This window comes from Desulfitobacterium sp. THU1 (assembly GCF_038181555.1).
In the GTDB taxonomy this organism is placed as follows: Bacteria; Bacillota; Desulfitobacteriia; order Desulfitobacteriales; family Desulfitobacteriaceae; genus Desulfitobacterium.
In genome coordinates, this window is the sequence record NZ_JBBWUA010000023.1 from 1 (window position 1) to 50,821 (window position 50,821).

A 50,821-nucleotide genomic window follows, 5' to 3' on the forward strand; every position below is an offset into this window, starting at 1 on the left:
CCGGAGGGGTTCCACCCGTTCCCATCTCGAACACGGAAGTTAAGACCTCCAGGGCTGATGATACTTGGACCGCAGGGTCCTGGGAAAGTAAGTCGTTGCCAGATAAACGCTAAAAAGACCGTCTATTGCAGATGGTCTTTTTGCTTTTCACTAAAGTGAAAACGAGAAACGAAGTGCATGACGCTCCGGAGTACCTGGGAAAGTAATATCCACACTGCAGGGGTGTTCGTCTCCGGACGCAGTGTGGCGAAAAGAACCCTCAGCGGAAGAGTATTCTTTGTAGTTTCCGCTTCGGCGAAACAGTCCACCGGACTATTTCGTATCCGCATTTCGTGTTGCCAGATAATCAGTAGAGAGACCGTCGATTAAGATGGTCTCTTTGCTTTTCACTAGAGTGAAGACGAAAAAACAATATGTTCTCTGATTAGAGAAGGTTTTAAAATGATCGGGTAGTATGATAAGATAAGAAATGCTATCGAAATTTGATTGGAACACATGATTTTCAGAGTCTCGCGAACTTAAAAGGTAATATTAAGCAACGATCTTCTTGTGGAACATGGTCTGGATTATGGTAGGGACCCGCTAAGGAGTGGGGGGAAGATATCAATTATTTGGAGATTAAGAATATATTAGACTGATAGGGGTCAATTGGGAAATAGAGTGAGGGGAGTATGCTCGTGGTTATAGAAGTAAATATGATACAGACCGTTGCTTTAGGCGTAATTATGTTCCTCATAGGGGAAATGATTGTGAGGAGAATACCGTGGTTGCAGAAATACTGTATACCGGCTCCCGTGGTTGGCGGGTTAATCTTTGCAATATTTCATGCCTTTGGGGTACAAAGCGGAGTATTTGCTTTTGCTTTTAACCAGACCCTTAAGGACTTCTTTATGATTGGTTTTTTCTCAACTATTGGTTTTATGGCCAGCTTGAGGATTATCAAGCAAGGCGGAATTGCGATAATTATCATGCTGCTTGTTTCCATTGTCATGCTCATCATACAAAATATCTGGGGCGTGAGTATGGCAAGGTTTTTTGATTTGAATCCTTTGATTGGATTGTCAGCTGGTTCTATATCTCTGATGGGCGGGATTGGGACCGCAGCAGCTTTAGGGCCGATTATGGAAGCCAATGGTGCCGGAGGAGCACTAACTATTGCTGTGACCTCAGCTACTTTTGGGCTTGTAATGGGTGGCTTAGTTTCTGGTCCCATTGCCCGCTTCCTCATTGATAAATATGGACTCCATAGAAAAGCGGTAGCAGGGGACTCAAGGCGAAGAAACCTCCAAAAAAATTATGCAAACTTAGTAGTAGAGGATGATAATCCGGAAACGATTCGGACTAAGGATTTAAGCAATGGGTTCTTTCTTATCATGATTGCTATGGGTGTGGGTTCAATTATTTCCCTATTGATCAATAAGACCGGAATTGTTTTTCCGGCTTATATCGGAGCTATTTTAGCGGCAGCACTCATTCGGAATCTGGCTGATAGTTATCGTTTGACCTTACCACAAAGGGAGATTAGTGCTATCGGCGATGTCTTTTTAAGTATTTTTCTTGTCATGACGATTATGTCTCTAGAGATCTGGAAAATTGGCGGTATGGCCATACCCTTGTTGGTGATCTTGCTAGGTCAGGTTATTATACTTGCCCTCTACACAATCATTGTAGTCTATAACGCAACGGGCCGTGATTATGATAGCGCGGTTATGAGTGCCGGGTTCTATGGCTATGCTATGGGAGCGACTCCTAATGCAATGGCCAGTATGTCGGCTGTTGTGGAGAGGTATCGTCGGCCTTCTCCGAAAGCATACTTTACCATTCCTATTGTGGGAGGATTCGCCATTGATCTTACTATGAGTATTATCGTGGTAGGGCATATGAACTTGCTTTTGGCGGGAATTTTGTAAACAACGATAGTTATCAGAGCAGTGATTAGCCAGCAGAAATTATTTTTGCTGGCTTTGTTTTACCCGAGCACTTTATTTCCACAACAAAATGTTGAGGAAGCTAACAAAGAAGTGCTGTTTAGTAGATGCAGCAAAAAGAAGATATAATGTGCTAGAAGGCACAAGAACAAGCGATGTATTTAACTATTTTTGCGAAGGAGTGAACGTGTTGAGAAGTTATTTAGAAACTGAAAAACACCTGGTAACTTTACAAGCGGAGTCCGAAGAAAAATACCTAGCGGAGTTTAGATCTGGAAAGTATACTGTGGAGAGCCCTCTCGTTATTAAGAATCCCTATTTGATTAACCCATTGGCTGCAGTTATTTGCTTTAATACTGAAGAAGAAACGACGGCACAGATTACAGTAAAAGGTAAAGCCGTACAAGGGGACCTTACTCATATCTTCGCTGCTGCTAAAGAACATATTTTGCCTATTTACGGATTGTATGATGATTATGAGAACACCGTTGTGGTTGGCCTTGGCAATGGAAAAACTGCCGAAGTTAAAATTGAGGTTGAAGAGCTTAATGTGAATAAGGCGCAGTATTGTAAGACAACACCTGAGTACTTTGGCAAAGACTTCATGTTGATTTCAACCACGACACCGCTGATTGAATCGGCAAGAACGGTTGGCTTTGACTATGCAGGGGATTTAAGATGGGTTATCACCAATCTGCAAAGTTGGGATATCAAGAAACTTGAAAACGGAAGATTACTTTATACTTCTTATCGAACCATTCAAAAACCCTACTATACTGTTGGTGTTATGGAAATGGATTTTTGCGGTAAGATCTATAAGGAATATCGTCTCCCAGGTGGTTACCACCATGATGCCGTGGAGTTGGAGAACGGCAATATCTTAGCTGCTTCCGATAATGACTTCAACGATTCTGTAGAAGACTTTGTTGTGGAAATTGATCGTGCTACTGGAAAAGTCGTCAAGTCATGGGATCTACAAAACATTTTAGAAAGAGGCCAGGGAAAAGCCGGAGACTGGAATCACCATGATTGGTTCCATAATAATTCTGTCTGGTATGACAAACCCACCAATTCTATCACAATGTCAGGTCGTCATATGGATGCTGTAATCAACTTTAATTATGATAGCGGAAAGTTGAATTGGATTATTGGTGATCCAGAGGGCTGGAGTGCAGAATGGCAAAAATACTTCTTCAAAAATGTCACTAAGGGCGATTTTGATTGGCAATATGAGCAACATGCGGCAAGGATATTGCCGAATGGTAATGTCTTTGTTTTTGACAATGGAACCTATCGTTCGAAGAACGAGGCGACCCGTGTGGATCCGCAACAGAACTTCTCCCGTGGAGTCATCTATAAAATCGATACGGAGAAAATGGAGATCGAACAAGTATGGCAGTATGGTAAAGAAAGAGGCGCGGAATTCTACTCTCCTTATATTTGCAATGTAGATTATTATGGTGAAGGTCATTATATGGTTCACTCCGGTGGCATCGCAAGCTACAGAGGTAAACACACCGATGGCTTAGGCGCTATGCTCCTAAACAAATACAAAGATGAGCATATTCACTTGAAGCTAGAATCTACTACCGTTGAAGTACAAAATGATGAAGTAAAATATGAGTTGAATGTTCAAGGCGGTAACTACTATCGGGCCAGACGAATTAGCCCTTATGATGAGAAAACCAATCTTGTTTTGGGTAAAGGTGAGCTTCTCGGGGGCTTCGGGGTGACCCCAGAATTTATGAAAGTAAAATTCCAAGATACCAATGTAGAACTACCCGCAAAGCACAACTTTAATCCCATCCTCGAAGAAGACCGGTTAGCAATTCGTGCCAGTTTTAGGGAAGGATCGCAAGTCATCCTTGAATTAAAGGGCGCCGAAAAATCGAAATTCTATAACATTCCTACCGAGGTCCATGATGTTACAGCGGCCTGTGTTTCCTTTGAGGAACAAAATGATAACGACTTCCAGTTCTATATCAGCAGAGAAGGATTAGCGGGCGATTTTGAAATTTATCTAAATATCGACAATAAGAGATATGACACGCACTGCTCCGTGAAAATGTAATTTGTCATAGGGAGTTTCCTTGAACCTTAGCTTAGTTACAGATACAATAAATGTAACTAAGCTAAGGAGGTCCTTACATGCGTATTCATGATTTGAGATTTTTAATCGAATTATCTCACTCAAAGTCGATTACTTTGACTTCGGAGAAAATGCATATTTCTCAGCAAGGACTGAGTCAATTGATTACGCGTGTGGAGCGAGAACTGAATGTAAAGCTCTTTAACCGAGGCCGACATGGAATTAGCCTCACGGAAGCTGGTCAGAAGGCAGTCCAAAAAGCCAAAGAGATTGTTGAAAAATATGACGAGTTAAAGGTTGAATTAGAAATTCTTGACCTACAGGGAACCTCCCCAGTTGAGGGTGATTTAATACTATCTCATTCCCATGTGTCAGGAACGACGGTGTTGCCAAAGGCTTTGAAGTTATATAAATCACGATATCCCGATGTGAACTTAACGATTTGTGAGAATGCTCCCTTTGAAACGATTGCCTTGATCAAGGAGGACCCCAGAGTCGTTGGGCTTATCAATTTTCCCGAGGCATATTATCAGGATCAGGATAAGAATGCCTGGCTTTCCAGCCCTGATCTAAGGTATAAAGAATTTTTGCGTGACGAGTTGATACTATGCGTACCAAAATCTTGGGCTTTAAGTAAGCAGCAAATGACATCGGTCAATGAGATGATTAAACTGCCGATGGTTTACTACGAAACAAGACAATATGGCGAAATTATAGCCCAATTGTTTAGCCAAGCAGATGGTCAACCTAAGGTCTTTTTAAAGACATTCAATAATGAATTATTCCGTCAAACGATTATCGACGGATTAGCTATGGGTGTTTTGTCTAGACATGAACTCAATGATAACAGGCTGCTCAGAGAATCCACCCAGCAAACTCCTCTGAGACTAACGCTGATATATACCTGGGTGAGTTCGGGAAATACCCCCGTGTCCTTCGCTGCGCAAAAGTTCTTGCAATGTTTGGAAAACTTAGCAAAGATGATAAATGAGTAATAGAAGAAGTAGTGGTCGTTTGAGCATATTAGGGAAAGAGGGAACAAGGACTTACTGATTCTCTCGATATTCCAAAGGAGAATGGACGATAATGGCATTAAGCATAGAAGAAGCTTCCTCTTTAAATACGGATACAAAGTCAAAAAACGGCAAAATCATAAACAATTATTTTGATGGTTTAGAAGTTACCTCAGTCCATAAGATTTTATTTTTTATTATTATGTTGGCCTATTTCTTCGAACAAATGGACAATTGGAACTTTGGCTTCATTGCCCCCGCTCTCATGAAGAGTTGGGGAATCACTATGGCGGATGTTGGCAAGATTAATTTTGCTTACTTCGTGGCGATGACCCTAGGAGGCTTAACAGGAGGGGTTATTTCGGACTTTATTGGACGACGAAAAACCTTTCTGGGTTCGATCCTTCTTTTCTCGATAAGTTCTATTGCCAATGGATTTGCTCCGAATGTAGAAATATTTACTTTAACCCGTGCCTTAACGGGATTTGGCATTTTCTGCATGATGGTTACTTCCCAAGTATATATTGCTGAGATAACGCCTTCAGCCACACGTGGAAAGTGGCAGAGCCTAACAGCTTCAGTTGGCTTTATGGCGGCTCCCTTAGTCGGTATTTTATGCCGTATTGTTGTCCCTATGAGTCCCGATGCCTGGCGCTATATATTCTTCGTGGGTGGATTTGGTTTGATTGGGTTCTTTATGGGCCTTAAATACCTAAAAGAATCACCACGTTGGTTAGTGGCTAAAGGAAGAATCGATGAAGCAGAAAAAGTTATCGAAGAAGTAAGCCATGTCAAAGTGGATCTAAGTGAAGCAGCTGCCAAGGTAGAGCCTAAGATTAATGTATTGGAAGTCATCATTGGCCTATTTTCCAAGAAATATATTCTGCGCACCTTTGTAATTTTTTTCTTCGTGGTCCTAACGGTACCTGCAGGCTTTGTAATCACAAACTGGACACCCACCCTCTTGAGCCAGAGAGGATTTGGGGTTGAGGATGCCTTAACGGCCTCCACATTGCTTATGTTTGGTGTCCCGGCAGGGTGTTATTTCTCTTCCTTGATTGCGGATAAAGGTGGGAGAAAAATCCCTATGGCAGCCATGGCGATTAGTGTAGCGATATTAGCCCTGATTTTTGGCAGATTAGAAGGGATGATCCCGATTATTATCTGCGGCTTCCTGCTGATTGCCGCCAACATGGCTTTGAACTTTATCACTTTCAGCTACATTGCCGAAAATTACCCAACAAAAATGAGAAATACTTCAACCGGAATTCATAATGCCTCAGGGCGATTGGCGACCGCAGCGTTACAAGTCTATGTCCCTGTTGTGTTTGCTCAATACCATTTTGCCGGGGTGTATAATATGGTTGCTATCTTGGTTTGCATTCCCGTAGCTGCCTTATTGCTATGGGGAATGAAAACAGGTGGTAAATCCCTTGAAGACATTTCCTAAATCATAAAACGATTAGGCGAAAAGATCTAATTAGAATCGTCATAAGTTAAAAAGTTTTTTATAATACAAAGAAAATCCTCCTGCCGATAAGTGGGAGGATTTCGCTATTTATTAGTCATTATTTCTTAATGACAGGAATCCAAATTTAACTTCGATGATTAGGCAAGGACACATCCTTGCTTTCATGGATATACTTTGAGCAGAGACGGTTTTCCTGAGTATTACGAGTGATAATACATAAAATGGGTAACCTAGATGAGTGACAAGTCAGTCACTGGAACGGAGCACAGAGAGATAATTAGAGAGCTATAGAAAGGCTATAAGGGAGTGTAAACCCATGAAGATCGTCCATGCCCAAGGAAAGTATAGTTTGGATAAGCAGCACGAAACTCCTCCATCCTATTGGATTGATTCAACACCTAAGACAAACTATCCCTCTTTGAGGGAAGATATAGCTGTAGATGTAGCAATCATCGGCGGAGGAATGGCGGGAATTAGCTCAGCATACCTTCTCACTCAGGAAGGACTTAAAGTAGCAGTACTCGAAGCAGATCATATCCTCCAAGGCACGACAGGGCATACAACAGCAAAACTCTCATCCCAACACGGATTGATTTATGATCAGATTATTCGGCAAAGGGGAGAGGAGATAGCCAGACTCTACGCTGAAGCCAATGAATTTGCCATCGATTTCGTAGCGGAGGTGGTTCAGCAGGAAAAAATCGATTGTGATTTTAGTCGGCAATCGGCTTATATCTATACTCAACTGGAGATGAACACCGAAAAGCTTGAGAAGGAATTGAAAGCAGCCCGGCTGTGTGGGATTGATGCTCATTATGAAACGAAGCTGGCCCTTCCTTTGGACATTAAGGGAGCGCTGCGATTTGGTCAGCAGGCTCAATTCCATCCCCGCAAATATCTTCTTGCTCTAGCTCAAAGAATTACGGAAAAGGGCGGACAGATATTTGAAAACTCAGAAGTAATAGATGTTCGGGACAATGACCCTGCTACCCTCATGACACATCAAGGTTGTAAGGTCACGGCGAAATATGTCATTATGGCCTCTCACTTTCCTTTCCATATCCTACCCGGCCTTTATGTGGCCAGACTCTATCAAGAAAGAGAATATGCCGTGGTCATCAAGAGTTCGGAGGCTTTTCCTGGTGGTATATACATCAATGCGGAAGATCCAGCCCGTTCCTTGCGTGGCCTACCGACATCCGAAGGGGAGAGGATTCTTATTGTCGGAGAGAAGCATCGTACCGGACATGGGGGAAATTTGGTGGATCACTATAAGAACCTCATGGACTTTGCGCAGGAGCTATTTACCGTAGAGGAATTCCCCTACTATTGGTCCACTCAGGATTGTAGCACCTTAGATGATATTCCTTACATTGGGCAGATTAGTAAGGATAAGTCCAACATCTATATGGCGACGGGTTTTCGGAAGTGGGGGATGACCCATAGCACGGTTGCCGCTCACGTCATTCGGGATTTAATCGTCAAAGGGGATTCGCCTTGGAAAGCTGTCTATTCCCCCTCCCGTGAAATAACCTTGAATTCAGTCACAGGTTTTGCCGCCAATAGCTCGGTGTTAGTCTTTGACTTTATTTCGGGCAAGCTCATACGTGGTAAGGAAGTTTATGCCTTAAGTCCTGGGGAGGCGGTCATAGCCAATATTGAGGGGCGTCGGGTGGGAATCTATATGGACTCAGAAAGTAATATCCATAAGGTAGACACTACCTGCCCACATCTGGGTTGCGAAGTGCAGTGGAATGATGCGGAGCTGTCTTGGGATTGTCCTTGCCATGGATCGCGCTACGATGTGGATGGCAATCCGCTTGAAGGGCCGACGTTAAAGCCTTTAGAAAGAATTGACTTGTAAAAACAACAATTAAGGGGTAAGAAATTGAACAGATAGAAAAGAACCGGGGCATTGTGAATTGCCCCGGTTCTTCTGCAACGGCAATGATAGTCAGGTTATATTCGTATCCGCCCGCTGTAATGGCAAAACCATTTTTACCGGTAACAATGACAATAGCAACGAACATAGTTCCAACGATTAAAAGTGAAGCCAGAGGCATGAATACGCCAGCGGCAAACAATAAGCCTCCAAACAATTCACCAAGTCCAGCGAGTACGGCCATAGGGACAACGGATCTTACACAATTTTCCATGAAAGAAAGGGTTCACAATTTCAAGATAGGCTCATAAAATACAACAAGGATACACAATAAAATTCAAGGAGGTTTAGACAAAACTGAATAAAGGGAGCATAGACTCAATTATTAATTTTCTGAAACCTAGAAAGATTTTCTATTTTGAGGCAGGTTTTTTAGGAATTCGTCACGAATTATGTAGTGTCATGAGGTTTGGACCTAATCGGGATGCTGTCGTAGTTTAGACGGCCTAAAAGTAGCCCAGCGGGTTAACTGGACTAAATTCAAATAAAGGAGGGTGGCTAAGGTCATCGCGAGAGTACAAAAATGGTGTTTTAGCACCCCGAGTATCTCCTACCCCAATTAGGCAGGGAAGGAGGGATTTCGTGTGGAAAGCAAATCTAGTCTTGATGCGAAATCTATCGGTTTTATCTTGGCTGTTGTAGCCGTTGCTGCAGTCGTTTTATTTATGACTCTCACCTAATGAGGGTGATGAAAAGCTGCCAATTATCTTATCTATGATGAGGTTGTTGGCAGTTTTTTTTTACTCATTATAAATGACAGAATATATTGATTAAATATATGGGTAGATTATATTGGCAGATCGAAGTTTGTCGGGTAGAATTGAGGTAACCTATAAAAGGAGTGGAGCGAATTTAATGAATCTTAATATATGGTATATTTTAGTGAGCGTTGCTTTTATTGCGGCTGGAATTTATAAAGGTGTAAACGGGAACTTGACTTCTGGTTTGATATGGGTTGTAATCGGAGTTCTATTTGGACTATTAGCTCGTGCGGATAAGAAAAAATGAGCTTATAGAGTTAAAAGTAGAGAAAAAATAATAATATTAAGAATTTTTCGGTAAAGAAGGAATATTGGGAATCTTAGCGAATATAATAATATACCACAACGCGGCAATAGACGTACTAGGAGATGTAAAAGGAAAGATCTCATAACGACTCTTGCAACACTGTCAACATGTTCCGAACTCCCCATTATGTAAGAAGAGGAGGGACCTACATGCTCGATAAGCTGCATCTGGACGTAAAATCAGGATTTTTCGTTCTGGCGCTACTCGCAGTCACTGTATTCACGCTTATGGCCTTCGTTGGCTAACCGAATGTAATGAAAGAAACCGTCACCATCTATTGCAGATGGGGCGGTTTCCTTTGTTTGCCTATTCATGTATGCCTATTTGTGTAAAAATTAATGTCAGTTAGATTTTGTCTACAGGGTGCTTTTCCTTTTCATGGGAAGCAGCATCAAACTCAAAACGGAATTTTTGGTTACAGAAAGTGCAATAAACGAATTTACCGTCCTCTGAAAATCTGGGCAAAGGGATCCACCTCCTTAGAACTATCCTGCCCAAAAAATGGTATTATCATACGGAATAGGTCAAATTCTCTAATGTGCAACTATGACATATTCTGTTAGCAAGAGGTGAATGATAATGCTGAATCGATTGCTTCGCGAATTAAGAATCGAACTTTACTGGATGAAGAAAGTAATAATCCGACGTTGGCAGTTGGATACTCCTATAGGAGTAGCAGGTATCATTACCCTGCTCTCGGGCTTAGGGCTTTTTCTACTTATTGGACAAGGAATTGCTAAGGTATTTAGAGCAGCCATCCCTTGGGTTGCAGGAACTTCAGTGGGGACGATTTATTGGTCCTCGATCGGGTTTGCTCTCAAAGCAAGCTGCTTGTTTCTTCTTTTTTCAGCATCTCTAGTGGTATTGCTCTGGTTAAAGAGTCGTTATCGAAGATAACATTTGAGTATAAGAATATGAACGGTAAGCATAAAGTAAAAACCCCTTGCATATAGATGATTAGGACAAGCTGAATTAATTCTTTAAAATTTGACATCTTTCTCCTTGCGCCAAAAATTAGGCTATGATATCATTGTTAGGTTAAAAGGAGGTTGGGAACGTGGATTTCATGTCTGGTGTTACCGGTTCTCACTTGTTCAATGTGATCATGATTCCAGTACAGGTTATTATCGTTTTTATGACGTTTTATTACTTTATACTCTCCATGTTCGGTTTGTTTCGGAGAACTGAGCAGAAGATTCTTACCCCTGAGAAAAGCTTTGCCTTGGTAGTGGCCGCCCATAATGAGGAGGCGGTCATCGGTCCCCTGATTGATAATCTTTTGAATTTAGAATATCCAAAAGAGCTTTACGACGTCTTCGTCGTTGCCGATAATTGCACAGATAAAACAGCCTTAATCTCCAAAAATGCTGGGGCTCTTGTTCATCAGCGTTTCAACAATGAAAAACGGGGAAAAGGTTATGCCTTGGAGTGGATGTTCCATCGCTTATTTAAGCTCGAACGACAATATGATGCTGTCATCATTTTCGACGCCGATAATCTGGTCAATGGGACCTTCCTTGTTGAAATGAACAGTAAGCTTTGCCAAGGGCATCAAATTGTACAGTGCTACTTAGATTCTAAGAATCCTTATGATACTTGGGTAACCAATACCTTCTCCATTACCTTCTGGTTATCCAATCGTCTTCTCCAGCTGGCCCGCTATAATACGGGTTTCCTTAATAATGTCTTAGGTGGAACGGGTATGTGTATCTCTACCAAGGTATTAAAGGACTTGGGCTGGGGTGCAACCTCCCTGACAGAAGACTTAGAGTTTACGATGAAGGCCTTGATTTGCGGAATTAAGACAACCTGGGCTCATGATGCCATTGTCTATGATGAGAAGCCGTTAACCTTTGTACAAGCTTGGAACCAGCGGAAGCGTTGGGCTCAAGGACAAGTGGATGTGGCTGGACGCTACTTCTTCCCACTCATCTACAAAGCCTTCAAGGAACGCAAGCTTATGTATTTTGACGCAGCCGTTCATCTGTTCCAACCGGCCTTGGTTATGATTGGAACCTTCTTTATGTTTGCTAACTTAATTTCCGGAATGCAACCCTATACCCAAGTCTTTTCGGCTGTGATGCCCTGGTCCGGGTGGCAGATTCTTTCAGCGATTCAGCTGGTTTATCCCATAACTGCATTAGCCCTTGAACGACTGCCTTGGCGAGCATATGCGGGCTTAATTCTTTATCCAATCTTTATTTATAGTTGGATTCCCATCGTTTTCTTAGGATTTATCAATCGTAAGGATAAATCCTGGTCCCATACCAAGCATACTCGCTCGATTAAGTATGATGATGTGGTTAGGGAGAAGAAGGTTTCCTCTAACTAGGCAATTTTAAGCTGGAGATCTCCATGTTGAGAGATCTCTTTCTCATATGCAAAGTCTTTTTTAAACACGAAATGAACCACCTCTATAAACAGGTAATGAAAGTGGTGAAACACATGGTGATGGAGAAAATCGCGATGATGACGGAAAAACCGGGAATCTTCATGGGGGGAGATACCCCTTATAAAGAAGCAGCTGCGGTGATTCTAGGTATTCCTATGGATTACACTGTGAGCTTTCGCCCGGGAACTCGCTTAGGTCCTTTGGCGATCCGCAATGTCTCCATGGGCATCGAAGAGTATAGTGTTTATTTGGATCGTGATCTCACAGATTATGAGTACTGTGACTGTGGAGATTTAAGCTTACCTTTTGGAAATGTTGAAAAATCTCTGCAGCTGATTGAAGAAGCCTCGCGCCAAATTATGGAGGATGGAAAGTTTCCCGTCTTCTTAGGCGGGGAACATCTGGTAACTTATCCTTTAATTAAGCCCTTCATGGAAAAGTATCCCGAGCTGCGGGTGATTCATTTTGATGCTCATGCCGATTTAAGGACGGATTATTACGGTGAGCCCAATTCTCATGCCACGGTCATGCGCAAAATATCGGAAGATTTGGGACCGAAGCGCGTGTACCAGTTTGGTATACGTTCCGGCACAAAGGATGAATTCCTCTATGCCAAGCAACATAACCATCTGGTGGTAGAAGAGGTTCTAGAGCCTCTAAGAGAAGTGCTTCCAGAGCTCAAGGGCAAGCCTGTCTATGTGACTTTAGATATCGATGTAGTGGACCCTGCCTTCGCTCCGGGGACAGGAACTCAAGAACCTGGAGGTTGCACCTCCCGAGAAATCATTAAAGCGATTCATGCCCTTGGAGAGCTGGATGTGGTCGGCTTTGATCTGGTGGAAGTCTCACCGCTTACGGATTCGAGTGAGCGTACGGCACTATTGGCAGCTAAGATTGTGCGCGAGGCAATTTTAAGCTTTGTTAAAATAAGTTAAGCTAGGAATAATCGAAAAACCTTTGACATCAAGGCGTTTATTGTGTATACTAAAATTCGTCAGTTGACGCGGGCGATTAGCTCAGCTGGGAGAGCGCCTGCCTTACAAGCAGGATGTCGGCGGTTCGATCCCGTCATCGCCCACCAAATTCAACATTGTACGGCCCCGTGGTGTAGTGGTTAACATGCCTGCCTGTCACGCAGGAGATCGTCGGTTCAAGTCCGATCGGGGTCGCCATTCTTGCCTTGGTAGCTCAGTCGGTAGAGCAGAGGACTGAAAATCCTCGTGTCGGCGGTTCGATTCCGTCCTAAGGCACCATTCATGCGGGTGTAACTCAGTGGTAGAGTGTCACCTTGCCAAGGTGAAAGTCGCGAGTTCGAATCTCGTCACCCGCTCCACTAATTTGGCGGCATAGCCAAGTGGTAAGGCAGAGGTCTGCAAAACCTTTATCCCCAGTTCAAATCTGGGTGCCGCCTCCAAATTTAACCAATTTTGCCGATGTGGCGGAACTGGCAGACGCACGGGACTTAAAATCCCGCGGTCCTTAAAGACCGTACCGGTTCGATTCCGGTCATCGGCACCATTTATTTTTGGGTTTGTAGCTCAGCTGGTTAGAGTACCGCGTTGACATCGCGGGGGTCGGAGGTTCGAGTCCTCTCAAACCCACCATAAGGAAAAACTTCGAGAACCATGTAATTCCATGACGGATTACATGGTTCTTTATTTTTATCTGCGGAAAGTCTCGACGAGGGCGAGCAATCAATTCCATTTAGGGGTCAAGAAAAAGTCGCGAATGTTCCGATGCCTTTTATGAAAAATTAATAAAAAGATCTTCATTCTATAATACTAGTTTACTATGGTTAAGATATAATAAAGGTATGTTTTTCCAGAAGGTTATAACAATAATTAAAAAGAGATATTCGAGTAGAATAAAAATTTACGGAGGTTTCTATGAAACTTACCAAAGAGGAAAAATCCTGGATTTTATATGACTGTGGCAATTCGGCCTATAGTATGGCAGTCACTACCGCTCTGTTACCGGTGATCTTTAGCATGTTTAATAATGTGAATAACAGCATGGACCTAGGTTACTTTAATTCCATAGCCAGTATCCTGGTGGCGGTGCTGAGCCCTATTTTAGGAACTATCGCTGATTATAAGGATAAGAAGAAGCGCTTTTTCATCTTTTTTGCCTTTCTGGGTATGCTCTTTACCGCCTCTTTGGCCTTTGTACCTCCGGCCAGCGGACTATGGCAGCTGCTGGCGGTATTCTATATCCTTTCCGCTATTGGGTTTGCCGGAGCGAATATTTTTTACGACTCATTTTTAGTGGATGTCACCACGGATGAGCGTATGGATAAGGTTTCGACCCGAGGCTTCGCCTTTGGTTATATTTGCAGTGTTATTCCCTTCGGTATCAGTCTGGCTTTAATTTTCTTGTTGGGAATGGATAAAGTCTTGGGCTATCAGGTGGGATTCATCATCACGGCCATTTGGTGGGGTCTATTAACACTTCCGTTAATCCGCAACGTTAGGCAAACCCATTTTATTGAGCCTGAACCTCGACCGGTTCTTAATAGCTTTAAAAGGCTAGGGGTAACCTTTAAGAACATTCGACAGCATAAGCTTGTTTTTGTTTTCTTACTGGCGTATTTTCTCTACATTGATGGGGTAGATACTATTATAAAAATGGTTGTACCTTATGCCACGGGAGTTTTAGGCAACAATGCCCTGGATACCTTTACTTTACTGGGCATATTGTTAGTGATCCAGATTATTGCCTTTCCTTGTGCTATTCTTTATGGGAATCTGGCCCAAAGATTTTCCACGCGGACTATGATTATCGTCGGCATTACGACCTATATTATTGCCTGCTTTGCTGCGTATTTCATTTCCTCGGTGTGGCATATTTTTATCCTCGGCGCTCTGATTGGTTCTGCCCAGGGAGGAATCCAAGCTCTCAGTCGCTCCTATTATGCCAAAATTATTCCTAAGCAGAATTCCAATGAGTTTTTTGGCTTTTATAATATTTTTGGTAAGTTTGCTGCTATCATTGGACCGTTTATGATGGCCTTGACCACAACCCTGACGGGAAACCCCCGCTACAGCATTTTTGCAGTGGTTCCTCTTTTCGTCGCCGGACTTTTGGTGTTCCTGACTTTGCCTAAAGACCCAATGGAGGTGCTGTAATGCTCGCCAAACATGTGATCCTCATATCTTATGATGCCTTTTCCGAAGAGAATTGGGAAAGGGCTAAAACCTTGCCTAATATGGCCAAGCTAATTAAAGCTGGGTCCTACAGCACGAAGCTAAGGAGTGTTTACCCAACCCTTACCTATACGGTCCATACCACCATGGTGACCGGAGTTTATCCGGATAAGCATGGTGTATTTCATAATAATCCTCTCCAGCCCTTTGTGAAGGAAAAGGAGCAGGAGTGGTTCTGGTATCGCAAGGCCATCAAGGTTCCCACAATTTATGAGGCGGTTCGGCAAAATAAGATGAGTACAGCAGGACTTCTCTGGCCTGTGTCGGGTAAAGCGGATATCAACTATAACCTGCCGGAGGTGCATGCCCTCCCGAACGAAAATCTTGGCCTAAAGGTCTTAAGAAGCGGCAGCCCACTGTTTGGCATCGGCCTCGAGCTGAAATATGGTCGTTATCGAAAGGGCATTCAGCAACCCTACTTGGATGACTTTACAACCTTATGTGCCACGGATACCATCAAGAGAAAAAAACCCAACCTATTACTTATGCATCTGATCAATCTGGACGATATCAAGCACAGCTTAGGCACGGACAGTGTGGAAGTCGAGGCGACCCTCTTACGCATGGACCAAAGATTGGGTAAGATCATGGAAGCCGTTGGGGAAGCGGGGATTCAAGAGGATACGGTGATCCTGGTCGTTGGGGATCATGGCCAATTTAATGTGGACTATAAAGTTCGCTTAAATAAGCTGCTACAAGAGCAGGGGCTAATCTATACAGAAAAGGGTGAAATGAAGTGGCGAGCCTACCTCCAAAGTACAGGGGGAGCGGCGTATCTCCATGTGAAGGAAGGCGATGAGGAAGCAGAAAAAATCGCCATAACCACTTTGCAAGCGGCCATGGCGAAGGAGCAATACGGAATTGAACGCATATTTTCCAGACAAGAGTTGGATGGCCTCCATGTAGAGGGCTCTATCAACACGATGGTTGAAGCTAAGGTTGGTTACAGCTTTGAGGACATACTGGAAGATCCTATCCTGCTTGATCTACGGGAAAATAACATCAAATATGCAACCCATGGCTATTCACCCGATAAGAAAAACTATAGATGTGTCTTTGTTGCTTCCGGTCCTGGTATTAAAGACGATTACCTCTTGGGGGATATAGAGATGGTCGACATAGCTCCTACCATCGGCAGAATCTTAAGGGTAGGGATGAAGAACTGTGACGGGAGAGTATTAGAGGAGATATTCGCATAGATATATCTCCACTTAGATAACCCTTCGCTCGGACATATTTCATAGACACACCATATAGACATATCCCTTAGATGCACTTCTTAGGCACATCTCCTAGACACACATCGTACACACACCTTCAGACCTTATTTTCCCCCGCGCAGAATAGAGCCGAGAATGCCCCGGACCAATTCTCTGCCGACTTGGCGTCCCAGAGTATCTGCGGCAGATTTGGCCATTTTTTCGATCATGGAAGCGGGCCTGCGACCGGAGGTCGTGCGTCTTCTGGAGTTTGTTCGAGAAGAGGTGCTTCGGGCTTTTTTTGCTTCTTGCCTAGCCTCTTCCTCGTCCTGCTCTAGCTCCTTTGCCAGTTTAGCTTCTTGTTCTGCTCTCTTATGTAAATGCTCGTAAGCGGAATCTCGATCAACGGCTTCTTCATACTTATCTCTCAGGGGGGATTTGGCATACTCTTTCTCCCGTTTCTGTTGGGAAACCGGACCGATCAGACTGTGGGGTGGCAAGATAATGGCCTTTTCCACCACAGAGGGTCGGCCCTTTTCATCTAAGAAGGAGACCAAAGCCTCTCCGACACCTAACTCGGTAATGACCTGCTCTACGGAGAAATCAGGGTTTTGGCGGAAGGTTTCTGCGGCGGCTCGGATGGCTTTTTGATCTTTGGGGGTGTAACCACGCAGAGCGTGCTGGACTCGGTTTCCTAATTGCCCGAGAATGCTATCGGGAATATCGATGGGATTTTGGGTGATGAAATAAACCCCAACCCCTTTGGAACGGATGAGACGGACGACCTGCTCGATCTTATCCAGTAGTATTTTCGGAGCATCATCAAATAAGAGATGAGCTTCATCGAAGAAAAAGGCCATCTTGGGCTTTTCCAGATCACCGACCTCGGGAAGCTCTTCAAAAAGCTCCGAGAGAAGCCAGAGCAAAAAGGTAGAATAAAGAGCGGGGGCCAAAAATAGTTTATCACTGGCTAGGATATTGATCGTGCCTAAACCATGGGCGTCGGTTTGAATTAAATCCCTGATGTCCATGGCGGGTTCGCCAAAAAAGATATCTCCACCCTGCTCTTCAATGACTAGCAGAGAACGTTGGATGGCGCCGATCGATTGCTTGGACACTGTGCCATATTCCACCGTGTATTCTTGGGCGTTCTCTGCTACATAAGCCAGCATAGATTTTAGGTCTTTGATGTCAAGGAGCAGTAAGCCCATGTCATCGGCGATGCGGAACACCAAATTCAGGACTCCGCTTTGGACTTCATTTAAATTAAGTAATCTAGAGAGGAGAAGAGGTCCCATTTCGGAAATCGTCGTCCGAACGGGTAGGCCTTGTTCCCCGAAGACATCCCAGAACTGAACGGGGTAGCCTTGAAAGGAAAAGTTCTCTAAACCAAGCTTCTGGATTCTTTCCTGCATTTTGGGTTTATCTTCCCCTGCTTCACAGAGTCCTGACAGATCCCCTTTAATATCGGAAAGAAATACCGGTACACCAATCGAGCTGAAGGATTCGGCGATGACTTGAAGGGTGACGGTTTTCCCTGTGCCCGTGGCACCGGTAATCAAACCATGGCGGTTGGCCATTGGGGGTAGGAGATATTGTTCGCTAGCTCCTTTGGCTATGAGCAATCTATTATCTGACATGTCGACACTCCTTTGCTCGTTTTTCAAGTTACTTCTTTTAAATCTTGCCTTTTTAAGATGTTGCTATTCACTTTTATGTTTTAAGATAGTGGTGTGATTCTATGATAGTGGCTCCTTTGATTTTAGTAATCATTTCTTAGTAATAACTTCGACGGTTAAACATAAAATCCTACAAGCCTAGGGTGGATCATCATTTCACTTTCAGAAGGTATAACGACCTTGCATACTATTCTCTAGCATAAGGGCAACCAACACTTTCACCGATGCAAGTATAAAAAAAGCCTAGCGAAGCCGAGTTTTCTTTATCTGCGTAGGGGCCTTTTGAGAGTGTTTTCGAGGTCTTCGGTTCTTCGATGGACTTAATGGATAATTTATGGTAAAGTAAATATATATATTTTATATGAATTATCATAAGGCGCTGAATTCGTAAGGAAGCGGGGGAACCACTTTTTGGGGTGAATCTAATCTACATAGAAGGGGCAGCTACTCCTAACCCGACAGCTAACCTCGTAAGCATAAAGCCACAAAACGTCGTGTTGGTAAGCACGGCAGTTTTGTGGCTTTCAATTCATCTATCTATCTATTAAGTTAATTCGTTTATTGTTCATTTTATATATTTATTTGATGTTCGTTTGTTTGCTCAATTCTTAGCTTACCCAGTTTATTCCTTATCCCAGATTTCTGACTCGGAGCCGGGCCCGGTGATATTGACGTTTTGCATAGAGTGGGCGTAGTCGTCGGTGACATGAATCTGGATGGTTCCCTGTTCGTTGATAAAGCGGAAAACACCGTTGTTGAAGTCAGTGCCTGTTTCTTTGAAGAAGATACCCTCGTAGGTGACGTCCTTGGTGTAATCAAAGCTGAGGCGATATTTTTCGCCTTCTTGAACGAGATAAGCACGGACACCCTTTTGGAAATAACCTTCTTTGTCTTCGATAGCTCGAGCTTCAGAGATGATGTGTAGGTCAATAAAGGGGATTTCGCGAAGGAGAACGTTGATAATGGAGCCCTTGGTGATCTCTTGCCAACGGTTTTGGGCAGTCTGACCAAGGATGATTTGGGTGATGTTGTTTTCTCTAGCCACCTCGGCAATGACCTTGGTAACGGGCCGTTTTTCATTATCTCTTATAATATATTCTTCAGCATTATGCTCTTTAGCTAATTGCTTCCAACGATTGATATAGTCGGATTTTTCCGCATCGAATTCTTCAAAGGGCAACGGGTCCACAGTGAGGATATAGAGAGGGCAATCCAACATGCTAGCAATCTTACATCCGCGGCGAATTAAACGTTCACCATTGGGGCCATAATACACGCAGACGAGGATGCCTTCATCCATACGTGTTCTTAAGGTTTTCATTTTAAACTTTTCCTCCGATTTTTACATCATGATTATATAGTTCTGATTATATAGTATCTAATATATCTTATTATTTAATTATTTCAAGTGGAGAATTGTATTTATCCACAATTCTAAGACAATATTCCCAGATTATAGGAAAGGGGGCTGGTTTGTGTCCTGGTTACATCTGCTTATTCTTACACCATTTTTATACACGATACTTGTTCCCTTTCTTTATAAAGGCCTCCGTCATATACATACGGGTTGGTTTGTGTTGCCTGTGCCGGTGCTTTTGTTTGTCAGCTTGGCCACACGGATTTCTCCGGTAGCCAAGGGGGAAACCTTTAGTTATGAGCTTCCTTGGATTCCTTCTCTGGGGATAAATTTTACGACGTATATGGATGGGCTATCCCTGATGTTCGGCTTGATCATCACGGGTATAGGCGCTCTAGTAATTTTCTATTCAATATATTATCTGTCTAAGGAGCGAGAAGCTCTGCATAATTTCTATGTCTACTTGCTGCTCTTCATGGGTGCGATGCTAGGTGTGGTCTTTGCTGAGAACGTTCTTGTGCTCTACCTGTTTTGGGAGCTGACAAGTGTCTCCTCCTTCTTGCTCATTGCTTATTGGTATCAAAGAAAGAGTTCCTGCTATGGAGCTCAGAAGGCGTTTATGATTACCATCGCGGGTGGTTTAGCGATGTTGACGGGAGTACTCCTACTAGCAAATGTTACGGGGACTTTCAGTATTAGAGAGATGATTGCCCAGTTAGGATTGATCCAAGATCAAGCCACCTTTATCCCTGCGATGGTCTTGATTCTGCTGGGGGCATTCACGAAGTCGGCTCAGTTTCCGTTTCATATCTGGCTCCCTGATGCCATGGAAGCACCGACCCCGATTAGTGCTTATCTCCATTCAGCGACCATGGTGAAGGCGGGGATTTATCTGATTGCCCGATTGACCCCGATTTTCGGCGGGAGTATGGTCTGGTTCTGGTTGGTCACTGGGGTGGGACTGATTACCTTGTTCTGGGGCTCCTTTGTCGCGGTCAAGCAGACAGATTTGAAGGCCATGTTGGCCTATTCGACCATTGGTCAATTGGGTATTATCGTCAGTCTGTTGGGAGTTGGTTCGGCGGCTCTCTACTTTGGGGGAGCTGAGGCAGGAGCGCTCTACACGACGGCAATCTTGGCTGCAGTATTCCACCTAGTAAATCATTCAACCTTTAAGGGATGCCTGTTCATGGTGGTAGGAATTATTGACCATGAGACGGGTACTCGTGATATTCGTCGGCTAGGCGGCTTGATGAATCTCATGCCGGTTACCTTTACTTTAGCGGTGATCGGTAGCTTCTCTATGGCAGGACTGCCTCCCTTTAACGGCTTCTTGAGTAAGGAGCTCTTTTTTACCGGGATGCTCAACGCGTCACAATTTAGTATTTTCCAGCTGGAGACCTGGGGTAAGCTTCTTCCCATAGTGGCTTGGGTGGGAAGTATTTTCACTTTTGTATATTGCCTGATTTTTGTCCTGCGTCCCTTCATGGGGAAGTATCAGCCCCAGAAGTTGGAGAAAAAGACTCACGAAGCTCCGTGGGGGATGTTGTTGCCGCCGATGGTTTTGGCGGGACTGGTTATTCTGTTCTTTTTCTTTCCCAATGTCTTGGCCCAATATCTCCTCTATCCGGCCATGACGGCTATTTTACCGGGCTTTGTGGCGGCGGACTCCGGCTTAGGAACCCTTGCGGCTTGGCATGGTTGGACACCGGAACTGTTGATGACTCTGGGGGTCGTAGGAATGGGAACGGTAATCTTTCTTATTGTCCGTAAGCGGCCGGGTGTTATGTTCCGTGTGCCTGCTCGTTTTACTTGGAGTGCTCTCTATGATAGCTTCTTGGCTAAGGCCGAAGGTTTTGCGGCGCGGGTTACAGATTTCTATATGACGGGGAGCCTACGGGATTACCTTCTTTATATTTTTGCTATCTTCATCGCCGTAAGTGGCGGAAGTATGCTGATCAATGGGGGCTTTGCCTTTGACCCGGCTGGCAATAGTCCGATCGCGCTCTTCGAGTTTGTCTTGGTTTTGGTGTTAGTGGGCGCGGCCTTGTTGGTTTTGTGGAGCCGTACTAGACTGACGGCGATTATCGGCTTGGGTATCGCAGGCTATTTGGTTGCGGTGTTTTTTGTCATCTTTCGAGCTCCGGACTTGGCTTTGACACAATTAGTCGTCGAAACCGTGACCACGGTGCTGTTTTTGCTCTGCTTTTATTTCCTACCCAGCTGGAAGGGAAGGGCCGAGAAAGTGGGCTGGCGAATTCCGGAGTTGGTGATCGCGGTGGGGATGGGTCTTATGGTGACGGTCATGGCGTTATCAGCGCAAGGAAATCGTGCATTTGAGCCAATTTCCTGGTTTTACGAGAATGCTTATGAGCTAGCCGGCGCTAAAAATATTGTTAATGCTATTTTAGTGGATTTCCGGGGCTTTGATACTCTGTTTGAAATCTTGGTGTTCTGTATTGCAGGCATAGGGGTTCATACCCTGATTAAATTACATGGGGAGGGGAAGAGTCCGAGATGAGAAATAATGATGTGATTCTGCAGACGGTAACCCGTGTGATGACCTTTATTATCTTGACCTTTGCAGTCTTTCTATTCATGGCCGGTCACAACAATCCGGGGGGTGGCTTTATTGGGGGCTTGGTATTTGCTTCGGGGATTACTTTGTTATTCCTAGCCTTTGATCTTAAGACGGTGCGGGCAGGCTTCCCTTTGGATTTTCCGATTATGGCGGTAAGTGGGGTTTTGATTGCCCTGCTGACAGCGATGGGCTCTTTCCTGTTTGGTCGACCTTTTTTAAGCCATACCTTTGGTTACTTTGATTTGCCCATTTTTGGAGAGACGGAACTGGCGACGGCCGTACTGTTTGATGTAGGGGTGGGTTTGGCTGTTTTGGGGACTGCCTTGACTATTATTTACGACATTAGAGAGGATATTAGCATATGGAAGCATTAATGTCGGTGGTCATTGGACTTTTGTTTGCTATCGGGGTTTATCTCCTGCTTTCCCGCAATCTGCTGAGAATTATTCTGGGATCCTCTTTGATCTCGCATGGTGCGAATCTGCTAATTCTAACCATGGGAGGATTGAAGAAGGGGGAGGTACCTCTATTAGAGAGAGATGCTGCTTCCTATACTGACCCAATTCCCCAGGCTTTGATTTTAACGGCTATCGTTATTAATTTTGCACTGACTGCTTTCTTGTTGGTTTTGGCCTATCGAACTTATGTCAGTGTCGGGACGGATGATATGGAGCAGATGAGGGGTTTAGAGGATGAATAATGGTGTTGTTTTACCCTTGATAATCCCCATGCTGGCGGGCTTGTTGATGGCGATGCTGCGCAGAAATGTTGGGATTCAGAGGGTGTTGAGCCTTGTTTCGATGGTGTTGGTCTTTGGGATTACCCTGAAGCTGGTGCAGCAAGTAAGATATGAAGGGATACAGACCTTGGCCGTCGGCGGTTGGCAGGCTCCCTTTGGGATTGTGTTGGTGGCGGATATGTTTTCGTTGCTGTTGGTGCTGACAGCTTCTCTGGTGGCAACGGCTTGTATCTTGTTTGCCTTTCGATCCATTGGCAAGGAGCGGGAGCAGTTTTATTTTTATCCCCTCTTCCAGTTCTTGTTGGTGGGGGTCAATGGTTCATTCCTCACCGGGGATTTATTTAATCTTTTTGTTTTCTTTGAGGTGATGCTCTTCTCTTCCTATGTTTTGCTCTCCCTTGGGGGAACAAAGCGGCAGCTGAAGGCGACCATCAAATATGTGGTTATCAATAGTTTGTCCTCGACGATCTTTCTCTTGGGGATTGCCTATCTCTACGCCGTGGTGGGGACTTTGAATATGGCTCATCTATCGGTACGGATTGCCGAGATCGGTCAGGGTGGCTACTTAACGGCGGTGGCCTTGGTCTTTATGGTGGTGTTTAGCCTCAAGGCGGCACTTTTTCTCTTCTTTTGGTTGCCGGGGTCTTATAGTGCGCCTCCGACTGCGGTAGGAGCGGTCTTTGCGGCACTGTTGACCAAGGTAGGGATCTATGCCTTGTTTAGGATGTTTACTTTGGTGTTTTATCATCAGCCAGAGGTTACTCATACCCTGCTAGCAGTCATGGCCGCTCTGACCATGCTTCTAGGTGGGTTGGGAGCTGTTGCTTATCGAGATATTCACCGCATCTTAGGTTATAACGTGATTATCGGGGTGGGCTTCATTGTTGCTGGGTTGGCTATTTTCACCCAAGAGGCGCTGATGGGTGCCATCTATTATCTCCTCCATGATATGGTGGTGAAGGCGCTCTTGTTTTTGCTGGGGGGTATTATCATTCTGGTGGCAGGTTCAGATCAATTAAAGAAGATGGGTGGGTTGATTCGCAATTACCCTGTCTTAGGGTGGCTGTTCCTGCTGACGACCTTGGCCTTGGGTGGAATTCCACCTTTAAGCGGCTTTTTGGGCAAGGTGCTGATCGTTCAGGAGGGCTTGGCTCTGGGTGCGAGTGCTACTGGATTTTACTGGTTGACCGGCCTTGCTTTGCTATCCAGCTTATTGGTGCTCTTTTCCCTAATCAAGATCTTTATCTTGGCTTTTTGGGGGGAGGCTCGGGTGAGTCGGAGCGGGGAAAAGAAAGAGATCAAGGGATTGCTGATACCCTGCGCGGGTTTGCTGGCTGTGAGCATATTCTTAGGGGTGGGGGCGGAAGTGCTTTATCCTTATGTTGAGCAAGCAGGGAATGGACTGATGCATCCTGAGGTCTATATTGAAGCTGTGCTGAGCGAGGTGATCTAATGGCAATCCAGCTTTTATTGAATGTATTTACAGCGTTTTTATGGATGCTTTTCAAGGATACTTGGAGTGTTGCGGATTTTTTCATGGGGTACCTAGTAGGGCTGGCCTTGATCTTTATTATGAAACGCTTTTTCAAGACGCCCTTTTATCTTATTAAGCTCTGGGCGATGGTGAAGTTTTTGTATGTAGCGATTCGAGAAATTATCTCGTCAAGTATCTTCGTCCTGAAGTTGGTGCTTAAACCTCATATGGAATTTAAGCCGGGGATCTTCGCACTGCATACGAAGCTGGAGGGCGATGGGGAGGTCACCCTATTGTCCTTGTTGATCACGCTGACGCCTGGCTCGGTGGTGCTAGAGGTTTCGCCTGATGGAAAAATACTCTATATCCATGCCATGGATCTGGCTAATGTGAAAGATACCGTCCTAAAATCAATTCATGCTTTAGAAAAGGCGATTATGGAGGTGACTCGGGATGTTTGAGAAGGTGTTGCTACTGGCGCTGTTTTTGTTTTCCTTTGCAACTTTATTGTTTCTGTATCGGGCGATCAAGGGTCCGACCGTACCGGATCGCATCATTGCCATGGATACAATCGGGATCAATCTCATTTCCATCATGGCGATTTTATCAGTGCTACTGAGGACTCATGCTTTTTTTGAAGCAATCTTGTTACTGGGGATGCTCTCATTTGTCGGGACGGTCGCATTCTCCAAATTCATCGAAAGGGGCATTGTCTTTGATTATGATCAGAATGGGTGAGGTTTTAGTATCGGTCATGATTATTTTGGGCGGTTTGGTAGCCTTAATCAGTGCGATTGGGGCGTTGCGCTTCCCTGATGTCTACACTAGGTCCCATGCGGCGTCGAAAAGCTCCGCGCTGGGAGTCCTTCTGGTATTGATCGGGGTGTTCCTGTATTTTGCTTTTGTAGATGGGTACATAAGCATTCGTTTGCTGTTGGGGATTTTCTTTATTTTCTTGACAGCTCCGGTGGGGGCCCATGTCATCTGCCGGGCGGCTTACCGTTCAGGGGTGAAGATGGCCGGAGATAATCCTCATGATGAACTCAAGGAGGTCTTGGCGGACAGCCGTACCGGGGATTTTGGATAATTTTAGCCCATTACCTCAATTAAGCCACTTTTTCTTCCTGAAAAATGCTATGACGATTATGGCTATGAGGACAGATAGTCCATAAAAAATCCAAATGCCGAACGGGGTATGAATGAGAGGCATTTCCTGAAAGTTCATTCCAAAGAAACTAGTCAATAGTGTAATCGGTAACAGTATGGTCGCCAAAAGCGTTAACAGCTTCATAATATCATTAGCACGATTATCAATGGCTGCTTGGTAGGCTTCTCTGAGACTCTCGATCATTTCATGTGCTTGATGAACATGATCCTGAGCACGCCTTGTCAAATAGTAATATCCATTTGATTCTCTAGAATATCCAACTGTTTTTGATGGTGACGTACTACGTTTAAACCCATGGCACGGGCAAGTTCTAGTGGCTTTGCTAGAATACCCTGTTGGGACCATTCCTGCAGACGTTCGTATGACACGCTATTCCATTCGAGTAAAACAAAGACCCTGGGAGCTAGAAAGATGCGAATGGGATGTTCATCAACATTCAGTCTTCCCTTCAGTAATTTTTGTTGTAAAATAGGGAATAGATAGAAGAAACCTTATAATGAAAGGATAGTGAAGTATGAATATAACTGTACTTGGCGCAGGTGCTACCGGAGGATACTTTGGGGCGAGATTGGCCGAAAGCGGAGCTAATGTCACGTTCTTAGTTCGTGAAAATAGAGCGGCTCAGCTGAAGGCCAAGGGTCTAGTGGTGAAGAGTGCTATAGGGGACATCAACATTGCTGAACCTCAGATCGCCGTGAATAGTGAGGATATACCGGCCTGTGACCTGATCATCGTGGGACTTAAAAATTATCACTTGGCTGCCAGTCTTCCTCAGCTCAAGGTTTTAGTGGAGCGCGGCGCAAAAATATTACCCTTCCTTAACGGGGTGGAGCATTTTGAGATTCTCCAAAAGGAGTTCGGTCGTGAAAACGTCTTGGGTGGAGTCTGCAAAATTATTGTCACTCTCGATGCTGAGGGTACCGTGATACATACGGGCAAACTAGCTCAGATCATCTTTGGAGAATTAGAGCCCTCAAGTAAAGAGTTTTGTCAGCGATTAGAACAAGTCTTGGCCAAAGCGAATTTCAAAACAATCTATAGTGAAAAAGCTTGGGATGAAGCGTGGGCGAAATATGCCTTTATCAGCGTATTCTCTGGGGTAACGACTGCTGGCGATCTAACGACAGATCTGATCGATGCCCATGAGGCATCACGTAACGTTTATCGTCATGCCCTTGAAGAAATGAAAAGTATAGCCACTGCCACCGGTGCAGTCTTAAGCGAAGATTTCGTTGATCAAAATTTGGCCGGGTTAAGCAAATATCAAAAGGGGTCGACCTCTTCCATGCACCAAGACAAGCGCAAAGGCTTGCCTTTGGAAGTGGAAAGCCTCCAAGGCGGTGCGATTCGTCTGGCTCGTCGCCATAACCTTCAAGTCCCCACCATTGAGACTCTTTATGGTCTTATCAAACCCTACGAGCTGGGAAATGTATAACAGAATCATAATTATTGCAAAATGAGTTTTTATCGACTTTTGCGCCGATGTTTTGTATCATTATATTTTGTATAAATAAAGGGGGTGGTGTCATGCGTTCATCACGGCAAAGCAAGGCTCCCATCTACGAGGCGTTGCTTAAGTACAAGTCCATGCGGGTGGTGCCTTTTGATGTGCCCGGGCATAAGCAGGGGAGAGGAAATCCTGAATTGACAGAGTTTCTGGGAGAGAGATGTCTTTCCGTGGATGTTAACTCCATGAAACCACTGGACAACCTTGGACATCCTGTCTCTGTGATCAAAGAAGCGGAAGAGTTGGCAGCTGAGGCCTTTGGGGCCCATCACGCCTTTTTTATGGTGAACGGAACCACCTCGGCTGTGCAGGCGATGGTTATGAGTGCCTGCAAACAGGGTGAGAAGATCATCATGCCGCGGAATGTTCACCGCAGTGCTATTAATGCCTTAATCATCAGCGGAGCGATTCCGGTGTACGTGAATCCGGGAGTTAATCGTGAGCTCGGGATTCCCTTGGGCATGTCTGTAGCTGATGTCAAAGCAGCTATCGCTGAAAATCCGGAGGCCAAAGCCATCTTAGTGAACAATCCAACCTATTATGGCATCTGTTCTGATCTGAAGAGAATCACTGAGCTTGCCCATGAACATGGTATGTTGGTCTTGGTGGATGAGGCACACGGCACCCACTTTTATTTTGGCGAAGATATGCCCATCAGTGCCATGGCAGCAGGTGCAGATATGGCCGCTGTCAGTATGCATAAAACGGGTGGAAGTCTCACTCAAAGTTCCATATTATTAATCGGTGAGCGCTTGAATGTTGGACGGGTTCGACATATGATTAATCTAACGCAAACCACCAGCGCTTCCTATCTACTCTTATCATCCTTAGATATTTCACGGCGCAACCTAGCCTTAAATGGCAAGCGCATTTTTGATAAAGCTCTATATCTGGCTAATTATGGTCGGGATGAAGTGAATAAGCTTGGCGGCTATTATGCTTTTGGCAAAGAATTAAACAATGGGGACTCGGTCTATGATTTTGATTGTACTAAACTCTCGATCCATACCCGGCAAATTGGGCTAGCGGGCATCGAAGTCTATGACATTCTCCGGGATGATTACGATATTCAAATCGAGTTTGGGGATATCGGCAATATTCTCGCGATTATCTCGGTAGGGGATCGGGCCTTAGCTCTGGAACGCCTGGTTTCGGCTTTATCGGAGATTAAGCGGCGCTATCAAAAGGATATCGCGGGCATGTTCGATCATGAATACATCAACCCTGTGGTGGTCATGGGTCCCCAGCGCGCGTTTTATGCAGAGAGTTATTCCGTTCCGATCAAGGAGAGCAGGGGCAAGATCAGCGGAGAATTTGTGATGGCTTATCCACCGGGGATTCCGATCTTGGCACCTGGGGAGAGAATTACCGAGGATATTATTGAGTATATCGCTTACTCTAAGGTCAAAGGCTGTTTCCTGACAGGCACAGAGGATATGGCTGTTGAAAACATCAAAGTCGTGGAGGAATAGCTATGGAATTATGGTATACAGAAGAGCATACGGAAAATGTTCGCTTTTCAATTAAAGTAGACCGACAACTCTATTCGGGCGAGAGTGAATTTCAACGGATTGATGTGTTTAAATCCCGAGAGTTTGGTACCTTCTTTACCCTGGATGGGCTGATGATGGTGACGGAGAAGGACGAGTTCATCTATCATGATATGATTGTTCATGTGGCTATGGCGACCAATCCCAAGATTAAAAATGTCCTGGTCATTGGCGCTGGGGATGGAGGAACGGTCCGAGAGTTGACTCGTTATGACTCCATTGAAAACATCGATATGGTGGAGATAGATAAACTTGTGGTAGAAGTCTGCAAAGAATATCTGCCCCAGACTGCCTGCAAGCTGGAGGATCCACGGGTCAATCTGTTCTTTGAGGATGGGTTAAAATTTGTGCGGACCAAGGAGAATGCCTATGATCTAGTGATTGTCGATTCCACGGACCCCTTTGGGCCGGGAGAAGGACTTTTCACTAAGGAATTCTATGGTAACTGCTATAAGGCCCTTAAGGACGATGGAATTCTCGTCAACCAGCATGAAAGCCCTTACTATGAAGATTATGCTCAGAACATGGGTCGCGCTCATAAGCGGATTAAGGAGTTCTTCCCCGTGTGCCGTGTCTATCAAGCGCATATTCCCACTTACCCATCAGGGCATTGGCTCTTTGGCTTTGCTTCGAAAAAATATGATCCTTTAAAGGATCTTGATGAACAAGCCTGGAACGACTTAGGTATCAAGACTCAATACTATAATACAGAGATTCATAAGGGCTGTTTTGCCCTACCCACCTATGTGAAAGAACTTTTAGCCAGTGCGACAGACTAAAGATAAAAACTTTTTCCACATCGGTTTAAGCGGATCTTTTTTTACCCTCTTCTCTTGGCGCATATTATTTGGTGCTGGAGTCGAGGGTATTTGCTTACTAAGCTAAAAATGATGTAGAATAGTGGTTATAGACAACTTGGTACTTAATGCATAATCACACAAGGGTAATCCATTCCCTACATAAGTTTTTCCGTACATAAGCAATGAAAAATGTGAAGAGGTGATTCTATGTTAAAGTGGAAAGAGGAGTATTCGATTGGGGTAGCGGAGATTGATGAACAACATGTGCGATTGTTCGAAATCGGTAATCAAATCTATGACTTATTAGAAAACTACCTGCTACCGGATAAGTACGACAAGATCGTGACAATTATCTTAGAGCTCAAGGACTATACCATTTACCATTTTAAAACTGAAGAAGACTATATGTTGAAAATCAAGTATCCGGGATACTTCAAGCAGAAAGTTGCCCATGATGATTTTATCAAAGAGATCGAAAACATTGATTTAGATGCTATTGACCACGACCAAGATGGACATACGCGCAAGCTTTTGAATTTTATTTTCGACTGGGTACTTGATCATATTCTGAAGAGTGATTTTGGAATTAAAGAATTTATTCGCATTACAAGATAAAAATGTTTAGGCCTGACCACAAATTGGCAAGCGCTTGCCAATTTGCTGTCAGGCCTTTTTGTATTGTCAGATAGTATAACCCCGATGCATGCATTCCTCTGGCATAATCAGATGAAGGAATAAGGATGTCACAACCTGGCAATAGTAGGGAATATATGGTTTCTCGAAATAGCTAGAGTATTTCGTTTGAAGCCGAAATATGAGCAAACCTTGCTCATATACTCTACTATGGAGGGGATGCTAGGTTGGAACAACACTCCGTTCAGGTTGGTACACAATATTATCGAGAAAGCATCTACGAGCGCCTTCGTCAGCTCCAAGAGGAAGAGAACCTACCGGTTGTGCTTCACGAGTATCAGCAAGGGAAGCGCTGGTTAATTGATTGCGAGTTTCAAATGGAAGCTATAGAGGATGAAAGGGATCAAGAGATCACCCAAAAAATTCATAGCTACTATTTAGCTAATGCCATCGCTGAAACAATCCTACTCCACTGGGAAAAGGATCATATACGCTGGTTATTAAGAAGAAAATTTAAAATGAAACGAGAAGAAGTCGTGCAGGTCTTTGAAAAAGCTCTCCAGTACCTCAACGAAGAATCACGAGAGTGGAAGGGCTACCGGATCCATCGCAAAGCGTCCTTAGTCAATCAAATCGTAAAATGCCTGGAGGCACAGCCCCTCTTCGATATGGAAGGTTTTTTGCGCTTCCGGGCTAAGGGTTATAAGGAAGAAATCAATAAAGCAGTCAGCTATGTAGTTAATGAGCATGTTATCGCCACCGAGTATGTGGAGTTCATCAACTTGCTCAAACACTTTGTAGATTCTCAAGAGCCTCGTATTCATACCTTGCATGTGGGCATTACAAAGCAAGGCAAATTCAACCTTTATAATGAAGAAGGCAAAAGGATGACCAAGAAGACCATGGATGATTTGTTCTTCATGGATTCTTCGCAAGAGCTGACCTATGAAGATATGCTTGTCAGTGCCTTAATCGCTGTGGCTCCGCGGGAAATTGTGTTGCATATTCGTTATGAAGGGTATCAGGATACTTTGCAAACCATCTGCCAAGTTTTTGCAGGACGTGTCAGCTATTGCAGTGGTAGCTGTTCTATCTGTGAGAAGATTTGACAAAGCTTTTCAGGGTCGATATAATTATTTAAAACAATGATGGGGAAAGTATTTTGCTTTGTTTTTATGTAAGAGAGGAGATGCCGTGGCTGAAAGCGTCTCTCATGAAGAAGCGGAAGAAAACCACCCCGGAGTGCTGAGTTGAAGCTGAGTAGGCTCGGACGTCTGCCCGCGTTAAGGGAGCAAAGAGAAAGTATCAGGCCGTGAATGCCCCACAAGGGATTCGTCGGTCCGGAGGCTTTAACTTGGGTGGAACCACGGGAATAATGCTCTCGTCCCATATGGGATGAGGGCTTTTTGTATTAATTCCAAGAGTATAGGACTGTAGGATAATATTTGACTAAAGAATCTTCGACAAATGGGTTAGAAAATTTGAAAAAGGAGTTAACGAAGATGGTAAAGATTACTTTAAAGGATGGCTCGATTCGCGAAATCGAAGCCGGCAAGAGCCTCATGGAATTAGCAGCCTCTATCTCCAGAGGTCTAGCGAAGGCTGCTGTAGCAGGTAAAGTGGATGGTAAGCTGAAGGATTTATCCTTCCCCTTGCAAGAGGATGCAGAGGTGGAAATCATCACAGCCGATAGTGAGGAGGGCTTAGAGGTTTTGCGCCACTCGACCTCTCATATCATGGCTCAAGCAGTGCAGAATCTTTTCCCCGGCACGATATTTGGTATTGGGCCGGCTATTGCCAACGGGTTTTATTATGATTTAGATTCTGAACATGTATTTACGCCGGATGATCTGGAAAAGATCGAGGCCGAAATGCGCCGCCTGATTAAAGAGAACAATGCCTATTCGCGCAAGGAGGTTTCCCGTAGCGAAGCTCTCGAATACTTCGGTGCCAAAGGCGAAAAGTATAAAGTCGAACTGATCGAAGGTCTTCCGGATGATGCGGTTATTTCACTCTATACACAAGGTAATTTTACAGATCTTTGTGCCGGTCCCCATATCCCAGCTACCGGGGTGGTGAAGGCCTTTAAGCTGATGAATTTAGCCGGTGCGTATTGGCGGGGTAGCGAGAAGAACAAAATGCTGCAACGGATCTATGGTACGGTCTGGGCTAAAAAGGAAGACTTGGATGATTACCTCTTCAAGCTTGAAGAGGCAAAACGCCGTGACCACCGCAGGTTGGGTGTGGAGCTGGATCTATTCAGCCTCCATGATGAAGGACCGGGCTTCCCCTTCTTCCATCCTAAAGGGATGATTCTGCGCAACCAATTAGAAGATTTCTGGCGTCAAGAGCATCGCCGCCGGGGGTATCAGGAGATTAAGACTCCGATCATTCTCAGCCGCGAACTATGGGAAAACTCGGGACACTGGGATCATTACAAAGACAATATGTATACCACTAAGATTGACGAGGAAGATTTTGCAGTCAAGCCCATGAACTGCCCCGGTGGGATGATCATGTATAAGCAAAGACTCAGAAGCTATCGGGATCTCCCTATTCGAATGGGCGAGCTGGGCTTAGTCCATCGTCATGAACTATCGGGAGCTTTGAATGGACTCTTGCGGGTGCGCAACTTTACCCAAGACGATGCCCATATCTTTATGCTTCCTTCCCAGATCAAAGATGAAATCAGTGGTGTCATTGATCTCGTCGATCATTTCTATAAGGTTTTTGGTTTCGAGTACCATGTGGAGCTCTCCACACGTCCTGAAGACTCCATGGGAGCGGATGAGACTTGGGAAATGGCCACTAACGCTCTACAGGAAGCCTTAGACGCGAAGAAGATTAATTATAAAATCAACCCAGGAGACGGAGCCTTCTACGGACCGAAAATCGACTTCCATCTCCGGGATAGCTTAGGTCGGACCTGGCAGTGTGGAACCATTCAGCTGGACTTCCAAATGCCGGAGAAGTTTGACCTTACCTACATCGGCGAAGACGGACAAAAGCACCGTCCGGTCATGATTCATCGGGTGGTTTACGGAAGTATTGAACGCTTTATTGCCCTGCTCACAGAGCACCATGCGGGAGCCTTCCCCACCTGGCTGGCCCCGGTTCAAGTTCGTATCCTGCCCATCAGCGACCGTCATGAGGAATATGCCCAAGACCTCCTCCGTCGTTTGAACGACCTAGACATTCGTGCTGAATTAGATGATCGTCGCGAGAAAATCAGTTACAAAATTCGGGAAGCACAAACCCATAAGATCCCCTTTGCCCTGGTGGTCGGCGATCAAGAAGCGGAGACAGACACTGTAGCCGTCCGTCGCTATGGTCAATCCAACGCCGGAGAAAAACTCTCAGTGGCTGAGTTTATTGCCATGATTCAAGAAGAGATTAAAGACAAGAAACAATTGGTGTGATAAGGTGACAGAATGAATCAAGGGGACAGGTCCCAATTTGCAAAAAGAGGGACCTGTCCCTTTCGATATTTGGGCCGTAACGCTTCGCGAGGGCTCATCGAGAAGCTCTGTTAAATCATCAAATAATTGTGTTTCTAAGCTCTTCGGCCGATTTACTTGAAAGATAAGCTGGGGCAATATCCACTACTGTTTTGGCACCCGCAACTCCTTCCTGATTTAAGCGGTATGCCGCCCTTGCAAAGGCAACGAGGACATTTGCTGTGAAGTCGGGGTTGGAATCCAAAGCCAATTGATATTCAATGACATGATTATGCTCTTCATGAAGACCCGTTCGTCCATGACGAACAACTAAGCCGCCATGAGGAAGACCAGGGTGATTCTTTTCTAATTCTTCTTCTGTAATAAAATGTACCTCTGTGTCATAGTCCGCGAAATAATTGGGCATTGTCTTTATCTCGTGTTCAATCTGCTCCTTATTGGCCCCTTCTTCAGCCACCACAAAGCACTCTCGCCAATGCTTTTCCCTTGTCGCAAGCTCCGACATATCTCCTCTTCTAATGGCTTCAATGGCCTTTTCCTTGGGAATAGTATACTGTTTCGCATTCTTGACGCCCTTAACTCTTCTGATTGCATCGGAATGGCCCTGACTGACTCCTTTTCCCCAGAAGGTGTGGGTATTTCCCTCAGGTAGGATTGCCTCGGCATAGAGTCGATTGATTGAGAACATTCCTGGGTCCCAGCCGCTGGCAATAATGGAAACTTTGTTGGCCGCTAAAGCATTTTTATTCATGACTGAAAAATACTCTGGAATTCTCGCATGAGTGTCAAAGCCATCGACGGTATTGAAGAGGCTTGCAAATTCAGGCCCCTGTACTGGTATGTCCGACATGCTTCCGCCGCAAAGCACCATAACATCAATCTGATCAGTCATCTGTTGAGCCTCATCCATCGTGAAGACGGGAACCCCTTCCATGACGGTTTTGACCGCTGAAGGATCACGTCTTGTAAATACTCCGACAAGTTCCATATCCTTATTATGGCGTATACCTAACTCAACGCTTTTTCCAAGGTTTCCGTAACCCACAATGCCGATTTTAATTTTATTCATAGTCGATTCCTCCTTGCCTCTATTCTAAACCGTATTAATCCATACATACAATTATCTTTAGAACAGGGCTAAAAAAATTTATCAGGATATCATGAATAAATGGTTGTCCGATTAAATTTTAAAAATAATATTTGACAAGAGCTTTAAAACTCACTATAATAATAATGTTCAAGTAGAAGCCATCCGCTTCTCACCTCATGGCCAAAGTCGATGAGGTATCTTCGGGTCCTGAGCTTAATTTGCTTGCTCATGATTTGTTATTGAAGACGGGTGGAACTCTGCCCGTCTTTTTTGTGTTGATTTTATATGGAGGTGGTTCGTTATTAGTAAGGATTTACGGATTAACGATGAAATCCGGGCCCGGGAAGTTCGCCTTGTCGGGGAAGAGGGAGAGCAATTGGGTATTATCCAACTTAGAGATGCTCAACAGATGGCTGTGGAAAAATCTCTGGACTTAGTGGAAATTGCCCCAACTGCTAAACCGCCTGTTTGTAAGATCATGGATTATGGCAAGTACAAGTATGAGCAGGCCAAACGGGATAAGGAAGCCCGTAAAAAACAGAAGACCATGGAAATCAAAGAAGTTAAGCTTCGTCCTAATATTGAGGACCATGACTTCGAAACCAAAGCACGCAATGCCCAACGCTTTTTAAATGATGGCGATAAGGTAAAGGTAACGATTATGTTCCGAGGTCGGGAGATTACCCACCCGGAGTTAGGACGTGTCTTGTGCCTGCGTCTAGCTGAGTTTTGTAAAGCTGAGGCTAATATAGAGCGTGATCCCAAGCTTGAAGGGCGCAATATGATTATGATTTTAACGCCTCTGAAACACGACTAAACGAGAGGGGGATATCCCAATGCCAAAAATGAAAACACATCGCGGTGCCGCGAAACGTTTTAAGAAGACAGGTACCGGTAAAATTGTTCGTCATCATGCCTTTACCAGCCATATTCTGGAGAAGAAATCTCCAAAGCGTAAACGTGCTCTTCGTAAAGGGACCATTATGCACAAAACTGATGCCAAACGCATTGCCCGTATGATCGCTTATCTATAATTAAAGAGGTCGGAGGTCAGAAGCCTGAGGTCTGAAGGATCAAGGCTTTGATCGAGAGACGAAATTATTAACTGTAAGGAGGTCTTCGCTATGGCCCGTGTAAAAAGAGGGGTAACGAAGCATCAACGTCATAAAAAAGTATTAAAGCTTGCAAAAGGTTTCCGGGGAGCAAAAAGTAAACTCTACCGTCCAGCTAATGAGCAAGTAATGAAATCCTTGGCGTATGCTTATGCTCACCGCAAAGATAAAAAAGGTGATTTCCGTAAATTATGGATTGCTCGTATCAATGCTGCTTCCCGTTTAAACGGTTTAAGCTACAGCCGCATGATGAATGGTCTCAAAAAGGCCGGCGTATCCATCAACCGCAAAATGTTAGCTGATCTGGCTATCCATGATGCTGCTGCTTTTACTGAATTAGTCAATGTGGCTAAAACTCAATTAAGCGCGAAATAAGTTGAAACATAAAAGGGTGCTTAGGCACCCTTTTTACATAGGTACTATAAAGGCCGTGACCGATTGAACGAGACCTTAATGTGATGAACCTATATAGGATTGAAAAAACAACGTGGGGTAAGAATACTCTTTAGGGCATTGACATAAGATTCGAGTTATCGCGGGGTGATAGGATGTTAACCTCCTTACAAAATGAACAAGTGAAGTATGTAGTGAATCTCCATAAGCGGAAGTTTCGCGAGGAAACGGGTGAGTTTCTCATCGAAGGTTGGCGCTTTGTGGAAGAGGGAGTCCTTCGAGGTGCAAACCTTACCAAGGTCTTTGTCTGCCCAGAGCGGTACAACGATGTATGGCCCCAACTAGAAGAAGCGCTGAAGGAAAAAGAAGTACCGGTAATCGAAGTGGAGGAACGAGTACTCCGCAAGATGAGCGATACAGAAAATCCTCAGGGAATTCTTGCTATCGTGAGGCAGGAAAAGTGGAGCTGGAAGGATATCAGAATAGCTCAAGCATCGAAAAATTTACAGGACCAAGATCCACAAGACTTGCCCGTCCTCCTGATTCTTGACGGGATCCAAGATCCCGGTAATTGTGGAACGATACTCAGGACAGCTTTAGCTGCCGGTGTCACACAGGTGTGCTTGACAGAAGGGACAGTCGATTTATATAATCTGAAAGCCCTGAGAAGTACCATGGGAACAATCTTCTCTTTGAAGATCCTTACCAACTGTCAACCGGAAGAGATTCTGAGCTTTTGCCAAGAACATAAGATCACTGTTTATACAGGAGATATCCAGGGAACGGATCTCTATGAGACAGATGTGTCCATGCCCTTAGCCTTAGTAGTAGGTAACGAGGGTAATGGGCCTTCGGAGGCTTTTCGGGGGCCTGGAGTAAACCGCATTACAATTCCTATGAGTCATGGTGTCGAATCACTTAATGTGGCCATGGCCACGGGGATCATCCTCTACGAGTTACGGCGTAAAGAGAGCTAAAACTTCTCGCTAACTTGCGGAAATCTCTAAAAATCTCTAAAAAAGCCAGTTTGGACCGGGTTTTCTTGAAAACCTTGCGGGGTGGTGCTATAATTTCAGTGAACAGGTTTTAAGGAATCCAGGCCGAAAGGTGGGCGAAGCGATGTTTCCCGCAGAGTGGTTTTGGAAGATTTTTGAGGTAACCGGTTCCCCTAACGCCTACTTGCTTTATAAGCAGTATGCAATCTTTAACATTCAATCCATTAAGAAAACGCAATGATCAGGATAAAAGGTTATTTTCTTTACAGGGAGGCTTAGCCAAAGACTGGAAGCTTAGCCAAGAGAGTGCCTCATCTTGAGCCCGTAGTTTGGGGCTGAGGTGTTAAATTTCCCCTGAGAGTGGTTTGCTGAAGGTATCATTATAGGCAAGCCCGGTTTCCGCCGTTATTGGAGAATGAAGCTGTGGCTCTTTTGAGCCGAACCAGGGTGGTACCGCGGGAGTATAATTCTCGTCCCTTTTTTTAGGGATGAGGATTTTTTTGTATTTATTCGTCTCTTGTATTTAGTTCGTTTCTTTAGTTCTTTAGTTAATATTCAAGGATTTGATCAAATCTTTAGGAGGGTTATCGTGAAACAGGAAGTTCAACGTATTCAAGAAGAGACACTGGCCGAGCTTCAGAGGGTCACCACTTTGGAGGAGCTTCAGGAGCTGAAAGTAAAAGTTCTCGGCAAAAAAGGTTCTCTGACCGCGCAATTGCGAAAAATGGGAGGCTTAAGCCCTGAGGAACGCCCGATCTTTGGTCAAGTGGTCAATGAAACCCGGGATATTCTCGAGGAAGCCTGGGTTCGCCGTTCCGAAGAGTTAGAGAACGCCACTCTCCAAAAACAACTGGCAGAAGAAAAGCTCGACATTAGTTTACCGGGTGTGAGCCTACCCCGTGGTCATCAGCATCCCCTGACCAAGGTTATTGAAGAGATTGAAGAAATCTTCTTAGGCATGGGCTTCCAGATTGCGGAAGGTCCGGAGATTGAAAGCGATTACTATAATTTCGAAGCGCTGAATCTTCCCAAGGAGCATCCGGCTCGGGAAATGCAGGATTCCTTCTATATTACGGAAGAGATTCTTCTGCGGACTCAGACCTCGCCAGTGCAAATTCGCACCATGGAAAAGCAGCGTCCTCAACTTCCAGTAAAAATCATTTGCCCGGGAAAAGTCTATCGGAAGGACGATGATGCTACTCACTCACCTATGTTCCATCAAGTGGAAGGCTTGCTGGTGGACCGGGGTATTCGGATGTCCGACCTTAAGGGAATCCTTCTCAACTTCTCGCGGATGATGTTTGGGGAGTCACGGGAAATTCGTCTGCGCCCCAGCTTCTTCCCCTTCACAGAGCCTAGTGCGGAAGTGGATGTTTCCTGCATGCTTTGCGGTGGCTCCGGCTGCCGCATCTGCAAAGGTACCGGTTGGATTGAGATCTTAGGTTCAGGTATGGTCCATCCTAAGGTATTGGAAATGGGTGGCTATGAGTCTAAAGAGCTGACCGGCTTTGCCTTTGGGATGGGTGTGGAACGGATTGCGATGCTGAAATACGGTATTGAAGATATGCGGCTTATGTTCGATAACGACTTGCGCTTTTTGCAACAGTTTTAAGGAGGCAGGGGAATGAAAGTCAGTCTGGAATGGTTACGTGAATTAGTAGATGTGGATCAATCTGCCGAAGATTTAGCAGAGATCTTAACCCGAGGAGGGATTGAGGTCGGTGGCATAGATTACTTGAATCAAGGGATAGAAAAAGTGGTCGTCGGCGAGATTACAAGCATGGAGCATCATCCCGACGCTGATAAATTGTGGATCTGTGAAGTGAATTTAGGAGATAAGAAGACGACCATCGTAACGGGGGCCCAAAATCTGCTCATCAAAGATCGCATCCCAGTTGCTTTGCCGGGAACAACCTTACCGAACGGGGTGCATATTGAGGTCTCCAAGCTGCGGGGAGTGGAATCCTCAGGAATGCTCTGCTCCACAGAAGAGCTTTGCTTGGATGCCGACGCGGGAGACCCGCGCAGCGAAGACGGGATTATGATTTTACCTGCCGATACGCCCCTAGGTACAACCATGGATACCCTCGTCGGCCAAGGCGATTGCGTTTTGGATTTAGAGCTCTATCCCAATCGACCGGATTGCTTAGGTATGATTAACGTCGCTCGGGAAGTGTCTTCTTTGACCGGGGGTGAACTTCATCTGCCGGCTTGGGCAGAAACAGAAAAAGGCCCCGACTATCCTATCGATCCCCAAGCCAAGATTATCATTGATGATCCGGAGCTTTGCCATCGTTATGCGGGTTTAGTCGTCGAAGATGTTAAAATCGAACCCTCCCCGGCGTGGCTACAAAAACGTCTGAAAGCAGCTGGAGTACGCCCGATCAGCAATATCGTGGACATCACCAACTACATCATGCTGGAAATGGGACAGCCCTTGCATGCTTTTGATCGGGACGCTATTGCGGGTGCCGTCCATGTGCGTCGTGCTCAACCTGGTGAGAAACTGACGACTCTAGATGATGCCGAACGCGAACTCGACTCAGAAATGCTTTTAATCGCCGATGATGAGAAGGCTCTTGGCTTGGCCGGGGTCATGGGCGGCTTGAATAGTGAAATTACCGACTCCACTAAGCGTTTGTTTGTGGAATCTGCACATTTTTCCGGAGTAAGTATCCGCCGGACCAGTCGCCGTTTAGGACTGCGTTCCGAGGCTTCCAACCGCTTTGAAAAAGGAGTCAACCCTCATGGCGTGGCAGCAACCTTAGGTCGTGTTGCTGAGTTGGTGATTGAGCTGGGAGCGGGCAAACCGGTAGGGTTTGTGGAGCAAATCAGCCAGCTCACCGAGCCAGCAGTGGTGAATTTGACGGTAGAGAAAACCAATACCCTCCTAGGTACCCAATTGACGGCAGAAGAAATTACTCAGGTGCTAAAGCGTCTTCGTTTTTCCTATCAAGGAGGGGCGGGAGCCTATCAGGTGGAGATTCCCTCCTATCGTGCCGATATTACCATCGAAGAAGATTTAATCGAAGAAGTCGCTCGTTTGACTGGGTATGATCGAATTCCCACCACCTTTCCGCAAGGAGATCAAACCCAAGGACGCAGAACTCCTGAACAAGAGTTCCGACGCAAGCTCCGTCACCTGCTGATTCGCTTAGGGTTAAATGAGGTGATGACTTACTCCTTCACTCGACCGGATGCCGATCGGAAGTTTGGAGATGTGGAGCAAGCTATTCCCTTGTTGAATCCACTTCGGGAAGAGCTAAGCGTTATGAGAACGGCCTTGCTGCCCAGCATTATGGAGATTGCCGCTCGAAATATTGCGCGCCGTAACCTGGATATCCGTCTCTTTGAACTGGGGAGTAGCTATAAGAGCAAGGAACGTCCCTTAGTCCACCTTCCTCAAGAGGAGCTCCATTGCGCCGGCGTCATCTGGGGTAAATCCCCGCGCCATTGGACCACTCCCGTCACAGAGTATGAATTCTATACGATCAAAGGGATTATTGAGGAAATCGCCCGTGAATTTGGCCTGGAGTTGGAGTATCGTGTGCCCCAAAAGGCTGAGCTTACCCATCCGGGACGTTCGGCGGAGATTTTCCTCAAGGGCGAGAAGATTGGTTTTATGGGCGAGATTCATCCTGCCCTGGGTAAAGAGTGGGAGCTGGAAAGAGCCCTGATCTTTGAACTGGCTGTTGCACCCATGATGGCTGCTAGCAATATGAACATTCGCGTCTACTCGATCCCTAAGTTTCCGGCGATGCATCGAGATTTAGCGGTGGTAGTTCCTCTGGAGGTCTCTGCTCAAGATGTTATGAAGCGAATCAAAGTACTGGGAGGAGAGCTCCTCGAGCAAGTAGATATCTTCGATGTTTATATGGGCAAACCTATCCCCGAAGATCGCAAAAGCCTAGCCTTCACCTTGAAGTATCAATCCTTAGATCGAACTTTGAAGGATGAAGAAGTAAATGCTCTAAATCAGCAAGTTCTTGACGGAATAGAAAAGGAATTTGGAGCTGCCTGGAGAAAGTAATATAGTATCTGGGGGGTGTCTCATATGGCTGATGAACAAGAAAAAGTCATTGTGGAGATTTACGGGGAAAAGCATGTGGTTCGCGGTAAGGAAAGCCCGGATTACATCCTAAAGGTTGCTCATGAGGTAGACAAGAAAATGCGTCTCATTGCCCAGCGGCTGCCACGTTTGGCTGTTCATCAAATTGCGATTCTGGCTGCCTTGAATTTGGCCGATGAGTTAGAAAAACTCCGGGAAGAACAGGAGACACTCCTGCAGCTTATCGAGAGTCCGGAAGAATAGACTAAAATGGAAAGTGATAGACATGTTTTAAGGCGTAGCATAAGTTGCTACGCTTTCGTTTTATTATGCAAGTTGCGTTCTCATGGTGTACTATATAAATAAAAAAATGACTAAATGACTTGTGCTCCTAATGTTCATCTTTCTTCAGTAAAGTTTTTAATAATAAGCTACATAGTTGCAAATAGTATTACTATGATGATTCTATAAAGTGGGGGAATTGTGATGGGAAATAAAACTATTGACCTGCAGCGGACGCTTTTTGATCTGACAGAGGATTATCCTGAGCTGATTGATATTTTTTTTGAAATGGGCTTAGAGGGTGTTATCCATCCGGAAATGCGCAGAACCGGCGGTAAAATCATGCCGGTCATCAAAGGCTTAAAGCAACACGGTGTGTCTCTAGAGGATGCAGTTAAATTTTTAGAGGGGAAAGGTTTCATCGTTTCTTATTAACTGTCTCCAAATTTGAGGCAAACGGCATCGGATAATAATAGAGGGTTTGCGACATCGGAGTGGAATATTTAGGTATAAACCCGGCGTCTCAAACCCTCTTAACGTTTAAATGCTGGTTTCCTTTGTGACGAGATAGAAGATCGTAATAATGTATTCAGGATGGAAGAAGAGATGATGAGCGTTGAATTTAATAATCAAGAACGATTGTATCAATGTTGATTGGGAAAATGTAGCTACAATACTTGAAAAAGTTGGACTGGCATCATTTCCAAGCGATGTACGCAAAAAAGCATTTGAAAATAGTTATGTAGTGGTTTTTATTTATGATGAGGTAAAATTGATTGGATGCGGCCGTGCAATCTCGGATGGTGCTTATGAAGCAGCGATTTATGATATTGCGGTAAAACCGGAGTATCAGGGAAAAGGTGTAGGACGTATAATCGTACAAAACATCATGCAAAACTTACCCGACTGTAATGTCATATTGTTTGCTACACCTGGAAAAGAAGCTTTTTATGGAAAGCTCAATTTTAGAAAAATGAAAACCGGAATGGCTGTATTTCGTAATCCTGAACGAATGCACTCAAAAGGTTTTATTGAATAAGGGTTTGAGCAAGTGGATTATAGTGGGGATGAGAACGTGAAGGCGAGTAAAAACTGGCTTTTTCAGGTTTTTTTGGATACACTAAAAGGAGTGCGTGAAACGCGTTGATTGTTTTGAGAGAGTCCCGAAAGATTGGAGTTCAAGAATGCATTTTGTTATGATATTTTTAGATGGATTTGGCTTGGGGAGAGAGCAGGATAATCCCATAGTTGCGGCCCACACCCCGAACCTAGATAAACTACTGGAAGGACATAATCTTTGGGGGCAAGACCGTCAAATTCAAACAGAGCATGTGTTTTTTAGGCCATTAGATGCCTCTTTAGATGTCCCCGGGATTCCGCAAAGTGCGACGGGACAGACCACCTTATGGACAGGGGTCAATGGAGCCAAGGCTTTGGGGTTTCATCTTAATGCTTATCCTAACGAAAAATTAGTGTCGATAATTAACGAAAGATCGATATTTAAGCAATTGGCTGATCGTGGCAAGCGGGTCACTTTTGCTAATGCCTTCACTGATCAATATGACCAGATGGTCGCTTCGGGAAAGAGGAGGCATACTGCTTCCACCTTATCCGCCTTAGCCGGTGGAGTGCGCTTGCGAAAAGCCCCTGAACTGCTTGCGGGAAAGGGAATCTATCATGATATGACTAATGTGATTCTCAGGGAAATGGAACCCGAATTAGATATCCCGTTATTCTCGCCTTATCAAGCGGGGCAGAACCTCGGCCACATAACCCTTGAGCATGATTTTACCCTTTATGAATTCTTCCAGACGGATGTGCGAGGTCATAAGCAGGATTGGGAAAAGTCGATTGCTTTAATGGAGCAGATTGATGAATTTATCGGTGGCTTGATGAGCGTCGTTCGCCATGAGGATGTAACTTGGCTGTTGACCAGCGATCATGGTAATTTCGAGGATTTTTGTGTCAAAGGTCATACGCAGAACCCAGTGCCTGCTTTAGGGTGGTCCAATCGACAAGTGGAGTGGCCCCAGTGGGTGCGGTTGGAGGATGTCACGCCGGGGATTATGGGGATGATTTTGACATAGCTATTATACAATTGCCTTATGTATGTGTATCTCCAGGATTTTGCGTTACACCGTTTACTCAGTAAGCTGCGCGGACTGTTCTAGTCGCTCAAGCACTCCGCTCCGTCAGGTTCCCAGCTAAATCGGCTCCTGCCTCGTAGCTGGTTGGAAACGTCCTGTTTCCAACCTGACTCCGCTGCCTGCTTTCGCGAAGAACAGTTACCTGCTCGCTTAGAAGGCGTTCACTCTTGTAACGCAAAATCCTTGGGTATTCTTTCAAGGGATTTCTTTATAGGGGATTTAAATAAAGGGATTTTGAATAAATCGATAAGAGTGCAAGTGAAATTAACTTATTGTGTCATATAGGAACGAGGGAACAGTATGTCAAAGAAAATAGAGTGTGAGCTTTCTTCTGAGGGGGAAAATGAATATGCTCGCCATAGCCAAGTCCCGATGGAGCTTTTGGCTCCGGCGGGGAGCTTTGAGGCGTTTAAGGCTGCGGTGGAAAATGGGGCTGATGCGGTTTATTTGGGCGGCCAAAGCTTTAATGCACGGGCCAATGCCGCTAATTTTAGTTTGGATGAGCTGCGTAAGGTGGTTCAGTATGCCCACGAGCGGGAAGCAATGGTCTATGTGACAGTGAATATTCTGATCGCGGATCGCGAGTTTCCGGAGCTTTATGATTATCTTTACGATTTGTATGATATTGGGGTGGATGCCCTGATTCTTCAGGATATCGGCGTAGCTGAGCTGATACAGAGCATCTTGCCGGAGATGGAGCGCCACGCCAGTACGCAAATGACCATTAATACGACTTGGGGTGTTCGTCATGCGGAGAGGTTGGGCTTTCAAAGGGTGGTTTTTGCTCGGGAAGTGACAGCAGAAGAGATGAAGAAGATTTCCGCCACGACCCCTTTAGATATTGAGGTTTTTGTGCACGGGGCACTTTGTATTTGTTATTCTGGTCAATGCTTAATGTCCAGTTATATCGGAGGTCGGAGCGGGAATCGGGGACGCTGTGCTCAGCCCTGTCGGTTAACCTATCAGCTTATGAATGAGGACAAGACAGACTTATTGGCGGAGGCCAACCTGGGCAATCATCTGCTCAGTCCACGGGATTTGAATTTTGTGGAGGAGATCCGCAATTTACAAGAGTGTGGAGTCTATTCTCTGAAAGTTGAAGGACGAATGAAGAGGCCGGAGTATGTGGCTACGGTCATTCGCGTCTATCGTCGCGCCTTAGATCAGGTGCTTTCTGAGGAGAAGGGTGTTGGATCAGGGGTCACGGAGGAAGAAAAGACTGAACTACTGCAGATTTTCAATCGGGATTTTTCCCAAGGATACTTCCATGGTCATCCCGGGGCAGAGCTGATGAGCTATGCCCGTCCTAATAATCGCGGTATCCGCCTAGGTCGAATCACAAAGAATACCGGCAGTCAACTGGAGATAAGGCTCGAGGCTTATCTTAGACCCGGGGACGGGATAGAAATCTGGACGAGCAGAGGCCGCGAAGGAATCACGGTCAATAAGGTTTGCCGTGGTAAAAACGAAATCGAGGTAGGAAATCCTGGAGACATCGTTCAGATTGACTTTGTGGGCAAATCACATCCTGGGGATCGAGTATTTAAGACTCATGATGAGCTTTTGATGGATAAGGCCCGTCAGAGCTTTCAAGAGGGAAAAGAACAACGGAAGCGTCCCTTAAAGATGCGCTTGATGGGTTCCATTGGCGAGGTTATGACCTTAGAAGTGGAGGATCGTCATAAGCAAGTTAAAGTAAGTTCCTCCATTCCGGCTCAGCAGGCAATGAAGCGTCCTTTAACTCAGGAGTATGCTTTTCAACAGCTAGGTCGCTTGGGGACGACGCCTTTCTGGCTTGAGGAATTAGAGCTTGAGGTAGAGGACGGTGTGATGCTTCCGGTCAGTGAGCTCAATGAAATGAGAAGATTGGCTGTAGAAGGGCTGCTCCAAAGTGCACACGCATATGAGCGCATCACCCGCGGAGTTTATCGTCAGCGTCTGAAGGATTGGAAGGATAGGCTACAAGGGGAGCAAGAGAAACAGATTCAGCAACATAGAGCATCATCGACTAGAGAAACTAAAGGGCATACACATCGGGATCTAGGTTTGGTGGCGGCTAAAAGCTTGACGGTGGCGATCAGCGATCTAGAAGGAGTGAAGGCGGCAATCATCGCAGGGGCGAGGCGGATTGCCCTAGGAGGGGAGCGTTGGCGTTCCCGGAAGGGCATGAGCCTGGAAGATATCCGCTCGGCCGTTAAGCTTTGTAAGGAACAAGGAGCGGACTGCCTTTTGCGCCTGCCTCGTATCCTCAATGAGGAACAAAGTGCATGGTGGCAGGAGAATTTAAAGAAAATCAGGGACTGGGAGGACCGCCCGAGCATCATGATCTCAAACCTGGGTGAGCTGGAAATGCTCAAGGTCCTTGATTCAGACTGGACTTTTGAAGTAGATTATCCTGTGAATCTATTTAATGAGGCTGCCATTGCGCATTTTCTTCGCTTGGGTGCCCGGGGAGTTACTCTATCCACAGAGCTTGAGCACAGTCAGATTGAGAATTTGGCCCGCTGGCCGAAGACCGAGCTCTTTGTCTTCGGGGATTTGGAGATGATGGTCAGTGAGTATTGTCCTGTGGGTGCGACACTCGGTGGTAAAAAGGGTTCGAAATGCAGTGTGCCCTGTGTGAAGGAACCTCACTACCTTAGGGATCGAATGAAATATGATTTTCCGATCGAGACAGATTTGGATTGTCGGATGCATCTATATAATGTAAAGCGCTTGAACCTCTATAAGGAGTTAGGTGCGATTGCTAAGATGGGGGTTCAGCGAGTTCGTTTGCAATTAGATCGAGCTACTCCTGTCCAGATTCGCGATACCATCAGGGTCTTTCTTGAAGGTTGGGAACGAGCCCTTGATGGGGAGAGAATCTCAGAAGAGCAGGCAGAAAAGGTTAGTGCTTACCTAGAGGAACGTTTCCCGGAAGGGTTTACTAAAGGGCATTACTTCCGGGGAGTCCTTTAGAAATTGGGGAAAGATACTTCGCTTTGCTCAGTAGGACAGTGGGGGCTTGGCGTTAGTTCAGTGATAAAAACAATGAATGTCGAGATGATGATGAATCAAGGGACCTGTCCCCTTGATTCACCTTTATCCCAAACGTGGGAGGGAAAGGGTCGAAGATGGTAATTGAAGAACGAGTGATGAGAAAACTCGATTTTGATAAGATTCTCGAGGGACTGGCACGGCTATGCTTGTTGCCTCGGGCGCGGGAATTAGCTGAAGATATGAAGCCTTATGCTCATCTTGATCTTGTCCGGGAAGCTTTGGAGGAGACGGGAGAGGGTAAGAGCATTCTGCGGGTCAACCCGCTGTTTTCAGTGCGAGGAGCAAAGGAAATACGTCCTTTACTAGAGCGTTGTCTCAGGGGAGGTACTTTAACTCCTGATGAATTGTTACAGATCCGCGACACCTTAAAGGCAGCACGCTATGTTAAACAAAGTCTTTCAGAAGGGAAGGTGGAGACACCTCACCTCAAAGGAATTATAGAAAGTGTCCTGTTGCCCAAGGGCATTGAAGAGGAAATAACTCGTTGTATCACAGAGGATGGGCAGGTAGCCGATCAAGCCTCTCCTCTGCTTATGGAGTTACGGCGAGGAGTTGGGCGTTTGCAGAGCCGGATTCGGGAAACCCTAGAGGGCATTATTCGCAATCCCGCCTACCAGAAAATCCTTCAGGATCCCATCATAACGCAGCGCTCGGAACGTTATGTTGTGCCGGTTAAACAGGAATATCGTCAATCCTTCCAAGGGATTGTCCATGATCAATCAGCCAGTGGGGCAACGCTTTTCATCGAGCCCATGACCGTGGTCAATCTGGGTAATGAATTAAGGGAAGTTATCCTCAAGGAACAGCGGGAAGTACAACGAATTCTCTTGCTTCTGTCGGCGCGAGTTGAAGGTGAGGCGGAGTCCATCGCAGAGGCTCATGAAGCTTTGGCACGGGTGGATTTTATCCTAGCTAAGGCACATTTGAGTGAAGAGATGAATGCCGGAGCGCCGATTCTTACAGATAAGCAAGAGATTAGCCTGATTCAAGCAAGACATCCGTTATTGACAGGGAAGGTCGTTCCCTTAACCATTGAATTAGGGACGCGATTCGATACGGTCGTGGTCACCGGTCCCAATACGGGCGGGAAAACCGTTGCCCTCAAGACGATAGGTCTCTTGGCAGCGATGACCCAGTGCGGCTTACATATCCCAGCTGAATCCGATTCTCGCGTGGGAGTGTTTACGCAGATCTTCGCGGATATCGGGGATGAGCAGAGTGTAGAACAATCCTTAAGTACCTTCAGTGGCCATATGAAAAATATCGTCGAGATCGTGCAGAAGGCCGATAAGCGTTCCTTGATTCTCCTCGATGAAGTGGGAGCGGGAACTGACCCCACCGAGGGGTCGGCCCTAGCCATGGCTATCATCGCAGAGCTCCATGAGCGGGGCTCGAGAATTGTGGCTACCACCCATTATGGGGCCTTAAAGAATTTTGCCTATAATACACCACGGGTAGAAAATGCCTCGGTGGAATTTGACTCAGAGACCTTAAGACCTACCTATCGATTATTGATTGGGATCCCTGGCAAGAGCAATGCCTTTTATATCGCCGGTCGATTAGGCTTGCCGGAAGAGGTTTTGGTGCGAGCTCGTACCTTTGTCACGGAACGGGAAATGCAGGTTGCGGATTTAATCGAAAATCTCGAGGATACCCAACGAGAGATTGATTTTGAAAAGCGGCGTGCCCGCGAGGAACGCCAGTTGATTGAGATGGAGAGCCTGGGTCTGAAAGAAAAATCCCAAAAGCTTGAGGATGAATACCAAGAGCTCATGGCAAAAGCAAAGGATCAGGCTACGGAGATTGTCCGCGAAGCAAGACGCGAAGCGGAACGATTGATTGATGAGCTCAGGCTTGCCCTTAAAGAGGACCGCAAGGATCAGCAGGCAGTAGAACGAGCTCGCCAGGGAATCCGCAAATTATCCAGTAAAGTAGGGACTCCTGATAGCCAACCTAAGACCTCGAATGGTGTCAATCCTGAGGAGATTAAGCTGGGACAAATGGTCTATATGACCAAGCTCCGTCAGAAGGGGCAGGTTTTGAAGCTACCTAATAGCTCAGGAGAAATCCTCGTTCAAGCCGGGGTTATCAAGCTCAATGTTCCCATCAGTGAAATACGCTTGGAAAAAGAAGAAAAACCAACTCGCTCCACTCGCTCAGTTAATAGTCAGGGCAAGGGAGGAATGAAGAAGGCTGAAACCATCCGTACGGAAATCGATTTGCGGGGGATGATGGTAGAGGAAGCCAGTTTTGAGTTAGATAAGTATCTAGATGATGCAGTGCTCACAGGGGTAGGTCAGGTCTATGTCATCCATGGAAAAGGGACGGGAGCTTTAAGGAATGGCATTCATGAATTCTTACGTGGACATCATCATGTCAAATCCTTCCGCATCGGTCAGCATGGTGAAGGAGATCTCGGCGTAACCGTAGTAGAATTAAGGTAAGAGAAAAAGATATCACGATTTTTGTGGATTTTTTCATTGGTATATGTATATAATGCTTGTATATGAAATAATGACATGAGGTGAAGATATGGCTACATTTGCTATGATTACCCCTACTGTTGCAGTCATCGGTTTAGTGATAGCACTGATTCTTTTTGGACCGGGTAAGCTCCCCGAATTGGGCAAGGGCTTAGGCAAAGGGCTTAAAGAGTTTAAGGATGCGACAGATCTTTCAGATGATGATAGTAAGAAGAGTAAGAAGGAAACTCCAAAACAAGTTGCTGAGAGTAAAGAAGAAGCAGAAGACAGCGAAAGTAAATAACAGGAAAAAAGAAAGCGTGCTCATTTTTGAGCACGCTTTTTGACATAGAAGTGGGCTTGTATCTTGATGTAACAACTATCTGTAACAAAATTGATCATAAAACGTCTTGTGAAAAATTTATACAATGAGTTCCATTATAGACTTATGGGAGGAGGGTGGGCAGAACTTAGTGAAAGTGCTATGTTTAACAAACCCATCCTACCGCGTTATTGATGGCACGGATATTGCATTATTATTTAGTGTTCACAGAAAATACATAGTTTTAAAAGAGACAAGGAGGGAAAAAGGCAACTACCCCGTCAGGCTCCTTAAGGGCAAGTCAAAAAAAATTCTAGGAGGGAATAGTTATGACAATTAACCGAAGAGATTTTCTTAAACGCGCCGCAGCGGGTGCTGCTGTAGTGGCTGGGTCCAGTTTTTTAGTCGGATGTAATACCACTGGAGCAGTTGCACCTGCGTCAACTCCTGAAGCTTGGGATCATGAAACTGACGTCGTCGTAATTGGCGGAGGTAATGGTGGGTTAAGTGCAGCCGCTGCCGCAGCTGAAGAAGGTAAGAAGGTTATCCTCTGTGAAATTAGTGCATTTCTAGGTGGCGGTTCCGCCTATTCCGGTGGAACCATCCACTCTTGGGGTTTAGATACTTGGGAGAAATACAAAGAACATACTGAGGACCTGGATGATCCCGTCCTTGCTAAGAAGTATGTGGAAACCTTTAGACAGGAGTATATTCCGTGGTTACAAAAGAATGGAATTCCGCTTAAGAAGCATCCCGGTGGCAAGGGCTTCAACAATGACTGGGCCTTAGGTTCCGGTGAAGCCGGATATCTTAAGCATAAAGCTTATTTTGATGCTTTAGCTAATTTCATCACGAGCAAGGGTGGTACAATTATGCTCCAAACACGTGGCTTGCGCCTTGTCATCGATGAAAGTGGGGTAGTTAGCGGTGTTCAAGCTATCAAAAATGGTGAAGCCAAGGCTATTTTTATTAAGGCTGGAGCGGTAGTTTTAGCTACGGGTGGATTCCAATCCAATAAAGGGTTGATGGCCAAGTACATCGGACCAAATGGTGATGTGGCCCGCAATATGGGAACTCCTTATAATACCGGAAGCGGCATGCTTATGGCCCAAGGTGTGGGAGCTATGACTCAAGGCAACTTCTCTACTTTTTCGGGGACGTTTACCGGTATCGTACCGGGACCAGCAGTTGAAGATAGCCCAGCAGAATACGAAGCAAAACGTGCTGGTGATCCTCAAACCTTACCGGGAATCAGTGGTGGGCGTCCATTCGTTCCCATGTGGATTAATTACCTTTTCCCTGATGAGAGCATCTCGATTATGGTGAATCTCCAAGGCAAACGCTTTGCCGATGAGACCTCTCCCATAGAAGCTAAATATGCCAGACTTCCCCAAGAAGTATTGAAGCAAAAAAGAGCAATGGCCTTCATGATTGGAGATAAAAACACTCTTGAAAAAGCAAAAGGTTCAGACACGATCCTCAAAATGTATCAGGAACAGGGTGGTAAGGTTGTTGAAGGAGCTACCCTTGAGGAATTAGCGTAAGCGCTTAATCTTAGGGTGCATCGTCAGCACTCCTGATTTATGAGACAATATTCCTATAAACATAGTGATAGGAGGTATTGTTGTTGTGACCAGCCTGGAGAAAAGAGCATTAGTGGAAGAATGTCGTCAAAGTAAC

Annotated in this window: 42 protein-coding genes, 7 tRNA genes, 1 rRNA gene, 2 pseudogenes, 1 riboswitch and 2 other annotated features; of the genes and pseudogenes, 45 read left to right on the plus strand and 7 right to left on the minus strand. The window is 45.3% G+C overall.

All coding sequences use genetic code 11. The features are described 5' to 3' along the window. Positions 1-104, plus strand: a 5S ribosomal RNA gene (gene rrf / locus AAC978_RS14215); the annotation flags it as partial. A gap of 18 nt (positions 105-122) precedes the next feature. Here the strand turns inward: rrf and AAC978_RS14220 are convergent. Then, a complete protein-coding gene (locus AAC978_RS14220; RefSeq protein ID WP_341548735.1) occupies positions 123-329 on the minus strand; it encodes a hypothetical protein in 207 nt (68 codons plus the stop codon). A gap of 342 nt (positions 330-671) precedes the next feature. On the opposite strand from AAC978_RS14220, the gene gltS reads away from it, so the two are divergent. From gltS to AAC978_RS14245, 5 genes are all read left to right on the plus strand, one after another. Beyond that, on the plus strand, positions 672-1,910 hold the full coding sequence (gene gltS / locus AAC978_RS14225) for a sodium/glutamate symporter (RefSeq protein ID WP_341548736.1): 1,239 nt from the start codon (positions 672-674) through the stop codon (positions 1,908-1,910). A 208-nt stretch (positions 1,911-2,118) separates the two neighbouring features. Further along, positions 2,119-3,999 (plus strand): aryl-sulfate sulfotransferase, encoded by a 1,881-nt coding sequence (locus AAC978_RS14230; RefSeq protein WP_341548737.1) that lies wholly within the window; start codon positions 2,119-2,121, stop codon positions 3,997-3,999. A 77-nt stretch (positions 4,000-4,076) separates the two neighbouring features. Continuing rightward, positions 4,077-5,012 (plus strand): LysR family transcriptional regulator, encoded by a 936-nt coding sequence (locus AAC978_RS14235; RefSeq protein ID WP_341548738.1) that lies wholly within the window; start codon positions 4,077-4,079, stop codon positions 5,010-5,012. Between the two features lie 91 nt (positions 5,013-5,103). Then, positions 5,104-6,480, plus strand: a complete 1,377-nt coding sequence (locus AAC978_RS14240) for an MFS transporter (protein ID WP_341548739.1) — start codon at positions 5,104-5,106, stop codon at positions 6,478-6,480. A 337-nt stretch (positions 6,481-6,817) separates the two neighbouring features. Then, positions 6,818-8,365 (plus strand): FAD-dependent oxidoreductase, encoded by a 1,548-nt coding sequence (locus AAC978_RS14245; protein ID WP_341548740.1) that lies wholly within the window; start codon positions 6,818-6,820, stop codon positions 8,363-8,365. Between the two features lie 151 nt (positions 8,366-8,516). Here the strand turns inward: AAC978_RS14245 and AAC978_RS14250 are convergent. Then, positions 8,517-8,657, minus strand: a pseudogene (locus AAC978_RS14250) (DoxX family membrane protein); the annotation flags it as partial. A 1,433-nt stretch (positions 8,658-10,090) separates the two neighbouring features. Between AAC978_RS14250 and AAC978_RS14255 the strand changes: the two are divergent. From AAC978_RS14255 to AAC978_RS14310, 12 genes are all read left to right on the plus strand, one after another. Next, complete coding sequence (locus tag AAC978_RS14255) at positions 10,091-10,408, plus strand: hypothetical protein (protein WP_341548741.1); 318 nt, start codon at positions 10,091-10,093, stop codon at positions 10,406-10,408. 160 nt (positions 10,409-10,568) lie between these two features. Continuing rightward, a complete protein-coding gene (locus tag AAC978_RS14260) occupies positions 10,569-11,843 on the plus strand; it encodes a glycosyltransferase family 2 protein (protein ID WP_341548742.1) in 1,275 nt (424 codons plus the stop codon). Positions 11,844-11,977: 134 nt separating this feature from the next. Then, positions 11,978-12,838: an agmatinase gene (speB, locus tag AAC978_RS14265; protein WP_445900313.1), complete on the plus strand. Its 861-nt coding sequence runs from the start codon at positions 11,978-11,980 to the stop codon at positions 12,836-12,838. Between the two features lie 70 nt (positions 12,839-12,908). Then, a tRNA-Val gene (locus AAC978_RS14270) sits at positions 12,909-12,984 on the plus strand. A gap of 15 nt (positions 12,985-12,999) precedes the next feature. Further along, positions 13,000-13,075 (plus strand) — tRNA-Asp (locus AAC978_RS14275). Between the two features lie 5 nt (positions 13,076-13,080). Further along, positions 13,081-13,156, plus strand: a tRNA-Phe gene (locus tag AAC978_RS14280). Between the two features lie 5 nt (positions 13,157-13,161). Continuing rightward, positions 13,162-13,236 (plus strand) — tRNA-Gly (locus tag AAC978_RS14285). A 7-nt stretch (positions 13,237-13,243) separates the two neighbouring features. Beyond that, positions 13,244-13,317: transfer RNA gene (locus AAC978_RS14290), tRNA-Cys, on the plus strand. A gap of 15 nt (positions 13,318-13,332) precedes the next feature. Then, positions 13,333-13,421: transfer RNA gene (locus tag AAC978_RS14295), tRNA-Leu, on the plus strand. A 9-nt stretch (positions 13,422-13,430) separates the two neighbouring features. Next, positions 13,431-13,507 (plus strand) — tRNA-Val (locus AAC978_RS14300). A gap of 282 nt (positions 13,508-13,789) precedes the next feature. Beyond that, positions 13,790-15,028, plus strand: coding sequence for an MFS transporter (locus tag AAC978_RS14305; RefSeq protein ID WP_341548743.1), 1,239 nt, complete (start codon positions 13,790-13,792; stop codon positions 15,026-15,028). Continuing rightward, positions 15,028-16,305 (plus strand): alkaline phosphatase family protein, encoded by a 1,278-nt coding sequence (locus AAC978_RS14310; protein WP_341548744.1) that lies wholly within the window; start codon positions 15,028-15,030, stop codon positions 16,303-16,305. The genes AAC978_RS14305 and AAC978_RS14310 overlap by 1 nt, the downstream gene beginning before the upstream one ends. A 125-nt stretch (positions 16,306-16,430) precedes the next feature. Here AAC978_RS14310 and AAC978_RS14315 read toward each other — a convergent pair whose 3' ends face one another. Together AAC978_RS14315 and AAC978_RS14320 are read right to left on the minus strand one after the other, a co-directional pair. Then, the gene (locus AAC978_RS14315) at positions 16,431-17,945 is read right to left on the minus strand and encodes a helicase HerA-like domain-containing protein (protein WP_341548745.1); all 1,515 of its coding nucleotides are present in this window, start codon (positions 17,943-17,945) and stop codon (positions 16,431-16,433) included. A 406-nt stretch (positions 17,946-18,351) separates the two neighbouring features. Then, a riboswitch (cyclic di-AMP (ydaO/yuaA leader) is annotated at positions 18,352-18,475 on the plus strand. Between the two features lie 131 nt (positions 18,476-18,606). After that, the gene (locus tag AAC978_RS14320; RefSeq protein WP_341548746.1) at positions 18,607-19,305 is read right to left on the minus strand and encodes a universal stress protein; all 699 of its coding nucleotides are present in this window, start codon (positions 19,303-19,305) and stop codon (positions 18,607-18,609) included. 154 nt (positions 19,306-19,459) lie between these two features. Between AAC978_RS14320 and AAC978_RS14325 the strand changes: the two genes are divergently transcribed. The 7 genes from AAC978_RS14325 to AAC978_RS14355 are packed head-to-tail and all read left to right on the plus strand — an operon-like array spanning position 19,460 to position 25,222. Then, a complete protein-coding gene (locus AAC978_RS14325) occupies positions 19,460-21,862 on the plus strand; it encodes a Na+/H+ antiporter subunit A (RefSeq protein ID WP_341548747.1) in 2,403 nt (800 codons plus the stop codon). Next, positions 21,859-22,296, plus strand: a complete 438-nt coding sequence (locus AAC978_RS14330) for a Na(+)/H(+) antiporter subunit B (RefSeq protein ID WP_341548748.1) — start codon at positions 21,859-21,861, stop codon at positions 22,294-22,296. Before AAC978_RS14325 ends, AAC978_RS14330 begins: the two co-directional genes overlap by 4 nt. Then, positions 22,284-22,622, plus strand: coding sequence for a Na(+)/H(+) antiporter subunit C (locus AAC978_RS14335; protein WP_341548749.1), 339 nt, complete (start codon positions 22,284-22,286; stop codon positions 22,620-22,622). Before AAC978_RS14330 ends, AAC978_RS14335 begins: the two co-directional genes overlap by 13 nt. Then, positions 22,615-24,114, plus strand: coding sequence for a Na+/H+ antiporter subunit D (locus AAC978_RS14340; RefSeq protein ID WP_341548750.1), 1,500 nt, complete (start codon positions 22,615-22,617; stop codon positions 24,112-24,114). Before AAC978_RS14335 ends, AAC978_RS14340 begins: the two co-directional genes overlap by 8 nt. After that, entirely contained in the window at positions 24,114-24,596 is a 483-nt protein-coding gene (locus tag AAC978_RS14345; RefSeq protein ID WP_341548751.1) for a Na+/H+ antiporter subunit E, read from the plus strand. The genes AAC978_RS14340 and AAC978_RS14345 overlap by 1 nt, the downstream gene beginning before the upstream one ends. After that, on the plus strand, positions 24,589-24,873 hold the full coding sequence (locus AAC978_RS14350) for a Na(+)/H(+) antiporter subunit F1 (RefSeq protein WP_341548752.1): 285 nt from the start codon (positions 24,589-24,591) through the stop codon (positions 24,871-24,873). Before AAC978_RS14345 ends, AAC978_RS14350 begins: the two co-directional genes overlap by 8 nt. Continuing rightward, the gene (locus tag AAC978_RS14355; protein ID WP_445900312.1) at positions 24,851-25,222 is read left to right on the plus strand and encodes a Na+/H+ antiporter subunit G; all 372 of its coding nucleotides are present in this window, start codon (positions 24,851-24,853) and stop codon (positions 25,220-25,222) included. Before AAC978_RS14350 ends, AAC978_RS14355 begins: the two co-directional genes overlap by 23 nt. 15 nt (positions 25,223-25,237) lie before the next feature. On the opposite strand, the gene AAC978_RS14360 is transcribed toward AAC978_RS14355, so the two are convergent. Continuing rightward, the gene (locus AAC978_RS14360) at positions 25,238-25,528 is read right to left on the minus strand and encodes a CorA family divalent cation transporter (protein WP_341548753.1); all 291 of its coding nucleotides are present in this window, start codon (positions 25,526-25,528) and stop codon (positions 25,238-25,240) included. Next, positions 25,525-25,671, minus strand: coding sequence for a hypothetical protein (locus AAC978_RS14365; protein WP_341548754.1), 147 nt, complete (start codon positions 25,669-25,671; stop codon positions 25,525-25,527). The genes AAC978_RS14360 and AAC978_RS14365 overlap by 4 nt, the downstream gene beginning before the upstream one ends. Positions 25,672-25,817: 146 nt before the next feature. Here AAC978_RS14365 and AAC978_RS14370 point away from each other — a divergent pair, with 146 nt between their 5' ends. The 6 genes from AAC978_RS14370 (at position 25,818) to thrS (ending at position 33,212) form a co-directional block, all read left to right on the plus strand. Next, on the plus strand, positions 25,818-26,738 hold the full coding sequence (locus AAC978_RS14370; RefSeq protein WP_341548755.1) for a ketopantoate reductase family protein: 921 nt from the start codon (positions 25,818-25,820) through the stop codon (positions 26,736-26,738). Positions 26,739-26,830: 92 nt separating this feature from the next. Further along, complete coding sequence (locus tag AAC978_RS14375) at positions 26,831-28,282, plus strand: aminotransferase class I/II-fold pyridoxal phosphate-dependent enzyme (protein WP_341548756.1); 1,452 nt, start codon at positions 26,831-26,833, stop codon at positions 28,280-28,282. A gap of 2 nt (positions 28,283-28,284) precedes the next feature. Continuing rightward, positions 28,285-29,139 carry a polyamine aminopropyltransferase gene (speE, locus tag AAC978_RS14380; protein WP_341548757.1) on the plus strand — a complete coding sequence of 285 codons (855 nt, stop codon included), beginning with the start codon at positions 28,285-28,287 and terminating at the stop codon, positions 29,137-29,139. Between the two features lie 228 nt (positions 29,140-29,367). After that, positions 29,368-29,775 carry a bacteriohemerythrin gene (locus tag AAC978_RS14385; protein WP_341548758.1) on the plus strand — a complete coding sequence of 136 codons (408 nt, stop codon included), beginning with the start codon at positions 29,368-29,370 and terminating at the stop codon, positions 29,773-29,775. Positions 29,776-30,020: 245 nt separating this feature from the next. Then, the gene (gene ytxC, locus AAC978_RS14390) at positions 30,021-30,902 is read left to right on the plus strand and encodes a putative sporulation protein YtxC (RefSeq protein WP_341548759.1); all 882 of its coding nucleotides are present in this window, start codon (positions 30,021-30,023) and stop codon (positions 30,900-30,902) included. Between the two features lie 27 nt (positions 30,903-30,929). Beyond that, positions 30,930-31,185: a binding site (T-box leader), on the plus strand. Between the two features lie 110 nt (positions 31,186-31,295). Beyond that, positions 31,296-33,212: a threonine--tRNA ligase gene (gene thrS / locus AAC978_RS14395; RefSeq protein ID WP_341548760.1), complete on the plus strand. Its 1,917-nt coding sequence runs from the start codon at positions 31,296-31,298 to the stop codon at positions 33,210-33,212. Between the two features lie 118 nt (positions 33,213-33,330). Here thrS and AAC978_RS14400 read toward each other — a convergent pair whose 3' ends face one another. After that, on the minus strand, positions 33,331-34,320 hold the full coding sequence (locus AAC978_RS14400; RefSeq protein WP_341548761.1) for a diaminopimelate dehydrogenase: 990 nt from the start codon (positions 34,318-34,320) through the stop codon (positions 33,331-33,333). A 164-nt stretch (positions 34,321-34,484) separates the two neighbouring features. Next, positions 34,485-34,620: a sequence feature (ribosomal protein L20 leader region), on the plus strand. Positions 34,621-34,642: 22 nt separating this feature from the next. Between AAC978_RS14400 and infC the strand changes: the two genes are divergently transcribed. The 14 genes and pseudogenes from infC to AAC978_RS14470 all read left to right on the plus strand — a co-directional run. Beyond that, on the plus strand, positions 34,643-35,158 hold the full coding sequence (gene infC, locus AAC978_RS14405; RefSeq protein ID WP_341548775.1) for a translation initiation factor IF-3: 516 nt from the start codon (positions 34,643-34,645) through the stop codon (positions 35,156-35,158). 19 nt (positions 35,159-35,177) lie between these two features. Continuing rightward, complete coding sequence (gene rpmI / locus AAC978_RS14410) at positions 35,178-35,375, plus strand: 50S ribosomal protein L35 (protein ID WP_015260741.1); 198 nt, start codon at positions 35,178-35,180, stop codon at positions 35,373-35,375. A 90-nt stretch (positions 35,376-35,465) separates the two neighbouring features. Next, positions 35,466-35,828 carry a 50S ribosomal protein L20 gene (gene rplT / locus AAC978_RS14415; RefSeq protein ID WP_341548762.1) on the plus strand — a complete coding sequence of 121 codons (363 nt, stop codon included), beginning with the start codon at positions 35,466-35,468 and terminating at the stop codon, positions 35,826-35,828. Positions 35,829-36,001: 173 nt separating this feature from the next. Continuing rightward, a complete protein-coding gene (locus AAC978_RS14420; RefSeq protein WP_341548763.1) occupies positions 36,002-36,823 on the plus strand; it encodes a TrmH family RNA methyltransferase in 822 nt (273 codons plus the stop codon). A 607-nt stretch (positions 36,824-37,430) separates the two neighbouring features. After that, the gene (gene pheS, locus AAC978_RS14425) at positions 37,431-38,453 is read left to right on the plus strand and encodes a phenylalanine--tRNA ligase subunit alpha (protein WP_341548764.1); all 1,023 of its coding nucleotides are present in this window, start codon (positions 37,431-37,433) and stop codon (positions 38,451-38,453) included. Between the two features lie 12 nt (positions 38,454-38,465). Then, positions 38,466-40,871: a phenylalanine--tRNA ligase subunit beta gene (pheT, locus tag AAC978_RS14430; RefSeq protein ID WP_341548765.1), complete on the plus strand. Its 2,406-nt coding sequence runs from the start codon at positions 38,466-38,468 to the stop codon at positions 40,869-40,871. A 24-nt stretch (positions 40,872-40,895) separates the two neighbouring features. Then, a complete protein-coding gene (locus AAC978_RS14435; RefSeq protein ID WP_341548766.1) occupies positions 40,896-41,153 on the plus strand; it encodes a cell division protein ZapA in 258 nt (85 codons plus the stop codon). 222 nt (positions 41,154-41,375) lie between these two features. Continuing rightward, complete coding sequence (locus AAC978_RS14440; RefSeq protein WP_341548767.1) at positions 41,376-41,606, plus strand: DUF1858 domain-containing protein; 231 nt, start codon at positions 41,376-41,378, stop codon at positions 41,604-41,606. Positions 41,607-41,787: 181 nt separating this feature from the next. Continuing rightward, positions 41,788-42,210, plus strand: a complete 423-nt coding sequence (locus AAC978_RS14445; RefSeq protein WP_341548768.1) for a GNAT family N-acetyltransferase — start codon at positions 41,788-41,790, stop codon at positions 42,208-42,210. Positions 42,211-42,355: 145 nt separating this feature from the next. Continuing rightward, entirely contained in the window at positions 42,356-43,258 is a 903-nt protein-coding gene (locus tag AAC978_RS14450; RefSeq protein WP_341548769.1) for a metalloenzyme, read from the plus strand. 432 nt (positions 43,259-43,690) lie between these two features. After that, complete coding sequence (locus tag AAC978_RS14455) at positions 43,691-46,276, plus strand: DUF3656 domain-containing U32 family peptidase (RefSeq protein ID WP_445900314.1); 2,586 nt, start codon at positions 43,691-43,693, stop codon at positions 46,274-46,276. A 155-nt stretch (positions 46,277-46,431) separates the two neighbouring features. Next, positions 46,432-48,801 (plus strand): endonuclease MutS2, encoded by a 2,370-nt coding sequence (locus AAC978_RS14460; protein ID WP_341548771.1) that lies wholly within the window; start codon positions 46,432-46,434, stop codon positions 48,799-48,801. An 88-nt stretch (positions 48,802-48,889) separates the two neighbouring features. Then, positions 48,890-49,123 (plus strand): twin-arginine translocase TatA/TatE family subunit, encoded by a 234-nt coding sequence (locus AAC978_RS14465; RefSeq protein ID WP_341548772.1) that lies wholly within the window; start codon positions 48,890-48,892, stop codon positions 49,121-49,123. 347 nt (positions 49,124-49,470) lie between these two features. Further along, positions 49,471-50,682: pseudogene (locus tag AAC978_RS14470) on the plus strand (FAD-dependent oxidoreductase); the annotation flags it as partial. Positions 50,683-50,821 lie beyond the last annotated feature (139 nt).

Excerpts from the sequence above, each read along its gene's own strand:
- AAC978_RS14220 (WP_341548735.1), bottom strand. The coding sequence starts at position 329 with ATGCGGATACGAAATAGTCCGGTGGACTGTTTCGCCGAAGCGGAAACT.
- AAC978_RS14465 (WP_341548772.1), top strand. The coding sequence starts at position 48,890 with ATGGCTACATTTGCTATGATTACCCCTACTGTTGCAGTCATCGGTTTA.
- AAC978_RS14330 (WP_341548748.1), top strand. The coding sequence starts at position 21,859 with ATGAGAAATAATGATGTGATTCTGCAGACGGTAACCCGTGTGATGACC.
- AAC978_RS14455 (WP_445900314.1), top strand. The coding sequence starts at position 43,691 with ATGGAGCTTTTGGCTCCGGCGGGGAGCTTTGAGGCGTTTAAGGCTGCG.
- AAC978_RS14435 (WP_341548766.1), top strand. The coding sequence starts at position 40,896 with ATGGCTGATGAACAAGAAAAAGTCATTGTGGAGATTTACGGGGAAAAG.
- AAC978_RS14420 (WP_341548763.1), top strand. The coding sequence starts at position 36,002 with ATGTTAACCTCCTTACAAAATGAACAAGTGAAGTATGTAGTGAATCTC.
- rpmI (WP_015260741.1), top strand. The coding sequence starts at position 35,178 with ATGCCAAAAATGAAAACACATCGCGGTGCCGCGAAACGTTTTAAGAAG.
- rplT (WP_341548762.1), top strand. The coding sequence starts at position 35,466 with ATGGCCCGTGTAAAAAGAGGGGTAACGAAGCATCAACGTCATAAAAAA.
- AAC978_RS14400 (WP_341548761.1), bottom strand. The coding sequence starts at position 34,320 with ATGAATAAAATTAAAATCGGCATTGTGGGTTACGGAAACCTTGGAAAA.
- speB (WP_445900313.1), top strand. The coding sequence starts at position 11,978 with ATGATGACGGAAAAACCGGGAATCTTCATGGGGGGAGATACCCCTTAT.
- AAC978_RS14340 (WP_341548750.1), top strand. The coding sequence starts at position 22,615 with ATGAATAATGGTGTTGTTTTACCCTTGATAATCCCCATGCTGGCGGGC.
- AAC978_RS14255 (WP_341548741.1), top strand. The coding sequence starts at position 10,091 with ATGCTGAATCGATTGCTTCGCGAATTAAGAATCGAACTTTACTGGATG.
- AAC978_RS14245 (WP_341548740.1), top strand. The coding sequence starts at position 6,818 with ATGAAGATCGTCCATGCCCAAGGAAAGTATAGTTTGGATAAGCAGCAC.
- AAC978_RS14375 (WP_341548756.1), top strand. The coding sequence starts at position 26,831 with ATGCGTTCATCACGGCAAAGCAAGGCTCCCATCTACGAGGCGTTGCTT.
- AAC978_RS14450 (WP_341548769.1), top strand. The coding sequence starts at position 42,356 with ATGCATTTTGTTATGATATTTTTAGATGGATTTGGCTTGGGGAGAGAG.
- AAC978_RS14310 (WP_341548744.1), top strand. The coding sequence starts at position 15,028 with ATGCTCGCCAAACATGTGATCCTCATATCTTATGATGCCTTTTCCGAA.
- AAC978_RS14460 (WP_341548771.1), top strand. The coding sequence starts at position 46,432 with ATGGTAATTGAAGAACGAGTGATGAGAAAACTCGATTTTGATAAGATT.
- speE (WP_341548757.1), top strand. The coding sequence starts at position 28,285 with ATGGAATTATGGTATACAGAAGAGCATACGGAAAATGTTCGCTTTTCA.
- AAC978_RS14335 (WP_341548749.1), top strand. The coding sequence starts at position 22,284 with ATGGAAGCATTAATGTCGGTGGTCATTGGACTTTTGTTTGCTATCGGG.
- AAC978_RS14235 (WP_341548738.1), top strand. The coding sequence starts at position 4,077 with ATGCGTATTCATGATTTGAGATTTTTAATCGAATTATCTCACTCAAAG.
- pheT (WP_341548765.1), top strand. The coding sequence starts at position 38,466 with ATGAAAGTCAGTCTGGAATGGTTACGTGAATTAGTAGATGTGGATCAA.
- AAC978_RS14345 (WP_341548751.1), top strand. The coding sequence starts at position 24,114 with ATGGCAATCCAGCTTTTATTGAATGTATTTACAGCGTTTTTATGGATG.
- AAC978_RS14305 (WP_341548743.1), top strand. The coding sequence starts at position 13,790 with ATGAAACTTACCAAAGAGGAAAAATCCTGGATTTTATATGACTGTGGC.
- AAC978_RS14320 (WP_341548746.1), bottom strand. The coding sequence starts at position 19,305 with ATGAAAACCTTAAGAACACGTATGGATGAAGGCATCCTCGTCTGCGTG.
- AAC978_RS14240 (WP_341548739.1), top strand. The coding sequence starts at position 5,104 with ATGGCATTAAGCATAGAAGAAGCTTCCTCTTTAAATACGGATACAAAG.
- AAC978_RS14350 (WP_341548752.1), top strand. The coding sequence starts at position 24,589 with ATGTTTGAGAAGGTGTTGCTACTGGCGCTGTTTTTGTTTTCCTTTGCA.
- thrS (WP_341548760.1), top strand. The coding sequence starts at position 31,296 with ATGGTAAAGATTACTTTAAAGGATGGCTCGATTCGCGAAATCGAAGCC.
- AAC978_RS14385 (WP_341548758.1), top strand. The coding sequence starts at position 29,368 with ATGTTAAAGTGGAAAGAGGAGTATTCGATTGGGGTAGCGGAGATTGAT.
- AAC978_RS14370 (WP_341548755.1), top strand. The coding sequence starts at position 25,818 with ATGAATATAACTGTACTTGGCGCAGGTGCTACCGGAGGATACTTTGGG.
- AAC978_RS14315 (WP_341548745.1), bottom strand. The coding sequence starts at position 17,945 with ATGTCAGATAATAGATTGCTCATAGCCAAAGGAGCTAGCGAACAATAT.
- AAC978_RS14440 (WP_341548767.1), top strand. The coding sequence starts at position 41,376 with ATGGGAAATAAAACTATTGACCTGCAGCGGACGCTTTTTGATCTGACA.
- gltS (WP_341548736.1), top strand. The coding sequence starts at position 672 with ATGCTCGTGGTTATAGAAGTAAATATGATACAGACCGTTGCTTTAGGC.